Raw genomic sequence first — 56125 nt, forward strand, 5'->3', positions numbered from 1 at the left:
GGAAATACTGCATCTGGATCGGAACGCGGCCATGCAGTAATCTCCATCCCGCTGGTCCAAAATATCCATCAGGTCACGTTGTGCAGCGCGTGATTGCGGAGGCAAAATAATTCATTCAAATGCGTATGCTTGGAAGCGTGCGTCGCCGATCCTTAGAGCGCGTTGTGTCTCCGTGAAACCTCCTTCGGTGGAAACGTTCATTTCCGGCTACGTCCGTATGTTTTTGTCGTCCCGCGATTGAGCCACAACAACCTTTTGAAGTTAGAAGATAGAGATCCCTGATACGTGGCAAACGAGATTCCAACGTTCGAAGAGATGCTGTCGCAAACGCCAACCTTTGGGCTTGGAGGGCTTCCGCTGTCAGAGATTCACAGCGAGAGCGCGAAGGTGCTTTCTGAGATAGGCGAGTTTGATGGTCTGCGACTTGCCGCTTGCTTTGCCGGCTTGCTCACGGTGCCTGAACTTCAGAGTAACTGCATTCGACTTGAAGCGCTCGTTCATTTTTCGCTCGCGCTTGGTCGCGGCACAAGGAAGCCAAGTGAGAAGCTCGTCGCAAAGTTGTTCACGGCCTTGGGCGAGGGACTACTTGGCCGCATGGAAGACCCGGCAGAAGACGTTTTTGTCGCATTGATTACTACGCCGCGCGGCAACTTTCGCATTCTGGAAGGCGTATGGGAAACCGCAGGATTTTATACGCAACGTGTTGTCAACGCAGTTGAACTCATCCCATCGTCCCCTCGTTCAAATCAAATCCGGGAATGCATCTACGCAATTCTCAGGCTGTCTGATTTGGTTTGCGAACGCGCGGGATTGCAAGCCTATTGCATGGGTGAAGAAACTCCCTTGCAAAAGCTGCCGCCCCGCGTGATTGCCTCAGTTAAATCTTTGCGACGGCATATCCGATTTACTGCAAGTGAATTGACCGAAAGGGGGATTCGCATTGATGCGCTTGGCGAGTTCGGATTCAATCCTTCTGAACGAGCGGAATTGTCGGCTGACTTTATTGGGCACTCAAATTTAGAACGTTTCCCCATCATTTATCGCAATGACGAATTCCATTTTGTCTTGCCGACTGCTGCGAGCGTCGCGTTGCGCAGATTTGTCTTGGGAGAAATCGCTAAGTGGGGTCTGACGGAAACTTTTTCTCAAACGTTGGCTTATGAATACGCCACGTTATTCAGTCGCACGCCGTTACTAGGTGATAGAACCGGTGCGCCTATGGAGTTCAAGCGCACTAAAGGCGGCCTGCTGGCAGGTGTGACGACGGTTGTTGACCGGGGCATGTATATCAATCTTGTTTTCTTTGCTGATACGCTTGAGAACTTCGATGATTCCGGGTTCGTGGGTGTATTCCCCGCGCGAGACAACGTCAGGCTGGCTGACGATGTCGAAAAGTGGATTGATTTTGCATCGGAGAATGCGCGTAAAGAACCAGATTTCAAAGCAGGCTTAACACTTATCGTAGCATGCGGCGTTGGACGTGGTGTTTACGATTTCACAAACGACAATCAACGAGAAAACTGGCGCTCTGAATTTGTCGGCGCGGCAGACCTTATGACTTTAAGCTGGTTGCCTGATTTCAAGCCGCTTTCGTTGTGGAGAGTATTTGAAGCGCAGGACCGCTTGCAGGAAATGGGCGTAGGTCTGCACAATATCAATGGCTTGCTGAACATGGTGGGATGGGCACGTAGTTTGGGCGGCCATCTTGTCCCGCACTCACAGTTGCCGCCCGATTTTGGGGCGGGCGAGGCCAACAGTTTTATAGTTGTTGAGCAGAACGCAGTTCTCTCTGTGCGGCATGAAGCGATGGCAACCTGGTTGCCGCATGTTGTCCAGGACATTCACGGTCAATGGATAAAGGTGAGAAAAGACGGCCTCGCACTATTCAAAGAAGACGACATGCAGCCTTACTTTATTTCGGAGGAGAAGGGCGATACGCGCTGGCCAAATGGTGTTTACGAAACGGATGTGCGTTCATGGTGGGTAGAATTACAGACCGATGAAACGTGTATCGGCCATTGGGCATATGAACGGTCGAAAATGTTGAAGACGTGGCTTTGCTTCGCTGCCCCCGTTCTAGACGCCGCTTTTCCATCCCTGCCGGATGGCCCCTTGCTGTGGTGCGCGCGCTTTGACGGCGACATGAGGGATGTCGAGGGACCTGAGGGGGAACGTCAATTTCTCTCGGTCGAACAGGCATCGACACACATAGAAATTAGCGTCGAAGGTTCGAAAATTCTATTGCACGCCAGTAAAGACTTCGAGTTGGCCTTCTTCAATCCAACAAACGTCGCTGAGCGCGCGTTGGTCGAATGCTTAGTCAAAGGTTCTGCTCTGTTGGCAAAGGTTGAACTCAACGCATCTGACTTGAGCGCGATAGTTGGAAGAATCGTTTTGAGCGACCAAGCGCGACAAACTCACGCTTTCATGGCGCGGAATTTTCGAGATTTTGTTCGCAGTTCGATTTGGCCTTCTCCTATCCTGATTGATACGGACGACAGTGCGTATATTAAGCTGGGTCTAGGTTGGCGGGCGCGAGACCGGTCGCAGGGCAGCGAGATTGTTGGGCGCGAAGAGTGCACGGCCTACCTCAATTCTGTCGTCAGAATGCTCGAAGACGAGATTTGCACCGAATTGCATTCGCTCGACAGATCCGCCGTTATTCTTTTTGCGTTGAACAACCACGAGGCAGCAATAGCAGACCAGGACAATTGGCGGCGGACAGCATCCGCCGTATTGGCGCTTCACCGCGATAAGGAATCTACGCTTGAAGTGATCGCCAATCACCAATTTAAACTGAATGGCGTTTTCCAAGCGTCGCGGCTCATGATTGAGTTTGCGATTTGCGAATGCCCTCTCACAGGTGGCAAAAAGCCGGGACGCCTTCAGATGTCGCGTCTTATGGCAAAATTACTGACTGTGACGGGCCTCGGCGGATGGTCTGACACTATTCGTTGGGAGGCAATGGAAGCGAGGGTTCGTATAGCGCCTTTGGGCGATATTCAAGCTAATGTCAGTTTTCAAGAGGAGGTGCTGGAGCCCTATGGTCGGGCCGGCAGTGATTTGACGATAGAAGACAGCGTCAAGAACTACGAAAGAAACCTGATCGAGGTAAAGAACACGCCGACGACAGATGGCGGCTTCTCGCCGGAGTTCTGGGCTGCATACGAAGAGCAATTCGGCGCAACATTCGACCTCTGTCGAAAATATATCGATTTCATCGAAGATATTGGCTTCAAAAAAGGAAGGGCAATTTTCAAAGTCAAACGAAGCGAACTGCTCGCTCCTGTCTTCAACGGTGAAACACTCGACGCAGAAAGTGCCGAGTCCTTCTTATCATTCCTGACGTTTAGAAGTCGCTCGTCATGGCGTGAAATCCCAAAAGGTCTGAACGAGAAAGATATTTTTCCTTGGCGCTATCGTCGGCAGCTTACAGTACTGAGACGCCCGTTTATTCAGATAGACGAACTTCATGATCCAACAATCATTGTCGCTCCCGGTCTAGTGCGCGACGCCTTCGCCTATATGTTCGCTAATTTCCATCGTGGCGATTTCCCTCGCTGGCAATTGAAAGAGAAAATGAAGCGATGGGCGGGCAAGTCCCGCGATCAGATTGGTGCGGAATTCAGCAAGGCGGTGGCCGATAAACTTAATGAACGTGGTTGGAAAACTGAAACAGAAGTTCGGATTACAAAATTGCTTGGGAAGGGTTTTGATAAAGACTATGGCGATATTGACGTGCTGGCATGGAACGAAAATACCCGTCGCGTTCTGCTTATTGAATGTAAGGATGTGCAGCATCGTAAATCGGACGGTGAAATCGCGGAACAGTTGGCGGATTTTCGCGGTGAGTTGGATGTAGATGGCAAGCCCGACCACCTTTTGCGGCATTTAATTCGGGTCGATCTCATTCGAGAGCACGTGGCAGAGCTGAGTAGGTTTATCAAATTTGCCGAGACGCCCATCATAGAAAGTCACTTGGTTTTTAGAAACCCAGTGCCGATGAAGTTCGCTTGGCAAAAAATGAAGGAGCGTGTTTCACTTAGTATAATGACCGATCTCGATCATTGGTGAGTCGGGCAAATTGTGCGAGGAGGGGAAAGTCGGAAGCGCCGTAGAGTTCAAAGCAATGAGCGCCGTAGCCTTCGGCTACATCCTTAAGAAGCTTCGACGCGCAGCGGGTGCTCACCGCGCACAAGCAGCGGCGCAGGCCCCTGGTCCAGACGACCGAGCCGGATCAGGCCGCGCGACCAGCGATAGGGGTCATAAAACATCGCCAGATTACCCCAAGGAGCGTAGTAGCAAAGATCGCCAACCGCCTCGTCGCCGAAGCGGCCATTGTCTTCCTCGGTGAGCTTGCGCGGCAAGTAGGCGATCTTCTCATTGGTCGAATAGTCGCTGATCGTGAGATTCAGTGGCAGCATGGAGAACAGATCACGCGCAGAGGGATTGTTTTCCAGCGTTACCGTGAAATCCTGGTCCGCGAAAATAAACCTGAGACGCATCACGGCTCCTTTCTGATCCGAGGCCGGATTGGACTGAGCGCGCACCGAAGAGGAAAGCGCAAAGCCAGCGGCGGTGGTCAGCAGCTTACGACGCGAAAACGGCGCGAGCCTATATGTCATTTCGACGTCCTTCTCGTTGCGAGGCAAGTGACGGATCTTGGTGGAGGTCAAAGCATCTCTCGGGGGGATTGAGCCAGCGGCCGAATTGATCGGCCCTGCCGGTCATTCAAGGCTTAAGCAGACGCCGCCCATTGCCGATGAGAGCTATTCCAATGCTGGCCAAAACCACGCTGCCGATGAAGGTCGCGAAGATCGTCATGCCATCCAGCAGCAACCCACCGACCACGGCACCCAGCAGGATCGACGCTTGGATTGCCGCGACCATCAGGCTGCCGGCGGCCTCCGGCGCATCGTTCACATTCTGCGACATCCAAGTCATCCAGATCACCGACATCGCGGTGTTCATCGCCCCCCAGATCGCGAGGAGCAGGCCCACCGCGACAGGCGAGCTGCCAGTAAACAAGAGTCCCAGCGTGCAGGCCCCCATCAGTAGCGCGGGCACCTTCAGCAACGGCGCAACGCTACCGCTCAAAAAACGGCCCGCCGCCCAAGTACCGACGAAGCCGGCACAACCCAGTACGAGCAGCAAGATCGAGAGCATCGTCACATCCGCACCCGTCACCTGCTCTAGAAACGGGCGCAGATAGGTGAACATGGTGAAGGCTGAGCCCCACGACAGCATTGCGGCGGCAAGGCCACGCAGGAAATAAGGACGCTTCAGAAGACTCAACATGGTCCGAAAGCCCTGCCGCTGGCGCGCAGGCAGCGAGGGCAGCGCAATCACTAGCCAGACGAGGTTGATGGCGACGATGGGCGTCAGCGCCGAGAACACCGCGCGCCAGCCGAACAAGCCGCCCAGATAGCTGCCGATCGGCGCGGCAAAGGCGGCCGCGATGGCCTGACCGCCATATATCAGGGCGAGCGCGCGCGGCACATCGCTTTCAGGAACCAGCCGCATGATGACGGCGGTGGCTAAAGCCCAGAAGCCGCCGATGCAGATGCCGAGCAGCGCGCGGCCGATCATGAGCACCGCGAAGTTCGGAGCCGCCGCCACCAGAACCAGCGACAACAGCATGAAGGCCGTCATGGCGACCAGAACCCATTTCCGGTTCAGCGTCCCGGCGGCCGTGGTGATGATCATGCTGGCAGCCACCGCGAAGAGGCCGCTGATTGAGATTGCTTGTCCGGTCTGCCCCTCGGTTGCGCGCAACGCTTCGGCCATCGGCGTGAGCAGGCTGACCGGCATGAATTCGGAGGCGATTAGCATCGCCACGCACAGCGCCATCGAGAGGACCGCGCCCCAAGCGGCGGTCGGTTTGCTTCCAGCATCTGATGTGGCGGCAACCACCATATTCGGCTCCTGCATGAATTGTTGCAGTGCAAACCTAGCGGTTTTGACATAAAACGATTAGCCGTCGAAATCGGCATGAACTAATCGACCAGATCGAATAATCTGCTGTGCAGATAACGGACGAAGGAACTTCATGGCCAGAACCGACCTCAACCAACTGACGTGGTTTCAGGCCGTCGCCGAAGAGCGCAGCTTCACCAAGGCGGCGGCAAAGCTCGGCGTGGCGCAATCGACGCTGAGTCACACGATCAAGCAGTTAGAAGCGCGCATGGGCATACGCCTTCTGACACGCACCACGCGAAACGTCGCGACGACTACTGCGGGCGAGCGGTTGCTACAGACGATCACCCCGCGCATCGCCGAAATTGAGGATGAGATCGTGGCGCTGACGGCGCTCCGCGAGAAACCATCAGGCTCGGTCAGGCTCACGCTATCCGACCATGCGCTCGAAAGCATCGTCTGGCCGAAGCTGAAGCCGGTCCTCAGCGCCTATCCCGACATCAGCGTCGAACTGATCCTGGACAGCACTTTCCGCAACATCGTCGAGGAGGGCTTCGATGCCGGCGTCCGGCTGGGCGAGAGCGTCGAGAAGGACATGATCGCGGTACGGATCGGCCCGGACTGGCGTCTGGTGGCGGTGGCGTCGCCCGACTATTTCGCCGCACATGGCGTACCTCAGCAACCGCAGGATCTGGTCCGGCATGTCTGCATCAACATGCGTCACGAAACCGCCGGCGGTCTTTACACATGGGAGTTTGAAAAGGGTGGGCAAGCGCTGCGTGTCCGGGTGAACGGTCAACTGACCTTCAACAATTCCTATGCCATGATTGACGCGGCCGTGAACGGCTACGGCGTTGCCTATGTCCCAGAGAACATCGTCGAGCAGCACGTCGCCTCGGGCTTGCTGGTGCAGGTTCTCGACGACTGGTCGCCGTTCTTCGAGGGCTATTTCCTCTACTATCCGAGCCGCCGTCAGAACCTTCCCGCGTTCAAAGTCATCGTCGATGCGCTACGGCATCGGGATTGACTGGGATCGTGATTTTCCTTCACAGATGTCTTTGGCGTGTCGCAGAAGGTGCGGGCGCTTCCCAAAAGAACCTTTTCGCTTCAAAGCCTCGATTTGCCCGCACCTTCGCGGTATCTAACTGAAAATGCTAGGAGGGCCGACATCCTCCGAGCGCACCACCTCACAAAAACACACTTGAAATCATTTAGCTTTCGGCTCTCCGGCCGACAAGAAACTATGCCATGAGGACAAGTCGCTCATGATTGCTCGCGCCGGAGCTTCGTCGGATCAGACCGGCAGACCTGCCGCAAGGAGGCCAGCCTCGTGGCGCCGGCGGTCGACTTCGCGCTTGTAGTGCTGGGTGGCGAGGTAGACGGCCACCGAGAATTTCGGCTCGCGCTTCAGAACCTCTGCCGCATGCGCGGCGGCCGCGACCGCGTTGCCCATTTGCGCGAACGTGGCTGCAAGGAAGGCATGATGGGTATGGTCAGGCCGTGTGATCCGCGAGAAGGACTCGATGGCTTCGACGTATTTCTCGGCGCAGTAGCAGGCGCGCCCGAGGTGGCTCCAGAAACGTTCCGGGTGGTAGGGATTGAGGCGCATCGCCTTCTTGATCCAGCCGATGCCGTCCTCCGGCCGCCCGAGCCACGTTAGAAGTTCGCCCTGCTGCACCACAACAAGGTCGTAGTTGGGGTTGAGCGCGAGCGCCCGCTCCTGGTGATAGGCGGCCTTGTCATGTTCGTCGCGGTTCAGGTTCAGCGCGGCGAGAATCCGGTGCACGTCGCTGTCATTGTCATCGAGCGCCAGCGTGATCTCCAGCTCCGCGGCCACCTGCTGGAGGGTGGCATCGCGATCATCGCACCAATCATAAACCCACGTTTGGCCCAGTACGCATGCCTTCCAGGCATGCGCATGAGCATAGTTCGGGTCGAGCACGAGGGCGCGGTTAAGCAGCTGCTGCGCTTCGGCGTTATCCTCCCGCGTCGAGCGGTGGTGCAGCACCTTGGCGGCCAGCACGCACTCATAAGCGGCCATGTTATCGGTCGGCTTGCGTTTCGCACGGTCGTGGGTGGCGGCCTCGACGCGGCCGGGGAGCGTCGCGACAATCGCGCGGGTCATCTCGTCCTGGATGGCGAAGATATCTTCAAGCTGGCGATCGTAGCGTTCGGCCCAAATGTGCCGGTCGGTTTCGGCGTCGATCAGTTGCACGGTGACGCGAATGCGATCGCCGGCCTTTCGCACACTCCCCTCGAGGACGTAATCGACGCCGAATTCGCGCGCGACCTCCTGCACCTTCACCGCCTTGCCCTTGTGCACAAAGGTCGAGTTGCGCGAGATGACGAGCAGCTCGTGGAAGCGTGACAGCTCCGTAATGATGTCCTCGGTGAGGCCGTCCGCGAAGAATTCCTGCTCCGGATCGCCGCTCATGTTGACGAGCGGCAGCACGGCTATGGACGGCTTCCTAGAGGTCGCGTCCGCCACCGCCGCGTCCTTCACGCCCTCCGGCGCGGTCCTCGGGTCCTGGTCAAGCCGAACCCGAAAGACGCGGATCGGACGGGCGATGTTCTTGACGCTCTGGTCGCCGAGATCCTCGAATACGACGTCGTCCAGTCGGTTGCCAACCTGATCGCGTACCGCGCCCGAAACGCAGATACCGCCCGGCTCTGCGAGCATTTCGAGGCGCGCCGCCACATTGACGCCATCGCCAAAGATATCGTTGTCCTCAACGATCACATCGCCCAGATTGATGCCAATGCGGAACTGGATCCACCGCGCCGGAGAGACGTCCGCGTTGCGTCGCGCCATCCGGTGCTGAACCTCGGTCGCGCACAGCACGGCATCGGCGACGCTGTGGAATTCGATCAGCATGCCGTCGCCGGTGGTCTTGATGATGCGGCCGCGGTTTTTCGCGATGGCCGGATCAATGAGCTCGATCCGGTGGGTCTTGAGACGCGCGAGTGTTCCCATCTCGTCGGCCTCCATCAGCCGACTATAGCCGACCATGTCGGCGGCGAGGACCGCTGCGAGCCTGCGCTCTGGTCCCGGCACGTCCATCTCTCCGGTTCCTTCCATGAAACGAAAGAACGCTCTAAGAAAGCCCTTTAAGCGCGCTTGAACCGCGAAGCGGCGTGATTGTCAGCGACGTCGGTGCAACTCGCAATCATCACGGGACGTTGTCGATCTTCCCGTTGCAGAGACTTCGTACTGCGTCGGCATCCATGGCCTGATGATCGGATCGCGCATGTTGCAGATGAAGGTCGGTGGCCAAGGGGGCATGACTTCCTCCTACCTACACACAATGATGTCGGAGGTTACTCCTGTGGCCGGGCATCAACAAGGCATTCCAAGAGGATGGTTCTTCGACGCTACTCAGTTGCTTGGAACCGGGGAAGGCCATCGCGGGAAGTGGCTTGGCTCTGGCCGGCGCGGCAACTGGGCACTGAGTTCATGCCGAACCTGAACGAAGGCACGCTGCTCTACATGCCGACGACGTTGCCCGGTATTTCGGTCACCAAGGCGGGCGAACTTCTGCAGACGCAGGACAGGATCATCCGGTCATTTCCGGAAGTGGCGTCGGTTTACGGGGCGTGGCCGCCGAAACCGGCGTCGTCATGCTGATCTACCTCAACCAGGCGTTGGCGGAAATCAAAGCACGGCGTGAGAAGGAGGGCCGCGTGCTGACCCGATCCGATTTGTATGATGCGATCATGGAAGGTGCTGTCGAGCGGGTACGGCCGAAGATGATGACGGTGGTCGCCATCACGGCGGGGCTATTGCCGATATTGTGGAGTACCGGCACCGGCTCGGAGATCATGCAACGGATTGCGGTGCCGATGATCGGCGGCATGATCTCGTCGACATTGCTGACGCTGATCGTGATCCCGGCGATCTACGGGCTGTTGAAGGGCGTGCGGCTGAGCGAGGGAGAAGGCGCGGATGCCGGCTTCGCGAGTTCGGACGGAAGGAAACCTGTCATCCCGGCGTGACCCGCTGGCCTGCGCGCCGCGGAGATGTCCGTGCGGGGCGGTCTTCCGTCAATCTCAAACGTGTTGACCGTCGTCCGCACTGGAACCGCCGGCGCAGGCAGCTGCGCCATCCAGACCGAGCGTTCGGAGCGCGGGGAATCCTGCGATGGCACTTCAGCCGCACCGAACGTGAAGCCCGGATAGGTTTTAGCCGCGACAGCCGGGCCGTGAATCCAGTGTGGGACCCACTGCGCCGGATCGGTCGCCGTTTTTGGGCGCTCCGCCGTCGCCGGAACGACATGCACGATGCGATAGCCGCGCGCTTTCAACTCCTGGAGAATAACTGGCAGGGCGGCTTGCGTGCGCGCCTGAATGTCGTGCAGCAGCAGCACGCCCTTGCCTTTGGCCTCAAGCCGCGACAGCGCGAAGCGAACAACCTGTGCGGGTGAGATGCGCCGCCAGTCGTCAGCGGGGAAATCGGCGCTCCATGTCATGAGGTCGCGTTTGCCGAGTTCTGCCTCAAGCGCGTCCCCGCGCCGAAGGCCGGGTATCCGGAAGAATGGCGCCAACTGAGCGGGGTCGCCCAGCGCCGCGGCAACATGGGCAATGCCGTCATCGATTTCCGAAGCCATGCGCTCCGGCGGCAGTTTGCCGAAAGCGAACGGATGGTTTTCGCTGTGGGTGCCGACGGTGTGCCCCGCGTCGTGGACCCGCCGCGCGTCCTGCGGGAATTCCTTCGCCATGCGGCCAACCATGAAGAATGTCGCCTTCACGCATTCCGCGGCGAGGATATCGAGAATGGCGTTGGTGTGGACCGGCAGCGGGCCGTCATCGAAGGTCAGGACCACTTCCCGGTCTTCAAGCGGCAGGGTTTCGCCATACTGCATCGTGCCGATGCGTGGATGCTCTTTCGGGTCGACAACGATGGTGCGCGAGGTGCCGAGCGCGCCGGGGTTGCCCGGGCAGTCGGCGGCATGGGTGGACGATGCACCGAGCGAAGCCGCGGCGAGGATGCCGAGCGCGGTCAGGAACGTGGCGCGGCTTCTGGTTGTTCGGCGCATGGCAAATCCGTTGGAGCGGTGCGAGACCGCCGTGCTTACTGCCGCGGCTGTGAACGGCAGCTTAATTCGGCGCGTAGGCCCGTCAGTCATGTGCGGGGCTTTTCGCCGGGTGCGACGAGATGGACGACCTTGTAGCCGTTGCGCCGGAGGTATTGCAGGAACGCGGGCAGCATCTTCGCTGTTTGCGCCTTGGTGTCGTGGAGCAGGATGATTCCTCGGCCTGCCTGCTCGAGGCGCGCGGTCAGCAGATGCAACTGCTGATCTGGCGACATCGGTTCCCAGTCGCTGGCCCACAGATCCGCCCCGAAGACGGCGATCCCGCGCGTCTGCAGGTTGGCCAGCAGCGTGGGCGTCGAGGCAAAGCCGGGAAAGCGGAAAAACGGCGTCGACGGGATACGTCGGGCTTCGCCGCGCAGGGCCATCTCGTCGGCAGCGATGCCGCGGTCGATTTCCTCGATAGCCTGCGGTTGGCCGATCTTGTCGAGCGGACGGTGCGACCATGTGTGGTGGCCGATGCTGTGGCCGGCGGCCGCGATCCGTTTAACGATGGCTGGATTGGCCTCGGCGTTCCTGCCGATCAGGAAAAACGTCGCCTGCACGCATTCGCTGGCCAGCGCGGCCAGGACCTTCGCAGTTGTCGGCGGGAACGGGCCATCGTCGAAGGTCAGCACGACCTCCTTGTCCGCCAGCGGCAGGGATTGCGGAAAGCTCTTGAGGCCCACGCGCGGAAACGCCTGCGGATCAACCGTCATGGTGCGGGAAGTGCCGAGTGCGTCCTTGCGGGGGCAATCGGCGGCGCGGGCGGCGGTTGCCGTGGTGGCGACAAGCGCCACCAGTACGGCTCGTAACACGGTCATGACGGCTTCCGGACGTAGTTCTGTTGGCGCGCACATTTAGCATTGCGTTCCGCTGTGTCGATTGGGTATTGCCTGAAACGCACACGCAAATCAGCAGACCTCCATTGAACCCGCGAGGCACGGCATGGCCGATCACCAAGACCTTGCCGAGGTGGCTGCCGCTCAGGATTCCGTGCTCGACCGCCACCCCATGCGGGATGCGGACGATCATATCCGGCCCGAATTCGTCGTCTTGGTGTCCGAGGCGGTTCAACGGAACGGTTCCGCCTTTTTGCGTGAAGTCGTTGCCGAACTCCACGAAGCCGACCTTGGCGACCTGATTGAGGCTCTGGAGCCGGAGTTGCGGCCACGGCTGGTCGAATTGACCGGCGCGGCCTTCGACTTCTCGGCGCTGAACGAAGTCGACGACGCGGTTCGTGAGGAAATTCTCGAGGAACTGGAGCCGGAAACGGTCGCCGAGGGCGTCCGGGAACTGGATTCCGATGACGCGGTCGAACTGCTCCAGAATCTGGACGAGGACGACAAGGAAGAAATTCTCGAGAAGTTGCCGCAGTCCGAGCGCGTCGCGCTGGAGCGCAGCTTCGACTATCCGGAAAACTCCGCCGGGCGTCGTATGCAGACAGAATGCATCTCGGTGCCGGACGGCTGGACCGCGCTGCGGGCGATCGAATACATGCGCGACACTCCAGGCCTGCCGGACCGGTTCTACGAGATTTACGTCGTGGACAAGGATAAGCGTCTGAAGGGCGCTGTGCCGCTCGATGCTCTGCTGCGGGCGAGCCGTCCGGGGCCGATCATGGATCTGGTCGATGAGGACCGCCGCCGCGTGTCCGATCATGAAGATCTCGCGGAAGTGGCGCGAATGTTCGGCAAATACAATCTCGTCGCGGCGCCGGTAACGGATATCGATAATCGCCTGGTCGGCGTCATCACCATCGACGACGTGGTCGACGTAATCGAGGAGGAGGCCGAAGAAGACCTCAAGGCGCTCGGCGGCGTCGCCCGCGACGAAGAACTGTCGGACTCGGTATGGACGATCGCCAAGGGCCGGTTCAACTGGCTGCTGGTCAATCTCGCCACGGCGTTTCTCGCGTCCGCCGTGCTTGGAATGTTCGAGGGTGAGTTGCAGAAGATGGTTGCGCTCGCGGTGCTGGCGCCGATTGTCGCCAGCCAGGGCGGCAACGCGGCGACGCAGACCATGACCGTTGCGGTGCGCGCGCTGGCGACACGCGAGCTTGGGGCGAGCAACGCATGGCGCGTGGTCGTGCGCGAAGGGCTTGTCGGCCTCGTGAACGGTTTGGCATTTGCCGTCATCACCGGCGTTGCCGCGGCCGTATGGTTCAAGATTCCAGCGCTGGGCGTCGTCATCGGCCTTGCGATGATGTGCAACCTCGTTGCCGGTGCGCTCGGCGGCATTCTCATTCCGATGGCGCTTCAGCGTCTGCGCGCCGATCCTGCCGTTGCGTCGGGCACCTTCGTGACGACGGTCACCGACATCGTCGGATTCTTTGCGTTCCTCGCCATAGCAACGCTGTGGTTTGGATTGAATACCTAACGCCCGCCATATCCGAAATCGGGTTCCAATTGGCTGCCACGTTGTCTGCACAATTGATCACATCAGCGCCTCATTATTGCCCGGTGCAGGAATAAAACCGCAGTGTCGCTGGCCGCGCGAACGTTAATGTTTTAGCGGCTTTTATGCATCTTCGGCGATCAGGACGTTGTCGCAAGGCGACCGTCGTTGATGCTCGAACTTTTATCTCGGAGCTATCATTTTGATTAGAGCAGTCACCGCCGTCGCGGCGCTTTGTGCGTTGTCGTCGGTTGCCGAGGCGCGCGTGCGCGCGCCGGCCGTTTCGCCCGAATGCAACATCACGATGCCCTGCATCGGTGTGGACAACCCGGTTCACGCGCGGCAGCGCAGCCGGCGTGAGGCAGCCCCGGCATTTTCCACAATGGAGCCGATGCACCGGATGAGCCGCCGCGAGCGCCGCGCAATGGCGCGGGCGCAACGCGGCTTTGAGCCGGTCTCTCCCGCCTCGTTTGAACCGGCGCCTCGCGCGTCGCATGCATCGCGCGCGTCGGAAGGATATTCGGCGGGGCTCGTCGGCCCGTTGCAGGCCAAGCTCGCATCGATCCAGTCGGCTTGTCCGGGGACGCACGCGATCTCGGGCGTGCGGCATACGCGGATCGCCGGGACGCGACGGATGTCGCTCCATGCACAAGGCAAAGCCGTGGACGTGCGCGGTCCCTATGGCTGCATTTATGCACAACTCAAGGGCTGGAGCGGCGGCTACTCGACCGACGCCGGCCGTGTGCAGCACATCCACATTTCCTACGACAACGGCGGCGGACGTGAAATGGGCCTGCGGTTCGCGCATGGCGGCGGTCGCCGTCACTCGTGGCGCAACTCCTACGCGCGCTTGAGATAAGCCGACTGGGCGATAAGCCGATCGACAGCAGGCCGCCCGGACATTCGTGCCCGGGCGGCCTTCTTTTTAACCTGCGGTTAACCATGTCGTCCCACCCTCGCGGCAGAGAGGGAGCGGCAGATGCAGCGATTGCGGCTGAAGGCGGATGGGCGGATCGTCGAAGTGCTGGACGGGCGGGAAACACCACTGGTTCCCGATATGCCGCAGCCTTCGCGCAAGACCACCGTTGCGCCCGTCGTGCGCGATCTGCGGCTTCGCGCAAAACTGACCCAGGCCGAGTTCGCATCGCGTCTCGGCGTGCCTCTTGAGACAATCCGGAACTGGGAGCAGGGCAAACGTTCACCGCGTGGCCCGGCGCGGGCGCTGCTGACCGTGATCGCCCACGAACCCGACATGGTCTTCGCGGCACTCGCGCGTCGCGTGTAATCCGGTTCGCAGGCTGGAGTTCAGTATCCGCCGTTCTTGGCAATCCGGCCTGCTCGGCTCATGATATTGTTCGTATAATCACCGGGCTCACAGGAACGGCGTGCCGAGGCATGAGATGCTGACTGTAGAGGCGAATGGCGCCAGCATTCCGGCGATAGGTCTCGGAACGTGGGAATTGCGCGGCCGCGCCTGCGCTCGCATTGTCGAGCAGGCGTTGCGGCTCGGCTATCGCCATGTCGATACCGCGCAGATCTATGAGAACGAACGCGAGGTCGGTGAGGGCGTGCGGGCTTCAGGGCTCAAGCGCGCCGATGTATTCCTGACCACGAAGGTCTGGACCACGCATTTTGCGCCCAACGATCTCTTGCGGTCCACCAAGGAAAGCCTGGCGCGGCTTCGCATGACCGAAGTCGATCTGCTGTTATTGCATTGGCCCAATCCGCAAGTGCCGCTGGAGGAGACGCTGGGCGCGCTGGGGCAGGCGCAGCAACTCGGGCTTACGCGGCACATCGGTGTGTCGAACTTTACGGTGGCGCTGATCGAGGAGGCAGTCGCGAAATCCGCCGCGCCGCTGGTCTGCAATCAGGTCGAGTATCATCCGTATCTGGATCAGGCGAAGGTGCTGACGGCCTGCCGTGACAATGGCCTCGCGCTTGTGGCCTACAGTCCGGTCGCAAAGGGCCGTGTCAAGAACGCCGAGGCGCTGAACCGGATCGGCGCGCGCTATGAAAAAACCGCGGCGCAGGTTTGCCTGCGCTGGCTAATCCAGCAAAACGTGGTGGTGATCCCGCGCACGTCCAGGGTCGAGCGGCTATCGGAAAATTTCGACGTCTTCGATTTCGCGCTTGCAGACGAGGAGATGGATGAAATCTTCGCCATGGGCACGCGCGGCGGCCGCATTACCGATTTCGGTTTCGCGCCGAAATGGGATTGAACGGGGGATTGATCTTGCCGGCATGATCGCCCATGCAAGACGATCATGTTTTTCAGCCTGTCCAAGACAATCGGATTTTTCACCGTTCCGTCGAATGCGGTCGCGATGCTCTGCGTCCTCGGTGTGTTGGTGCTCGCGACGCGATTTCGCAAAACGGGATTACGCATCCTCGTGACCGGCGTGGTGCTGTTGCTGATCGCCGGGTTTTCGCCGCTCGGCAACCTGCTGTTGTTGCCGCTGACCGAGCGGTTTCCGGCATGGAGCGCGGGCGGACGTCCGCCGGACGGCATCATCGTGCTTGGCGGGTCCATCGATCCGGAGCGCAGTCAGGCGCGCGGTTCGCTCGAAATGGATGCGTCCGCCGAACGGATCATCACGATGTTGCAACTGGCGCGGCGGTTTCCCGAGGCGCGCATGGTTTTTTCGGGCGGCAGCGCCAACCTGATCGAGGCGCCTGTTCCGGAAGCGCCGGTCGCGGGCGACCTGCTGGAAGATTTCGGCACGCCACATGCACGCATCGTGCTCGAAAGCGAATCCCGTACAACTGCCGAGAACGCGACGTTCACGCGCGCCTTGGTTTCACCGAAGCCGGGTGAGCGCTGGCTGCTGGTGACGTCCGCATTTCACATGCCGCGCTCGATAGGAGCATTCCGGAAGGCTGGCTTCGACGTCGAGGCCTATCCGGTGGACTGGCGCACGCGCGGCTGGAGCGAAAGCCTGACGCCGTTCACGGCGTTGAGCGCGGGCCTTGCCCGCACCGACGTCGCCATCCACGAATGGACCGGATTGATCGCCTATTGGGCGACAGGACGCAGCAGCGAGCTGTTTCCGGGACCGCGCAAGGCGAATTGATCAAACGAGCTAGTCGTGACGCGGCAGGCCGAGGCGATACACGCCGCGGAAGTCATTCGGATCGGCGGGCTTGCCCTTGCGGTAGATCACGAGGCGGCCTGCCTGCGCGAGCGCCACGGCCGACCTTCGGATCGGCACCAGCAATCCATGCCAGTTATCTTCGGCTGCGATCGCGTGCGCGATCTCGGGCGCGCTGAGGGTTTTTGCGCCGGCGCGCGCCAGCACATCGAGAATGGCGTCGTCGAGCGATCCGCCGTCGAGAGCCTTCGAATCGGATTTGTTCATGACCATGCCATGACGCATCCGGCGCGGCGCGGCAAGCGCATGTCACCTATTTCGACATCGCCCTGTAGGCGTCAGAATCGAATTGCCTGCGCCAGATGACAACCACGATGGCCAATGTGGTGGCGATCAGCACCCATGGGCTGATGAACCAGCCGAGATAGCCGAGAGCGAACAGGAAGGCGCGCTGACCGCGATTGAAATGGCGGCCGGCGGACTGGAACAGCTTCGTGGTGCGCATCACATGCGACTGCGCCTCGGGCGTATCGCGCTTCTCGGCAAATGGCATCGCGCCAAGCAGGATCGCGACATAATTGAAGAGGCGATAGGCCCACGAGAACTTGAAGAACGCATAGACGAAAATCACGATCAGCCCGACGCACTTGATCTCCCATAGAGCAGGGGAGCTTCGTATGCCGAGCGGCAGGGTTGCCAGCACCGACATGGCTTCTTCGGTCGAGCGAAGCAACGTCAACCCGCCGCCGACGGCAAGCAGCGTGGTGGAGGCGAAGAACGCGGTTCCGTTCTGAAGCGACGCCATGATCTGCATATCGACCATTCGCGCCTCGCGGTCGAGGATACGCCGCACCCAGACCTCGCGGTAAATACTCATGCGGGCGTTCAGGCTGTTGCGGCCATGCGATGTGCGCTCAAGCGTAATCGCGTAGATTGTCCAGGCGAGGATGAAGAATGCGATCGCCGCGATGTCAGCCGTTGTGAACAGGGTCACGATCAGGTGCCTTCTTAAAGTTGCCGACACGATAGAACAGGATGCGGACGGTTGCGAGGCGGTTTCGGCGCGGCCGGATCGGTTCAGTTGCCTGCCGAGCGCCGGGCGTGGCAAAGTCGCGGTGCACGACGATTCAACCCAGGACTACGCCAGGGACCATGCGATGGCTTTGACGCTCGCGATCGGCAACAAGAACTATTCCTCATGGTCGATGCGGCCGTGGATGGCGCTGAAGGCCACCGGAATTGCTTTCGAGGAAGTCACGATCCCGCTCTATACAGGCGATGCCGACAAGCAGCGCATCCTGAATTTCACCCGGTCAGGCAAGGTGCCGGCGCTCGTCGACGGTGACATCACCGTCTGGGATTCGCTTGCGATCATCGAATACGCCGCCGAGCGATTTCCAAATGCAGGGCTCTGGCCGCGGGACGTTGCCGCGCGCGCGCATGCAAGGTCGGTGTCTGCGGAAATGCATTCGGGCTTCATGGCGCTGCGCAACGAATGCGGCATGAACATCCACCGTCCGGTTCGCGCGAAACCGCTGTCCGATGACGCTCGGGACAACATCGCCCGGATCCAGCAGATCTGGACCGAATGCCGCGCCAAGTACGGCGCGCAGGGACCATACCTGTTCGGAACGTTCAGCGGAGCGGATGCGATGTTCGCGCCAGTCGTGCATCGTTTCCGAACTTACGCCATCGACGTGACGCCGCCGGTTCGCGCCTACATGGACACGATGCTGGCGAACGCCGCGTTTCAGGAATGGACCGACGGCGCGCTGGCGGAAACGCTGATCATCGAGAAGTTCGAGATCGATTGAGACTCTACTGCCGCGCCAGCGACGGCTTTAAGGATCGCGTGATGGGTATATTGGACATGCTGACCAGCGTGATGGCAGCAAGGGCAGCGAGCGAACTGGAACCGGGCATCGTTCCGGTTGTCCTCAGTGAAGTGCTTGGCAGCGACAAGCAGGGCGGACTGTCCGCGATCGTCGCCCGGCTGGAACAGGCGGGCTTTGGCGATCAGGTGAAATCCTGGGTCGGGACCGGCCACAATCTGCCGATCAGTGCGCTTCAACTTCAGGAGGTACTCGGAAGCGCCACGGTGAGGCAGCTCGCCACGCGCTTCGGCATTCCCGTGGACCAGCTTTCGACGGTCCTGGCGGAGGTTTTACCGCCCGCCGTCGATCAAGCGAGCCCGCAGGGGACGCTTCCACCTACAGCATGAACTTGAGCGTTTAACTCACTGGAATTGCCGGAGAATTGTCTCCGCCGGAACAGGCGGCAAAATTGCGGCCTTGCACCCGGTTGGACCCTGCCTTGCCCCTTGCGCAACGCCTGAAAAGCACGGTCAACGTATTGATAAATAAAGGACAATCACCCGTTTTCCATGCGCCGGTTTGTCTGGCCAAAAGGTGGTCTGGTGTGCTACAAATCTGCCGGGCGTCAAACGGGCTATGCCGGGACAATGGCAGGCCACCAAAATGCGCGTATCGCGTGATGGAGCAGGGTGTTGAAGCACAAATACATCGTCGGAGAGACCGTCTATTTCACGGCAAGCAACGTGGCCCGTCCGGCCGCGAGTGGAACCTATGAGGTGATCCGCCTGCTGCCGACAGACGGTGACGACTGTCAGTATCGAATCAAGAGTTCGACCGAAGCCTTCGAGCGTGTAGCCAAGGAAAGCCAGCTCGCCGTCGACTGACGGAATTTTGCCGCGGTTGCGGTGCTTGGTCTTGTTCGTTGTGAAGGGGACCCCGCATGAACCGGGCATGGGCGGAATCGATCGATAGTCTGTGGCATTCGCCGAATTTGCCGATGTGGCTGACTCTTCTGGCCGCAGGCTTTTTCGCGCTTGTCTTGCTGGTGACGCTGTTTCGCGCCGAGCGGTCGGTTGCGAACGGCGCGCTGACTGTCATCACGCTTCTGGCCATCGGTATTGCCGTCACCACGATGATGCGCGCGTCGGGTGTCGCGAGCGGTCCATCCGCCGATCCCAAATCGTCAGGGCAGGCGGCTGCATCGCTTCCGGCGCTGGCGTGTCTCGATGGTCTGGCCGGTGAAAGCGTCGAGACGGCGTGCGAGAAGGCGCTGTTTGCGTCGGCTGACACCGTTGCAGCGGGCGTATCCTACACAGCGTCCCAGATCAGCCGGCTTGCGGCTTTCGGGAATGCCGCCGCAGCCGCGAAGGTGATGACGCCGGAACTCAACGCGCTGCGGCGGACGATAGAGCGCGATCGGTACGGGCTGGTTGCCCAGGTTCTCAAGACGCGCGAGGGCTGCACGCTGTCGTCGCCGTGCCCGTTCTACCAGTCGCTCACCAACTCCGCGCAGATATCCTCCAACATGAGCGAAAACCTGTATGACGGGTTCGTCGGCCGCTATGCATCGTCATGGAACGCGGCGCCCGCGGTCGCCAACGCGGTTCCGGGCTCGTCTCCGTTAGCTGCAGCATTTGGTACCGTGCCGCCGCCGGGAAAGCCGGTATCGGGTGATTTTCCGAGCGCGGCATCAATTCCCCCTATCAACATCATGACCCCCGAGACGGCTCCGCAGGGCGCACAGGCGGGGCCACGTCCGGCGGAACCGGGCGCTTCGCCGTCCGCGCGGAGCGCGCCGGCGGTGATCAATCCGCAACCGGCGCCGTCAGCCGCTGCGAAGAAAGCCGCGCCGCAGAAATCGCGTGCACAAGCTCCGGTGCAGCTTGCGCCTCCCAAGGAGAGCGCTGATAACTGATCGGTCTCCTTCAACTTGAAGCGCGTGTTTCGGCATCGCGCTGGCGATCCTGAATATGCCTCTTCATCTCATCAAGCTCAGCGTCGGCGCGACGTCCGTCAAGGATCTCAAGGGCTGGATCGCAGAGCGTGTGAAACTGGCCAAGGCGAAGGGGCAGCCGCCCCGCCACATCCACGTCACCCGCATGGCTCCCAAGCGCGTTGAGGAATTACTCGACGGCGGGTCGATCTACTGGGTCATCAAAGGCGAGATTGCCGCGCGTGAGAAAATTCTCGGCATCGAACCGTTCCGCGACAAGGACGGCATCGGGCGATGCCGCCTTGTGATGGAGCCGAAGCTGATCGCGGTGTCGCCGCGTCCGATGCGGCCGTTCCAGGGCTGGCGTTATCTCGATCCCAAGAGCGCGCCACCGGATTTGGGCAAGGCGGCCGCGAGCGTTGCCGCGATGCCTGAGCCGATGCGGCGCGAACTGCGCGAGCTTGGGCTGTTGTAAATGGCATGATCCCGAAAAGTGGAAGCCGGTTTTCGGATAAAGCTCATGCCAAAAAAGTTTAAGCCTTGATGTTGTCGATCAAGCGCGTCGTGCCGATTTTCGCCGCCACCAGCAGACGGATCGGTCCATCGTTCAGCGATGAAATGGGCGCGAGCGTCTCGGCGTGCCGCGCTTCGAGATAATCGAGTGCGAACCCGGCTTCCTTGATGACGTCAGCGCCATCGGACAACGCCGCGCTGAAGTCCTCGCCGGCGCGCAATCGCTTCGCCGTCGCCTTCAACGTGCGAAACAGCACGGTCGCAGTCCGCCGCTGATCGGGCGACAGGTAGACATTGCGCGACGACATCGCGAGGCCGTCGCGTTCGCGAATGATCGCACCGCCGATCACCTTGACGCCGAGATCGAGATCGCGCGCCATGCGCGTAACCACCTTGAGCTGCTGAAAGTCCTTCTCGCCGAACAGCGCCATATCGGGGCGCACCTGCGTGAACAGTTTGGCGACGACGGTTGCGACCCCGCCGAAAAAGTGCGGGCGAAATTTGTCCTCGAGTCCCGCGAGCGCCGGTCCCTCGGGAGCGACACGTGTGGCAAAGCCGTCCGGGTACATCGTCTTCACATCCGGATTCCAGACCAGATCGACACCCTCTGCTTTGAGTCGGGCAATGTCCTCCTTCCAGGTGCGGGGATAGGAGCCGAGATCCTCATGCGCCGCGAATTGCGTGGGGTTCACGAAGATCGACACCGCGACCTTTTTCGCGCGCCGTTTGGCGAGCCGGACCAGCGACACATGGCCGTCATGGAGCGCCCCCATGGTCGGCACAAGAGCAAGCGTCGCGTTGCGCTTGCCCAGTTCGGCGCGGGCGCGGTGAAGGGATGAAAGCGAGCGGGCGATGATGGGGGAGCGGGTCATTCGTGCCGGTGTCTGATGCAGATTGATCGTGGTTTGGGCAGCAGTCTTAACAAAGCTGCCCGTGCGAGCCAACGATGCCGGCGGCGTTCGCTCCGTCATTTGCAGGATTCATCATGAAGGTGGGTCCATTCGAATTTCCCTTGATTCTTTCCGCACTTGCCCGAAGATATCCACAGGGGAATCTTACATGCTTTTGCAGACGAGTCAGGGCCAGTCCGGGTCGACGCACGTCGTCGTGCTGGGCAACGAGAAGGGCGGGTCGGGGAAATCGACGACCGCGCTTCACGTCGCTGTCGCCCTGTTGAAGGCTGGACAGCGCGTCGCCACCATCGACCTCGATTCCCGTCAGAAGAGCTTCACCCGCTACATCGAGAATCGCCGGGCCTGGGCCCAGCGCACCGGTCTTTCCCTCGAGCTGCCGCATCATTGCTGCATCGCGTTGGGGTCGAGCATGCAGATCAACGACAACGAAATGTCGGAGTGCGAGCAATTCTCGGCGGCCGTCAGCGCGGTGGAGCGCACCTACGACTTCATCGTCATCGATACGCCGGGAACGGACAATTACCTGATGCGGCTGGCGCATTCGATGGCCGACACGCTGGTCACGCCGCTGAACGACAGCTTTCTGGATTTCGACGTTCTCGGTTCGGTCGATCCCACGACCTATTCCGTGATCGGCGAAAGCCACTATGCCACCATGGTGAAGGCCGCGCGCAAGCAGCGCCGCGATCTCGACGGCGCGACCACCGACTGGATCGTGGTGCGGAATCGCCTGTCCATGCTGGGCTCGCGCAACAAGCAACTCATCGCGGAAGGACTCGACCAGCTTTCGTTCCGGCTCGGTTTCCGCCCCGTCGACGGCTTTGCCGAGCGCGTGGTGTATCGCGAGTTCTTCCCCCGCGGCCTGACCGCGCTGGACGATCTGGACGAGGCGACATTGGGCACCCGGCCGAACATGGCCCATGTCACCGCGCGCGAAGAGGTGACGGGCCTGCTGCGTCATCTCAAGTTGCCGATCGACGAGCGAGGTCGCCGCCGTGCCGCGACCCGTGCGGAATGGTTCGCCCAAGTCGACCGCCCGCTGGAAACTCACGGACTGACTGCCTGAGTTTCCTGCCGGAGGGCTGGTTCCCGGACACCGGCCAACGGCGGTTCCGGTTCCAAAGGTACAATTTTACGCTTTGCCCGGTGAACCCGGTGGGAGATCGTCGCTTATATTAGGTAAGCAACGGTCAAATCTGGCATGTTTGATGCATCGCACAAAATAGGTGTCGAGTATCAGGCACATTGAAGGGAATTATCTTGGTTTGTCACATCCGTGTTATGATCTGGCTGGACAAGGCAGAAGGATTCCAAAACACTGTGATGACCAGGTGATCTGAACGAAAGTCAGCCCGCCCCGGTTTTTCGAGGACGTGATGAAGCGCGGAATTTTTATCCTGCTTGGACTGTTTGCGGTGGCGATTGTCGCTTACTTCACCGCGAGCAAGTGGGCGATCCGTCACGAAACCCTGACGTTTTATGATTCCGTGCGCGATCGGCCGGTGGTCGTGGCCATCGCAGTCCGGCGCGACAAGGAAATGTCGGCGAATGCGGGCCTGAGCGTATTGCCGGTCGCGATCGTCAACCACGGCAACACCGTCAAGTTCACTGAATACTCGTTCCTCGCAAACGTGCTGGCTGCGCGCGGTTACATGACAGTCAGCGTCCAGCACGATCTGGCGAGCGATGCGCCGCTGGTCACGAAAGTCGGCGAGCCATACGTGGGCCGTCTGCCGGTCTATGAGCGTGGCGTGGCGAACATCGATTTCGCCGTGGCGCAGATGAAGAAGATCCAGCCGAACGCTGACTATGACCGCCTCACAATGGTCGGCCATTCCAACGGCGGCGACATCTCGATGTATTTCGCCAAGATGCATCCGGAGAGCGTGAAGAAGGTTGTCACGCTCGACAATCTGCGCGTGCCGTTCCTCACCGAAGGCAAGTTCAAGATTCTTTCGTTCCGCTCGAAGGACGCCGTCTTCAAGCCGGATCCGGGCGTCGTGCCTGATGACGATATTTGCGAGCAATCCGGCATCACCGTGGTCAATACCGGTTTCAAGCACACCGATATGAGTGATCGCGGACCGGACAATGTGAAGACGTCGATCCAGGGCGTTCTCGACAAATTCCTGGAAGACGACAGCAAGCTGGCGCCGGTCGATACCAAAAAGATCACCGTTCCGCAGCCTGGCCCGATCGCGCAGGTTGCTCCTCCGATCAACTGACACTTCGTGATCATTGATTTGTCGCGCGTTCGTCACCGGATCGGTGGCTGCACGATTGCGTGATGCATTCTCCTGCCGGCGTTTTCACCTTGAACTGCCACATTTCGTTGGTGGCATGACATCTGCTTGTTTCCAGGCAAGCAGATCGTCAACAGAGGTGACAGTCATGGCCATCAGCACGTCTTTTCGCTCTCCAGGTCTTGTGCCATCAGGTCTTGCGCCATCGATGGGCGAGCAGATCGCGCCGATGATCAGCGATGACGAATGCGTGTCGCGTCTGGCGCGCGCCGTTGCCGACCACGACGACCGTCAGTTGAACGAGGTCGCGCAACTCATCGGGCGGCTCGCGGTGCCGATCGAATAGGCGGTCGGCGCGACTTATTTTGGCGCGCGCTTCGTATGCGCAATCTCTCTCTCCGCGTCGTCCCCGTGCGGGGAACCATGCTCCCTGATTCATCGGCGTTATCGCGATAGTTGTGTTCGTCATGGCCGGGCTTGACCCGGCCATCTTCGTCTTCACAGCGCAAAAAAGCGACCTGCCGAACATAAGTGAGCTTCGGAGCCGAACATTCAGGCTGTCGATGGACGCCCGATATGTGTCATTGACCGGGCTCAGATCGCGCTCCACATAAGATCAGTGTTCATTGTGAGCTGATATGACCCGCGATCCGACCATTCCAAAGAGCGGAGACAAGACCGTCGCAGGCCAGCGCGGCGCGTCGTCGGTCGCGCAATCCGATACGTCGGCCGACATCGCCGCGTTCGTCGCCAAGGCGCGCGCGATGACTCCGGGCAAGGCCGGTACCGGCCGCATGATCTTCGCGCTCGACGCCACCATGAGCCGGCAGCCGACATGGGACATGGCGTGCCAGTTGCAGGCCGACATGTTCCGCGAGGCCGGCAGCATTGGCGGACTGGCCGTGCGTCTCGTTTACTATCGCGGTCTCAACGAGTGCCGCGCCAGCGGGTGGATTTCGGACACCGCGCACCTTGCCAAACTCATGGCGAAGATCGATTGCCAGGGCGGCCAGACGCAACTCGGCCGCGTGCTGTCGGACGCGCGCAAGGAAGCCATCGCTTCGGGCGTGCGCGCCATCGTGTTCGTCGGCGATGCGATGGAGGAGAATGTGGATGCGCTGTGCGCCACCGCGGGTGAACTCGGCCTGCTGAAGGTGCCGTGCTTCATGTTCCAGGAGGGCAACGACCCGGCGGCTGAAGCAGCGTTCCGCGAAATCGCGCGTTTGACCGGGGGGGCGTGGTGCCGTTTCGACATGGGCTCTGCGGCGCAGTTGCGCGAGCTTCTGCGGGCGGCGGCGGCTTACGCAGCGGGCGGGCGGGACGCGCTGATGCGGCTGGCGAAGAATACGTCGGGGGCGGCGGCGCTGCTCGGGCAGATGAAGTAACTTGTGGCGCCAGACAGGCGCGGCGTTATTTCGCAATATATCGGCTTAACAAATCCCCGTATCGCCATAGATCAGGTATGCGTGTCGTCTCGGCACGCTGCTGAAGAACGATTTGCAAGGATGACCTGATTCCCATGCCGACCCTGATCGCAGGCATTGTCGCCGTCGCGCTGATCTATGTTGCCCTCAACGTCATCAAGGGCGCAGATCCGAAGTGGCTCGCGAAGATCGTTCGGGGCGGCGGCGGCGTGGTGACGCTGGCGGCCGCGGCGTTCATCGGAATCAGGGGCGAACTGGCCGTGGCAATCCCGCTCGGCATTTTCGGCGCGGGCCTGCTCGGCTGGTCGCCGTTCGGGGCGCAACTCGGCTCCGCCTGGGGCAACTACGGCCCCGGCGCGTGGAAGTCACAGGGGCAGAAGTCCCAGGTACGGTCCCAGTTTATAAAGATGACGCTCGACCACGACACCGGTGCGCTTGAGGGGCTTATTACCGCCGGACCCGAAGCGGGGCGTGTACTGGACGACTTCACGCTCGACCAACTCATTGCTCTGGCGCGGGGGTTCGACGCGGAGAGCTGGGCTCTTCTTGAAAGCTATCTGGACCGCCGGTTTCCCGCCTGGCGTGAGCACGCGCAGGGCGAAGGGACAGGCGGGGGTGGTCGCGAGGATCGCCGTGCGTCGTCGAGTGGAAAAATGACGACGGAGGAGGCCTATCAGATCCTTGGCCTGAAGCCGGGAGCGGGGCGCGATGACATCAGCCGGGCGCACCGTGGACTCATGAAGAAACTTCATCCCGACCAGGGGGGCTCGACGTATCTCGCTGCCCGGGTGAACGAAGCCAAGGACACTCTTCTTCGCAATCATCACTGACTCCAGCACGCAACATCACGCCACAAACTGCGAGCAGCTCTTTCCTCTGTGTTGAATGCCCCTGCGGGCGCCCGCCGTTGTCCGGCGTGATCGTTCCCACGATTAAGGTTTTAGAGACCAAATCTTGAAAAATGGTTGCACGCGCCGAGCCGCAACAAAGAAAAAGCCCGCGGCAGAACCGCGGGCTTTGTCGTGGATCCGGCTGAGCCGATCAGTTCCTGATGGCGATGCAGGAGATGTCGGAGCGCTTCAGCGTGCGGCAGGCGGCTTCGGCGGAATCCTGATTGAGGCCTGCGAAGCGCGCGCGATAGAGCGTCTTGTTGCCCTTCGACACCGTTTCGGTGAACGGGTCGGCATCGCTGAGCAGGCGGCTTGCGCTGCCGCGAGCCGCATCGAGCCGCTGGCGTGCTTCGCCTTCGCTTTCAAGCGCACCGACCTGAATGATCCAGCCCGAGCGCGCGACGGCCTTGATCGCGCCGTTGTGCTGCATGGTCTGGGTGGGCTGCTGCACCGGTTGTGCGGCTGCCTGCTGGACGGGTTGCCGGGCAGGCTGCTGCTGCGGCGCCGACGATGTCTGAAGTGCGATCGCCTGCGCGCCGAGCGTGGTGGGCGGCGTTCCGCGCGGGTTGGGATCTGCGTAGGCGAGGGTTTGTGCAGGAGGCGTCGCCGATGAGGACGGCGTACCGATGACAACCTGTCCGATGCCGTTGCTGGTGTTCGGCTGGGCCGGAAGCGGAGCGGGGAAATCGTTGCGCGGCTGGGCATAAGCCACAGGCCACGGTTCCGAACGTGGATCGGCCTGCCGTTCGGTTCTGGATTCGGCGGGCGCTTCAGCCTTGATGTCAGCCTTCATATCGGCCTTGGCGACAACAGCCTTTGAGGTCTCCGCGACTTCAGCCTTGCGCGGCGCAGGAATGGTGCTGGTCGAAACCGGAGCCGGTGCGCCCGGCGCTGCCGAAGCGACCTTGGTCTGCCCCATCCGGACCTGAACGGTTCTGACGCGTACCGGCGTCATCGGTTCGGCCGATCCGGGAATGGTGGCGATGGCCTGTGAGGAAATCACGCCGCTGGTCAGCGGAGCGGGAGCGGGCTTGTCCTGCGTGTCCGCGACAGCCTTGACGGGCGCACGGGGTGTGGGAAGCGGAACGGGCTCCGGCGCGGTAGACGCAACCTTGATCGCGCCTTGCACCTGAACGACGGGGCGGGACTTCGTCTCGACATTGGTGTCGGTGTCGCCGTCATCTGCGCTGGCGAGCCGGGTGTCGCCGCCGCGTTCGGTGATCGCTGCGACGGTGCGGCGGGTGGCGGCTTCATCGAGATGTTCGGCGAGCAGGTTGCGCATGATCGCGTCGCGCGAACCGCCGCTGCGGCCGCCCATCACGACACCAACCACATGCCGGTTGCCACGCTTCATCGAGGTGACGAGGTTGAAACCGGACGCGCGCGTGTAGCCGGTCTTGATGCCGTCCACGCCTTCGACGCGGCCGAGCAGCTTGTTGTGGTTGCGGATCGAGCGGCCCTTGTAGTTGAAGGCCTCGGTCGCGAAGTAGCGGTAGTATTTCGGGAAGCGATCCTGAATGGCGCGGCCGAGCGTGGCCTGATCGCGCGCCGTGGTGACCTGCGTGTCGTCCGGCAAGCCGGATGCGTTCTTGTAGACCGTCTTGCTCATGCCGAGCGCGTGCGCCTTGCGCGTCATCGCCTTGGCGAAATCATCTTCATCACCGGCGATGGCTTCCGCGATGACCACGGCTGCGTCGTTGGCGGAGCGGGTCACGAGGCCCTTGATGGCGTCTTCAACGCGGATCGACTGGCCTGGCCGCAAGCCGAGCTTGGTCGGGGCCTGCTGCGACGCATGGACCGACACATCCATCTGGGTGTCGAGTTTCATCTTGCCGCTCTCTAGCCGCTCGAACAGCATGTAGAGCGTCATGATCTTGGTGAGCGAAGCGGGATGGCGCAGGCTGTCGGCGCTGGAGGCCTGCAGGGTGCTGCCGGAATTGGCGTCGACAATGATGGAGGAGAAGGCGGGGCTGTAACTCGATACGGCGGCGTGGTGGCGGTGCCGGTGGCGCCGGCGGGCATCGGCTGTGTCGATCGTGAAAGTGACGGCCACGGAGATGGTGGCGACGCCGAGAAGGCAAAGACCAAGCGTCCGTACTGACGCTGCCGATTTGACCCCAAGCATGAATTTCCCCGTCCGATTCCCAGTGTATTCGCCTCGTTCTGAGGCCAAAATTTGGTCCGGCGCTGCCTTTCTTCTTCGGCCGCGACGTCCGTGCGAAACCGCCGCTCCAGCCATTTGACCGGATGCGCGTTCATCCAGTTAAGGCATTGGAGTTGCGCCGCTTTTCGGATTCCGGATCGAAAGCGAAAAGCGCAGGGAATCAAAGTAGGTGGGGACGGTTTCGAAAGGGTTAAGCAAGGGTTTCCGAAGCCGTCAGGATTTGTCTCGGATTTAAGACGATTGTGCGACGCACAAGATTCTTGACTTATATTGTGCGTTGCGGTATACGAAAGTCGTGGTTAGGGAGCCGGGTACCTCCCGGCAAGTGCAGGTCATCAAGTCTGGGAAAGGACCCTCTATGGTTAAGGTTGAAGAGTTTCAGCAGTACGGCAAAGAGCAGTTCGACGCAGCGGTTGCCTCTGCGAACACGTTCTCGAGCGGCCTTCAGTCGATCGCCAACGCATACGGCGAATACGCCAAGAAGTCGTTCGAAGACACCAAGTCGTTCGTCGAGAAGCTGTCGGGCGTGAAGTCGATCGAAAAGGCCATCGAAATTCAGACCGAATACGCGAAGACCTCCTACGAGACCTTCGTCGCCGAGTCGCAGAAGATCGGCGAGCTTTACACCGATCTCGCCAAGCAGGCTTTCAAGCCGTTCGAAGGCTTCGTCGCGAAGGTGACGCCGACCACCACCCACTAATTTCACGGTTCTCTCCACTGACGAAAAAGCCCGGCTCAATGCCGGGCTTTTTTATTGCGGTGTGGAGGGGCCGCTTTGTTATTTCGCGATGCGCAGTTTCGACAGCGCCGATCCGATCGAACTGAACGCCGTGTTGATGCCGCTGGCGCTCGTGGTCGCGAAGTAGTTGCTGCTGCCGCTGGCGCAGTACGACATCACGCTCGATGTGTTGTCGTTGGCCGTGTTCACCTGGATCGTATAGATCGTGATACCCGAGGCCTTGGCGTTATCGCACAGAAGCCTCTGGCGTGCGTCGATCTCCGATGCGCTCGAACTGGTGCGGTTCTGCGTGTTGTCGCCGTCGGACAGCAGGATCACGGCCTTCGTGTACTTGTAGTTGGCATCCTCCGGAGGAGCGTTGAAAGGGTCCTGTTGCAGCAGCGACAGCCAACCCCACGCCATGCCGATCGCCTGGTTGGTGTTGCCCTGCGGCTGCATCGCATCGACTTTGTTCTTCAACGCCGTCCAGTCATAGGTCAGAGGCAGGATCGACGTCGGGCAGTCGGAGTAGTTCTCCGCCGGAAACTGCGTGTTGCGATCGGAGATATTGTTTGCAGTCGCCTTTGTATTAAAGGGGGCCGTACTCAACGTATCGTATGCTGTCGGAGTATCGACACGATCCGAAACGCAGCCGGTCCATCCGTTGGATGACGTCGCCGTCCAGTTGTCGCCGCCCTTATTGGTACAGTCGGTCTGGGTCAGGAAGCCCAACGTCGTGGAGCCCCACCATCCCGCTGACTTGGTGCATGTTCCAAGATCCCAGCGGAGCCATTTTGCAGACTTGTTGGACGTATCGACGTTGACGTCCTTGGCAAAGGGCACGATCGAAACATAGACGTCGCCATTGGTCTTCGCTGCGGACTGCAACTGATCGAGAAGACTCTTCGCGGCAGTCTTCAGGGCGGTCATCTTGCCGGCACTGGCCATCGAGCCGGTATTGTCGAGCGCCAGCGCGACGCGCAGCTTGGTCGTTCCCCAGACCGTGGTCGAACTCGCACCGAAGTCGATGGCAGGATAGCCGATGACCCGCATGAAATCGGTGTTCATCGACGCCGTACCGTTCAGAACGATTTTGGAGCCCTGGCTGGCGCTGTTGGTGTAGGTCGCGGTGACGACGACACCCTGCGCCTCGGGGTGCTTGTAGAGTGAATTGAAGTAAATCTGCGCCTTCTGGTTGATTTCAGCCGCGCTCAGGCCCGTCGCATCCTTCGAGATCATCAGGGCCGCGGTATCGAGAGCGGCCTGCATGGCGGTGCGGGCGTTATTGACGCGGGCATAGTCGATCGCTGTGCCGACGCTGACCAAGATCGGAACGATCGCGATGCCAAAAAGGACGGCGACGTTGCCGCCGTCTGCGCGGCGGAAGCGGGCGAGCAATCCCAGGGCCCGGCTGAAAATCGATGCATCATTCATGGCGTCACCAGAAAAATGAGGTTCTGGGACGCGGATAGGCCGGAGGCGTGAAGAGGTAGTAAAATGCTGCGATGAATAACGGGTGCACCTGACGAGAAGGCGGCCGGCCGCGCATTCAGCGCGGTTTCATTCTTAAGGGAGGGTTGCCCGTTTCGCTCGAATTTTATCGGTTCAGCGCCCAAAAGAGCGGTGGCGGAAGGCCGGGGACGCTTGAAAATCGATGCAATGTTCATGGCGATCACCAAAAAATGGGTCATGCCATGTGATAGGTGCGGGCGATGAAGGGGCGGTAAAAGTTGCGGCCAATCTACGTAAAATGCCCCATAAAGTGCCGCTGACAGGCTGTAATCGGCGCAAATGCTGAATGGTGTTCCAACGATCTTCAGCGAATTTGGCGTGAATTGACGGCAATTGCATTAACCACGTGCAATCGCCGCAGCCTCGCAACGCTGTCTTTTCTGTACGGTTTCGGGCGGTAATGGCCTGCTTGCGGGCAGGCCAAGGGCGACCCATATTGTTAATGTAATCGGAGGCGATTTGCTGTGGGCAAAGCGCCATTTCTGGGGATTTCGAACTCTCAAGCCATGCTGCAATTGTCTTCATACCTGGAACCAGTCGCGGCGCCTCAGGCGGCCGGCGAGCAAGCCGCCAGCGTCAGCCCGCGAATGAGCAAGGATGATAACGGCAACAGCGGGCGCAGTGGCCCCGGCACGTCCGTTATTACCAAGGTCAAGCCGAAGACCAAGAAACCGAACCTGTATCGCGTCCTGATCCTGAACGACGACTACACGCCGATGGAGTTCGTCGTCCACGTTCTAGAGAAGTTCTTTAACAAGGACGTTGAAGCCGCGACCACGATCATGTTGCATGTCCATCATCACGGCATCGGCGAGTGTGGCGTTTTTACATACGAAATCGCCGAAACCAAGGTGACGCAGGTGATGGACTTTGCACGAAAACATCAGCATCCTTTGCAATGCGTGATGGAAAAGAAGTAGCCTTTGAGTCGATCCGGCGATGCCGCCGGAACATGGAACAACACAGACAGGTTGCAGGAACTGATCAAGCCGGACCGGACCACAAAACGATCGAATGACATGGCGGGGGCCATAAGGGACGCGAATGCCGACTTTCTCTCAGAGCCTTGAACAATCCCTGCACCGCGCGCTGGCTATCGCTAACGAGCGCCACCATCAGTACGCGACGCTCGAGCATCTGCTGCTTTCGCTGATCGACGACTCCGACGCCGCCGCCGTGATGCGTGCGTGCAGCGTCGATCTCGACAAGCTGCGCGGCAGCCTGGTCAACTATCTCGAAACCGAATTCGAAAATCTGGTGGCGGAAGGCGCGGACGACGCCAAGCCGACGGCCGGATTCCAGCGCGTCGTGCAGCGTGCGGTGATTCATGTGCAGTCGTCCGGCCGCGAGGAAGTTACTGGGGCCAATGTGCTGATCGCGATCTTCGCGGAGCGCGAAAGTCATGCGGCGTATTTCCTGCAGGAGCAGGACATGACCCGCTACGACGCGGTGAACTACATCAGCCATGGCATTGCGAAGCGGCCCGGCGTGTCCGAGGCGCGGCCTGTGCGCGGCGTCGACGAGGAAGCCGACACCAAGGGCAACGACGATTCCAAGAAGAAGGGTGAGGCGCTCGATACCTATTGCGTCAACCTCAACAAGAAGGCGCGCGACGGCAAGATCGATCCGGTGATCGGCCGCCACGCCGAAATCAACCGCGCCATTCAGGTGCTGTGCCGCCGCCAGAAGAACAATCCGTTGTTCGTCGGCGAGGCGGGCGTCGGCAAGACTGCGATCGCCGAAGGTCTTGCCAAGCGCATCGTCGACAGCGAAGTGCCGGAAGTGCTGGCAGCGTCCACCGTGTTCTCGCTGGACATGGGCACGCTGCTCGCGGGCACGCGCTATCGCGGCGACTTCGAGGAGCGACTCAAGCAGGTCATCAAGGAACTCGAAGCGCATCCCAATGCGATCCTGTTCATCGACGAAATCCATACGGTGATCGGCGCGGGCGCGACCTCGGGCGGGGCGATGGACGCATCCAATCTGCTGAAGCCGGCGCTGGCGTCCGGCACCATCCGCTGCATGGGGTCCACCACCTACAAGGAATACCGTCAGCACTTCGAGAAGGACCGCGCGCTGGTGCGCCGGTTCCAGAAGATCGACGTCAACGAGCCGACGGTGGATGACGCCATCGGCATCCTCAAGGGCCTCAAGCCGTATTTCGAGGACTATCACAAGCTGAAATACACCAACGAGGCCATCGAGGCCGCGGTGAACCTGTCTGCGCGTTACATCCACGACCGCAAGCTGCCGGACAAGGCGATCGACGTGATCGACGAATCCGGCGCGGCGCAGATGCTGGTGCCCGAGAACAAGCGCAAAAAGACCATCGGCATCAAGGAAATCGAAGTGACCATCGCGACGATGGCGCGGATTCCGCCGAAGTCGGTCTCGAAGGACGATGCCGAGGTGCTGAAGCATCTCGAACAGACGCTGAAGCGCACCGTGTTCGGTCAGGACAAGGCCATCGAGGCGCTGTCGGCGTCGATCAAGCTCGCCCGCGCGGGTCTGCGCGAACCGGAAAAGCCGATCGGCTCTTACCTGTTCTCAGGCCCGACCGGCGTCGGCAAGACCGAGGTCGCCAAGCAACTGGCGGCGTCGCTCGGCGTCGAACTGATCCGCTTCGATATGTCGGAGTACATGGAGCGGCATACCGTGTCGCGCCTGATAGGCGCGCCTCCGGGCTATGTCGGTTTCGACCAGGGCGGTCTGCTGACCGATGGCGTGGACCAGCATCCGCATTGCGTGGTGCTGCTCGACGAAATCGAGAAGGCGCATCCGGATCTCTACAACGTGCTGTTGCAGATCATGGATCACGGCAAGCTGACCGACCATAACGGCAAGCAGGTCAACTTCCGCAACGTCATCCTAATCATGACCACCAACGCGGGCGCCGCCGACATGGCGAAGGCTGCGTTCGGTTTCACGCGCAGCAGGCGGGAAGGCGAGGATCACGAGGCGATCAACCGGCAGTTCGCGCCGGAGTTCCGCAACCGTCTGGATGCGATCGTGTCGTTCGCGCATCTGAACCCGGACGTGATCGGCATGGTGGTCGAGAAGTTTGTGCTTCAGCTCGAAGCCCAGCTCGCGGACCGCGATGTGACCATCGAACTCTCCGAGCCCGCCAAGGCGTGGCTGGTGCAGGAAGGCTATGACGAACAGATGGGTGCGCGGCCGATGGCGCGTGTCATCCAGGAGCACATCAAGAAGCCGCTGGCGGATGAAGTGCTGTTCGGCAAGCTGAAGGGCGGCGGCCATGTCCGCGTCGTGCTCATCAAGGACGAGCAGGGCCCGGAAGCTGGTAAAGACAAGATCGGCTTCGAGTTTGTCGAAGGCCCGGTCACGCCGAAGCCTGAGAAACTGCCCGGGACGCGCAAGCGGACCGCCTCACGCAAGCCGAAGGGTGGCGATGGCGGTTCGAAAAGCCCGGCCAAGCCGCTGGCGAAGGTCTGAGCGCGAAGCTCTGGTTCCGTGACAATGAAAACCCGGCGATCGCACGATCGCCGGGTCTTTGTTTGCACGCAGCGAAATTAAAACCGTTTCAGCGCGGCGATAATCGGAAGGAACGTCGCATTGATAACTTTGGCGGCCTCCGAGGCGACCATGATGGCGGTCAATGCGACCAATGCCGTGACAATGACATACTGCGCCGTTGCGATGGCGATCAGCGGCTTCAGCAACGCGCGAGTTGCTCGCTTTAGCCCATCGCGCGGGGGCGGTGCCGCGACGACGAAGTCATCTGGAAAGTCGCTCGTGTCATCGGCGGGACAATCGGCATCGTGCGTTTGCGCAGATGTGACGTCGTGCGCCGTGCCATCCGGCGCGAAAGCCAATTTGGTGTCTGCGATCTCGTCACTCATCCCGGCGCTTTCGATGTCTGTTCACCCTAAGCTGGAGGTGGAGACGAGGCCATGACGGGCGGTGGAAAGGTTTCGTTAACGTAAACGGTTTGGCGAACAGGCATGCGCGATGCGGCAACATCCTCGTCCGATGGATAAGGGATCTTCAGCAAGCTGCTTCGGATATTCAGTTTTCCGGACTCGCTGCGCAGTTTCGCTCGCACCGATCCGCTTTTCGACACTCTCGTCTGACAAATGGTCCCGATGAAACGACGGTTCCTGATGAAGCGGCTGGCGTGTCTGGTTGCCGGTGTGGCGCTGCTGGCGATGCCGCAGATCGCGCACGCAGACGAACCGGATTCGCCCGCACCGGCGGCTGAGACAAAGCCCGCCGATCCGGCGCCAGCTGCCGCCACGGCGAAGGACGCTGATGCGCGCGAGGCGATGTGCCTGATGATCGAGTCCGCTGCATCGGCCCATGATCTGCCGCTGGAATTCTTCGCCCGCGTCATCTGGCAGGAGAGCCGGTTCCAGCCCGATGCGGTGGGGCCGGTGACGCGCAACGGCCAGCGGGCGCAGGGCGTCGCGCAATTCATGCCGGGCACGGCCAGCGAGCGCCGTCTGCTCGATCCGTTCGATCCCGTGCAGGCGCTGCCGAAGTCGGCCGAGTTCCTGCGCGAACTGCGCGATCAGTTCGGCAATCTCGGACTTGCGGCGGCGGCCTATAATGCCGGGCCGCGGCGCGTGCAGGAATGGATCGCCGGTACGGGCTACATGCCATCCGAGACGCGCAACTATGTCTTCGCAATCACCGGTGCCTCGGTGGAGGATTGGGCGGCTGCCGGCAAGGAAGGCAAGGTCAAGGATCGCGCTGCACCGGGCGGTTGCCGCGAATTGATGGCGCTGCTGCGGCGCGCGCCGAACCCGTTCATCACGGAGCTTGAACAGCGCGTGAAGCTCGGCGCGGCGATGCCGTGGGGCGTGCAACTCGCCGCCGGTTTTTCGCGCGACAGGGCGCTTGCGGCCTACGCCCGCTCCATGAAGCGGCTGAGCGCTGTGATCGGCGACCGCGATCCCAGTATTTTGAGTTCGATCTTCCGCAGCCGCGGCACGCGCACGTTCTATCAGGTGCGGGTCGGGGCGGATACGCGCGCCGCCGCGAACGACCTGTGCGACCGCATCAAGCGCGCGGGGCAGGCGTGTATCGTTCTGAAGAACGCACAGGGACGCGGCTGACACCGCGCGCCTGCGGCTGCAAATGCGCGAGCGCACTGAATCTCGTGTGACGGTTAACGGCCGCGCCAATCAATGCGCGCAAGAAACTCAATAATTACAGGGGTTTTTTACATTCGCGCGCGGCGTCTTATGCTCAACGAAATGCTAACGGCATCGCGACCATTTGACTTTAAGTTTTGCGAAACCGTTTTCCACTCATCTGGACCGGTACAGCGGAACATTTTTCCGCGTCACCGCCAGGAGGCTGTCGTGCTGACATTCGGAATGATCGGTCTTGCGTTCGCGGCGTTGTGCGTGCTCGGCACGCTGTCGTCGTCCGTGCGCGAGCCGTCGATCTGATCCATTTGACTCGCGGTGCTAAGCCCGGCTGCAAGAGACGCATGCTGCGCAGACGGCCGCGTGACGCATTTTCGCGTCGCTGCATCCTGAAAATGGCGGGCGCCGTCTCTTGACGGCAGGGTCGTTTCACCCGCGTGATGAATCAGGCGATTCATCGGTATAGCTTTCCCTTGGCACTTCCAGCTCTCGATTCCCCGAAATGGCAAAGCGCGTCCGCGGCCTTCGCGCTCGGCGTGAAATCCGCGCTGTCGTCGATTCTGGCGCTGGTGCTGTTCGGCACCTTCATCGGCGTCGGCGCTTTCGCGCATGACACCGGCTTTACGCTGGGATGGGCCTTGGCCAGCACGGTGCTGGTCTGGGCGGGACCTGCGCAAATCATCCTGATCTCGACATCTCACGCCGGGGCCTCGCTGCTGGAATCGGCGCTGGCCGTGACCGTCAGCGCGATCCGTCTGCTGCCGATGGTGGTGGCCGTGCTGCCGTTGCTGCGTTCGCCCGACACCAAGATGCGCCAGCTCGCGCTGCCGGCGCACCTGACGGCGGTGACCGTGTGGGTCGAGGGCTTCCGTTTGCTGCCGCATGTGCCGCGCGAACGGCGGATCGCCTTCATCAACGGGCTCGGCTGCGCGCTGGTGTTCCTCAGCTGTGTTGCGACGACGATCGGCTACGGCCTCGCGGCCAATCTGCCGCCGCTGCTGGCCGCCGCGATCCTGGCGCTGACGCCGCTGACATTCCTGATGTCCACGGCACGGAACGCCAACCGGCTGGTGGACAAGCTCGCGCTGGCGTTCGGGCTTGCACTCTATCCGCTGGTGCAATTGCTGCACACCGGCGTGGACATCATGATCTGCGGGGTGACCGCCGGCACCCTGGCCTTTGGCATTCATCGCTGGAGGAAGCGCAGATGACCGGGCTTTTCGGTGACGGACATGCCATCGCGTTGCTGCTGCTCGCGGGTTTTCTTTCGAACGAGGTCTGGCGCGTGATCGGCCTCGTCATCGGCGGCGGCATCGACGAGGGATCTGAGTTTCTGGTCTGGGTGAGGGCGGTCGCCGTCGCGATTCTCGCCGGCGTCATCGCGCAGATTCTGATTTCGCCGCCCGGCGCGCTGGCGACGGTGCCGGACGTGGTGCGCTATGGCGCGGCCGTGGTGGGCTTCGCGGTTTATCTGGCGGCGCGAAAGTCGGTTTTCGCCGGCGTGGTCGCAGGCGAGATCGTCATTCTCGGAAGCAAATGGTGGATTGGCTAAACCACCTTCGGAAAATCAATCCTTCAACGCAGCGATGATCCGCGTGGCGTGATCTTCCAGCACCTTGACGTCTTCCTTGCGGCTCGCCGGTGGCAGCAGCGCGACGCCTTCCATCCGGGGCATGATGTGCACATGCAGATGGAATACGACCTGTCCGCCAGCCTGCTCGCTGAATTGCTGCAAGGTGATGCCGTCGGCGTTGAATGCCTTTTTGCTGGCAATGGCGATTTTCTTCGCGGTGCGGATGACATGCGCGAGGCTATCCGGCGCGATGTCCAGAATGTTACGCGCCGGGGTCTTCGGGATCACCAGCGTATGGCCGGGCGAGCGCGGCATGATGTCGAGAAACGCGAGCGTATGTTCGTCCTCGTAAACCTTGTGGCAGGGCAACTCGCCGCGCAGGATTTTCGCAAAGATGTTGTTGGTGTCGTAAGCCGTCATGAGCGCCTCGAAATGAACAGCGTGAACAATCGCTGCGAAGACCGGCGCGGTCAAGCGCAAGAAATCCTGTCGTCTAGTCTTCGCCGTCTTTCTTGCGGAACGGTCCGGCGTCGGTCAGTTCGCGCACCGCCTCCTGCACATAACCGCGCTCGTGCTTGAGATAGTCGCGCACGGCGCGGCGCAGCGCCGGATCGGCGATATAATGCGCGGAGTAGGTGGTCTGCGGCAGGTAGCCGCGCGCGATCTTGTGTTCGCCCTGCGCGCCGGCCTCGACGCGCTTCAGTCCGCGCCGGATCGCAAAATCGATGGCCTGATAATAGCAGACCTCGAAATGCAGGAACGGATGATGCTCGACCGCGCCCCAGTGACGGCCGAACAGCGTGTCCGATCCGATGAAGTTGATCGCGCCTGCGATCCACTGGCCGTCGCGCTTCGCCATCACCAGCAGCACGTCGTCCGGCATGGTCTCGCCGATCTGGTCATAGAACGCGCGGGTGAGATAAGGCCGGCCCCATTTGCGTGAGCCGGTCTCCATGTAAAACTCGAAAAAGGCATCCCATGCGTCCGGCGTGATGTCGCCGCCGGTGAGGGGATGAATGGTGATGCCGTTGGCCAGCGCGTCCCGGCGCTCACGGCGGATCGCCTTGCGGTGGCGCGAGGCCAGCGTGGCGAGGAAATCCTCGAAGGTGCCGTAGCCGTCGTTGCGCCAGTGAAACTGCTGGTCGGTGCGTTGCAGGAATCCGTGCGCGGCGAGGAATGTCCATTCGTCTTCGCGCGCGAAGGTGACATGCACCGATGAGGCCTGGGTCGCGCCGCAGAGCGCGACCAATCCGGCTGCCAGCGACTCACGGACACGCGGTGCATCCGCGCTTTCGCGCACCAGTAGCCGAGGCCCGGTGGCCGGCGTGAACGGAACGGTGGCTTGCAGTTTCGGATAATAGCTGCCGCCGGCGCGGGCATAGGCGTCGGCCCAGCCGTGGTCGAACACGTATTCGCCCTGCGAATGATTTTTCAGGTAGCACGGCACGATGCCGACGGCCTTGCCGCCGATCCGCGCGATCAGGTGGCGCGGCGCCCAGCCGGTGCGCGCGATGGCAGAGCCTGACTCTTCCAAAGCAGCAAAAAAGGCGTGCGTCACAAACGGATTGTAGCTGCCATCTGAATTGGCACACGCATTCCACTCATCGGCCGTGATCTGGCCGATGGAGGACACCGCTTCAAGAGTGATTTCGCAGGGATCCGTCAAAGGGGGAGAGTACCGTGGCCGTGAGAAAACCGAAACCGTTCAGCATTATAGATCGGCCTTCGCGCGGATGACTTCAAGTATCTGGCATCGCGCCTTTCGGCCTACTCTGGGATGAACCCCTCGAAGGTCATCTGGTCGGCGTAACGGGAGGTGCGCGCGCGCTGTTCCGGTGTTCGCACCGTCCATGTCACAAGCGCGCAGCCGAAGATGTTGCGCGCAATCCAGGGCGCGGGCGCGGGCAAATCATCGACCCGGTAGCTGACAAAATGCGGCTGCGTCCGGAAGGCATGGCGCAATCCGGTCATCTCGCGGGTTATCGCAGGTGGCAGTTGCTTCCATTCGCCCTCGGTATAGCGCCGTTCCGCGACGATGCCGCGCGGCAGATGGGGCATCAGTTCGCGCAGCGCCATCACCTGGGCGGGATCGAACGACATTGCCGCCACGGGGCCGGCGTAGCTGGCGAGAACCTCAGCCATTCGTGTCACCAGCGTCCGGTCGCCATCGAAGCGGCTTTTCACTTCAAGCACCAGCGGCACGCGGCCGGCGACGCGCGCGCAGAGGTCGCCGAGCGTCATCATGTGTTCCGCCGTGTGCTTGAAACCCACCTGCCTGAGTTGTGCGGCGGTCAACGCGCGCAGCTCGCCGCTGCCCTGGGTGAGGCGACCTAATTCGTAGTCGTGATGCACCATCGCTTCGCTGTCGGCGGTGGGTTGCAGATCGACCTCAATGGCGAAGTTGCCTGCGACCGCAGCGTCTATCGCCGACGGCATGTTCTCGATGATGCCGCGCGCGCGGTCGTGCAAGCCGCGATGCGCGATGGGTCGCGCCGTCAGCCAGCCGGGCGCGCGGGACATCATGGTGCTATTTTTTGGAGCATGATGCTCAGGCTACCTCGAAGATGCCTTCGACTTCGACTGCGGCGTCAGAGGGAAGGGCGGCAACGCCAACCGTGGTGCGGGCATGGCGGCCCTTGTCGCCGAAAGCCGCCACCATCAGATCCGACGCGCCGTTGAGCACCTTCGGACCATCGAGGAAGTCCGGCGTCGCATTGACGAAACCACCGAGGCGCACAACGCGCGCCACCTTGTCGAGATCGCCCAGCGCCATCTTCACCTGAGCCAGCAGGTTGATCGCGCAGCCGCGCGCGGCGGCGGCGCCTTGTTCGACGGTCACGCCCGCGCCGAGCTTGCCCTTCGCAATCAGTTTGCCTTCCGGCGTGTTGCAGACCTGGCCGGAGACGAACAGCAGGTTTCCGGTGCGCACAAAGCCGACATAATTTGCCACCGGCGCATTGGGTTCATGCAACTCGACACCCAGCGCGCTCAACTTCTGCTCGACCGTTCCCGCCATATTTTTCCCCGATATTGTGCTTGATGTTTGCCCGTAATCGTAATGAAGTCCCGCATGTTGGGCGCGTCATATTTCGCCCATCGTGGTGGCACATGCAAGCGCGCGGAAACGGCGATTTTTGCTGCTGAAGTGAAGAGATTTCGCTGGTCTGCCCCGGTTGCGGCGCAATGCTGCGGCTATTATCCTTTGATTCTCATATTTTAAGGAGACGCCATGCGTCGCGCGCGCCGGATTTCAGGTTGTGGACCGATTGCCTTGCTGGTGTCAGCTGCTTTTCTCGCACCGGGTATAAATACCGTTCAGGCAGCGCCGGCGGTTTCGTTTCTCGCGCATCAGGCGGTTTACGATCTGAGCCTGAAGTCGTCGCGGGGCGGCGCCAGCGTCAACAGCGCGCGGGGCCGCATCCTGTACAATTTTGCCGGCAGCGCCTGCGAAGGCTACTCCACCGAATTCCGGCAAGTGTCGCAAATCGACACCGGCGAGGACAAGACCACGACGAGCGATCTGCGCTCGACGAGTTGGGAAGACGCCGCAGGCAAGACCTATCGTTTCAAGATCGACACCCGCATGAACGACACCGCCACGTCGTCGGTGGATGGCATCGCGGAGCGCGACGGCAAGACCATCAAGGTTCAGCTGAAGCAGCCCAAGGTGAAAACCTTCACCATCGACGGCGCGGTTTTTCCGACAGAACAGGTCAAGCTCATCATCGAAGCCGCGCGCGAGGGCAAATCGCTGCTCGAACTCGTGGTCTACGATGGCTCAGACGACGGCGAGAAGGTCTACAACACGCTGACCGTGATCGGGCAGCCGATCCCGGGCACCAAGGCGCCGGTGACGCCGGATGCCGCGACCGGCAACGAGGCCTTCAAGTCGCAGACGCGCTGGCCGGTCACCGTCAGCTATTACGATCGCGCGGCGCAGTCCTCCAAGTCGGGCGAGCAGACGCCGGTCTATGCCATGTCCTTCGAATTGTATGAGGACGGAGTCTCGCGCGCTCTGGTGCTGGACTACAACGACTTCGTCATCGCAGGCGCCATGGGCAAGATCGACATCAAGGAAACCAAGCCTTGTAAGTAGAACGCCCGCGAGCAGGGCGGCGCGCCGTCACTCTCCCTTCGCCGGTCCGTCATAGGCAATGCCGCGCATCACCGCGGCGTTGCCGAATTTCTTGCGGACGTTGTCCATCGCGCGTTCGGCGTGGGCCGTGCGCCGGTCCAGCAAGTCCTGGTCGTCGGCTTCCGCGCCTGGCTTGAGCGCGCTGACGCCCGCGCCGATCAGCCGGAATGCGGTGCCGTCGATCTCGCGGCCAAGCATTTCGCGCACGGTGGCGAAGATGCGCGTGGCGAGCTGCGTCGGCACCTGAATGGATTGCGAGCGCGTGCGTTGCCTGAAATCCGCGGTCTTGAGCTTCAGCGTGATGGTCGAACCGGAGAGATCGCCGCTTTTAAGGCGTGACGACACTTTTTCGCATAACCGCCACAGGATTTTCTCCAGCGTTGCGAAATCCCGCACGTCGGTTCCCAGCGTCGTCTCATTCGAGATGGTCTTGGCGCCGCGGTCCGCAACGACCTTCCGGTCGTCGATGCCGCGCGCCAGCCGCCACAGCCGCCGCCCTTCGGGGCCGAACTGCTTCATCAGGTCGGTCTCGTCCGCGTGCTGCAAATCCTTGATAAGGCGGAAGCCCCGCTGCGACAGTTTCTCCTGCGACGCAGGGCCGACGCCATAGATGAATCCCACGGGCCGGTCGGCCAGCATCCCGCGTGCCTCGTCCTGATCCAGCACGGCGAAGCCACGCGGCTTGTCGAGGTCGGAGGCGATCTTGGCCAGAAACTTGTTCGCCGACAGTCCGACGGACACGGTGATTCCGATATCGCGCTCCACCTGCGAGGCAAACCGCGCAAGCACCTTCGCGGGGATCATGCCGTGCACGAGCGTGGTGCCGCTCAGATCGAGAAATGCTTCGTCGATGGACAGCGGCTCGACCAGTGGCGTCAGCGCCATCATCGCCTGACGCACCTCGCGGCCAACGCGGACATATTTCGCCATGTCAGGATAAACGACAACAGCCGAGGGACACAGGTCTAGCGCCTTGAACATCGGCATCGCCGAGCGCACGCCATAGGTGCGCGCGATGTAGCACGCCGCCGAGACGACGCCGCGCTTGCCGCCGCCGATGATCACGGGCTTGTCGGCGATGTCCGGATTGTCGCGCTTCTCGACCGTGGCGTAGAACGCATCGCAATCGATGTGGGCGAGCGTCAACGCGCCCAGCGCGCGGTGCCGGACAAGGCGGGGAGAACCGCATTCCGCGCAGCGCGGGGCTTTGGCCGTGGCGTCCGACAGGCAGTCACGGCAGAACCCCGGCGAATCGGTGGGCGGGCGGTCGCTCAATGCGTCACTCCCAGCGTGGCTCCAGAACCTCGCGTGCGTTTGCGACAGCCTGCGGCGTCAGTTGCGAGGCGTCGGCGAAAGCCTTCACGGTCGCGTCATCACGCACGATGAAATCCAGCACGCCGGCGAGGAACTTCGGGTCGGAGGCGGCGGTTCGCAACGTTTGCGGTCCGATACCGCTCTCGGTCAGGAACATCCCTAGCCGTTCCGGGTCCGACGCAAGGAAGGAGAGGGCCTGAATCGCAACAAATTCAGCAGCTTCCTGAGGGGTTGAAGGGCCTTTTGTCATTGATCGCGTTTGCCTTTCCGTAACCTATCGTCTCTATTTTGAGGCATCATGCCCGAGTCATCACGGCGTGGCGAATTCATTGGTTTCAGCACGCACGGGCATATTGCCGGAATTGGAGAGCAGGGTGGCCAAAACCGTCCTGATCGTGGAGGACAACGAGCTCAATATGAAGCTCTTCCGCGATCTGCTGGAGGCCCATGGGTATCAGACAGTCGGTACGCGGAACGGGGTTGAAGCACTCGATCTCGCTCGCAGGCACCGGCCGGATCTCATTCTCATGGATATTCAGCTTCCCGAAGTTTCCGGTCTCGACGTCACGCGCTGGATCAAGGCGGACGCCGATTTGAGAGCGATCCCTGTTGTCGCGGTCACGGCATTTGCGATGAAGGGCGATGAAGAACGTATCCGGGAAGGTGGATGCGAGGCGTACTTGTCCAAGCCGATTTCGGTTGGGAAGTTTATTGAGACGGTTCGACGGTTTGTCGGCTAGGAGAGTTGGATGTCCGCGCGCGTTCTGGTCGTTGACGACGTTCTCGCCAACGTAAAGCTGCTCGAAGCGCGGCTGTCAGCCGAGTATTTCGACGTGGTGACGGCGAACTGCGGAATGCAGGCGCTGGAAATCTGCGAACGCGCCGAGTGTGACATCGTGCTGCTCGACGTCATGATGCCCGACATCGACGGTTTCGAGGTGTGCCGCCGCCTGAAATCGAATCCGAAAACCCATTTTATCCCCGTCATCATGGTGACGGCGCTGGACAGCCCGTCCGACCGCGTGCGCGGCCTCGATGCGGGCGCCGATGACTTCCTCACCAAGCCGGTGTCGGACGTCGTGATGATTGCCCGCGTGCGCTCGCTGACGCGGCTGAAGATGATGACCGACGAATTGCGGATGCGCGCGATCACGTCGCTGGAGATCGGCGTCAACGCGCCGGAGCGCGACGCGGTCGCCGATACCGGCAAGGGCGGTCGTATTCTGCTGGTGGAAGACCGTCCGTCATCCTACGAGCGGCTTGCTCCTGTGCTTGCCACCGAACACAGCGTCGACGTGGAACCTAATCCCGCAGAGGCGGTGTTTCACGCGGCAGACGGCAACTACGATCTGCTGATCGTCTCGCTCGGACTTGAGAATTTCGACGGCCTGCGCCTCTGCAGCCAGGCGCGCTCATTGGAGCGGACCCGCAGCGTGCCGATTCTCGCGATCGCCGATGCCGACAACAACGCGCGGCTGCTGCGCGGGCTCGAGATCGGCGTCAACGACTACCTGCTGCGCCCGGTGGACAAGAACGAGTTGCTCGCCCGCGCGCGTACGCAAATCCGCAAGCGCCGCTATACCGATCACCTGCGCGACAACGTGCAGAACTCCATCGAAATGGCGATCACCGATCCTCTGACCGGTCTGCACAATCGCCGCTACATGGAAAGCCATCTGTCGACGCTGGCCGAGCAGGCCGCCATGCGGGCGAAGCCGCTGGCGCTGATGATGCTCGACATCGACTACTTCAAGTCGATCAACGACAATCACGGTCACGATGCCGGCGACGATGTGCTGCGCGAGTTCGCGGTGCGCATCCGCAAGTCCATCCGCGGCATCGATCTCGCCTGCCGTTACGGCGGCGAGGAATTCGTCATCGTGATGCCTGAGACCGACCTGCATGTCGCGGGGATGGTCGCCGAACGCCTGCGCCGGTCCATTGCCGGTGAACCGTTCGCCGTCGAAAAGGGCGCGAAGCGGATTGATGTGACCATTTCAATCGGCATCTCGACCCTGGAAACCAAAGGCGAGGCCATCGCGGATGTCCTCAAGCGGGCCGATCAGGCGCTCTATCGCGCCAAGCATGACGGTCGCAACCGCGTCGTGGCGGCTGCGGCATAAGCTGCAAGCATTCAGCGATTGTTGGGATCGAGAGTGGCGCGCCCCTGTGTGATCAGGCGTGCGCCGCGCTGGTCGCGGGTATGTATCCACAGCCAGTTCATCGCGACGGCCAGACGGTTGCGCAGGCCGATCAGAAAATAGATGTGCGCGATGCCCCAGATCCACCACGCCAGCGCGCCGCGCAATTTGATCCATCCGAAATCGATCACTGCGCGCTTCTTGCCGATCTGGGCGAGGCTTCCCGAATGCTTGTAGTGGAACGGAGCCGTGGAGGCGTCGCCCTTCAATCGCGCCTTGATGATGTTGGCGACGTGTCGTCCCTGCTGCTTGGCTGCGGGCGCGATACCCGGGACAGGTGTGCCGTCGGGCGCGTTGATCGCCACCGTATCGCCGACGGCGAAAATGTCCGGATGCCCGGGGACGGAGAGATCCGGCGACACCACCAGACGGCCCGCGCGATCCGCAGGCACGCCGAGCCATTCGGCGGCGGGTGAGGCCCGCACGCCCGCAGCCCAGATGATGGTTCTGGATTGCAGTTTTTCTCCGCCATAGATCACGCCGTCGGCGGTGCATTCCGAGACGGGCTTGCCAAGCACGATCTCGACGCCGATCCGTTCCAGCGATTGCTGTGCGTAGGCTGACAGGTCTTCGGCAAATCCGGCGAGAACGCGCGGACCGGCCTCGATGAGAAGAACGCGCGCCTTGCGCGTGTCGATGTTGCGGAAATCGGGTGGCATGGTCACCTTCGCCAGCTCCGCAATGGTCCCGGCCAGCTCGACGCCGGTGGGACCGCCGCCGATGACGACGAACGTGAGCAGGGCGCTGCGCTTCTGCGGATCGGTCTCGCGTTCCGCAAGTTCGAAGGCGAGCAGGATGCGGCGGCGAATGGTGGTCGCGTCTTCAAGCGTCTTGAGGCCGGGTGCAAACGGCTCCCATTCGTCGTGGCCGAAATAAGCGTGCCGCGCGCCGGTGGCGAGAATCAGCGTGTCGTAGGGAAGCGACCCGCCATCCTCGAGCAGAACACGACGCGCGTTGGCGTCAACGCCTGTGACCGTGCCGAGAAGTGTCGTCACCTCCGGGCGTCCGCGCAGCAAATGCCGGACCGGCCAGGCGATCTCTGAGGTGGCGAGCGACGCGGTGGCGACTTGATAAAGCAGCGGCTGGAACAGGTGATGATTCCGCCGGTCCACGATGGTGATGCTGACCGGCGCTCCGGCCAGCCTGTGCACGGTTTCCAGGCCGCCAAAGCCCGCGCCAGCGATGACAATGCGATGGGGGGAGGAGGCCGGGGTGTTCGTGGGCTGCGAGGTCATGGCGCCAGCACTCCGCTTTGGAATCGGAAAGCCAGATCGTCACCTGAAACGCAAAACGGAGCCAGAGGGCTCCGCTTTAAAACGTAAATAACTGAAATCGTTACTTGATCTTGGCTTCGCGGAACTCGACGTGCTTCTTCGCGACCGGATCGTACTTCTTCTTCACGAGCTTGTCGGTCATCGTGCGCGAGTTTTTCTTGGCGACATAGTAGAAGCCGGTATCCGCGCTGGAAACGAGCTTGACCTTGATGGTGACCGCTTTGGCCATGTTCAGAACCTCGAATGTCAGGAATCGATAGCAGTCCCGACACGCAGGGCCGCATTTGGGCCGCAACCTAGCTCCGAACGCCCCAAAGTCAAGGTTTTAAGGCTCTAAATCCCAAAAGCTTGCTCTTGGGCCGGAGGCGCGAATGGGGACGTATTTTCGGACCGAAACCCCGCTCAAACAGGGCTATTCAGCCGCATCGGCGGCCCCGCTGGCTTCGAAAAACCGGTTTTTGGGCCGGGGCAGGCCGAGATTTTCACGCAGCGTGCGGCCCTCATAGTCCTTCCGGAAGATGCCTCGCCGCTGCAGTTCCGGCACGACCTTGTCGACGAAGTCGTCGAGCCCCTGCGGTAGGAACGGGAACATGATGTTGAAGCCGTCGGAAGCATAAGTCGTCAGCCATTCTTCCATCTGGTCGGCGATGGTGACGGGCGTTCCGACGAACGATAGTCCGCCGTAACCGCCGACGCGCTGGGCAAGCTGCCGCACGGTCACATTGTTCTTGGCTGCATATTCGACCATGCGATCGCGGCCGCTCTTGCTGGCATTGCTTTCCGGAATGTCCGGCAGCGGTCCATCAGGATCGAATTTCGATGCGTCGGTGCCGAGGATCACGGAGAGACCGGCGATCGCGCTGTCGTAATGCACGAGGCCGTCGAGGGTCGCGCGCTTTTTCTGCGCTTCCTCCACCGTATCGCCGACCACCACGAATGCGCCCGGCAGGATCTTCAGGTGATCGCGGTCGCGTCCGACCTTGTCCATGCGGCTCTTGATGTCTTCATAGAGCGCTTGCGCCTGCGCGAGCGTGCCGCCGCCGGTGAACACCGCTTCGGCGGTCTCGGCGGCAAGCTGCTTGCCGGGTTCGGACGCGCCAGCCTGCACGATGACCGGCCAGCCCTGCGGCGGACGGGCGATGTTGAGCGGCCCTTTCACCGCAAGGAACTCGCCTTTGTGATTCAGCGTGTGCATTTTCTCGGGGTCGAAATAAACCCCGCTCTCGACGTCGCGCACGAAGGCGTCGTCGGCGAACGAATCCCATAAGCCGGTGACCACGTCGAAGAATTCACGGGCGCGCTTGTAGCGCTCGCCGTGTTCGACATGTTCGTCCAGTCCGAAGTTCAGTGCGGTTTCCGGATTGCCGGTGGTCACGACGTTCCAGCCGGCGCGGCCGCCGGAGATATGGTCGAGCGAGGCAAAGCGGCGTGCGACGTGATAGGGCTCGTCGTAGGTGGTCGAAGCGGTCGCGACCAGTCCAATGCGTTCCGTCGCCCCGGCCAGCGCCGCCAGCAGCGTGAACGGCTCGAATGATGTGACGGTATGGCTGCGCTTGAGCGCGTTGATCGGCATGTTCATCACCGCGAGGTGATCGGCCATGAAGAAGGCATCGAACTTGCCGTGTTCGAGTTTCTGGATGAAGCGTTTGAGATGACCAAAGTTGAAATTGGCGTCCGGGAAGCTGCCGGGATAGCGCCATGCGGCGGTGTGAATGCTGACGGGACGCATGAACGCGCCGAGGCGCAACTGGCGTGAGCTCATTTTTCTTTCCCCGGAAAGGCGAAGCGTGGACGAGACCAGCAGATTGTATGGTGGCGCGCGCTGCGCGACGCCACGGACGATTATTGCTTTTTGCCGTTCGGAAAGGGATGAATTTTCTTGTGCGACAATCACGCTTCGGAGAGCTGTTGCCGATCGCAGACCGACGTTATCCGCCCTTGAAGTCTTTCGGCGTGAAGCTGAGATCGAGCATTCGCCATTCGTTGTAGCTTTCCGCCGGCAGCATCGCGTAGGGCTGGCACTTCGCAAGGGCGTCCATGGCGCTGCGCATCAGCGCGGGCCCTTTTTCGGATGCGCTCGCTTCGATCAGCAATGGTTCCTTTGCGAGGCGCCCGTCCGGCCGGAGCGATACGCGCAGTACGACACGGACGTTGTCCGCCGGCGTGACCGATGACGGCAGGATCGAGCAGGTCTTGAGATGTTCGCGCAGGGCCGCGGCGTCCTTGACCGAGATATTTGCAGTCGCGGTCGCCTTGGCGTCGAAATCACCCGTGTTGGAGTTGGGCATCGCGAACATCGTGCCGTATTTCGCGGTGATGTCGGGCGTCGCGGTCGGCACTTCGGGCTGAGCTTGTGGCTGGGGCTGCGTGGCAGGTTGAGATGGGGCGACCTGCTTTTGTTGCTCGGCGGCCTTCTGCTGGAGCGCCGCCTGACGGGTATCCGGCTTTGATTTCGCCGCAGCGTTTTGTGACGGGGCCGGTGGCGGCGTCGGCAGAGCTTGATCCTTGGGTGCCTGTTCCTGTGGTGCTGCTTCCGCGGGTGGTTTCTGGTCCTTTTCGGACAGCGTCGGGAAATCGTAGGTCGGGTCAGGTTCTTTCGGAGCGGGCGGGGCTTCGTCCGGGGTGACCAGTTCGACGGTGATGGCTTCGGCAGCCGTCGGGTCGAACGGGCGCACGCCCGCGAGTACGAGAAGCGCAGTCATCGCCGCGACATGGACGACGACCGATATGGTGGCACCGGTACGCATGACCCGGTGGTTAAATCATCCTTGGAGGATGATGTCAGCCGCCCATAATACCGGGCCACACGATTGTCAGGATATTTTTGAGGGCAGGCGGAATGGCGAGGTGGCTAGATCAAATCGCGCCGCCAGTCGCCGCCCTGGAAGTGATAGAAGGGCACCGCCGCTGCATGTGACAGAGGTCCGGTTGCGAGGCGGTGAGACAGTTCGCGCAATACGTTTTTCGTCATCGTATGCAGGCCTTCCAGCGACGGCGACCCGAGTTCGACCCAGACCAGTTCCACCAGTTCGGCTTCGGCGTGGACGACGCCTTCAACGCTGTGGGCGATGGACGATGCGTCGGCGGTAAAAAACCGCGTATCGAAGCGCCGGACCCGGCCGGGCGGGGTAATGGCGCGGGCAATCAGGAACAGTCCGGACGGATCGGGCAACAGCCCGGCGTCGGCGAAAGGTTTCCATTCGCCTGTGAGCTTTGCAGCCGCGCCGTTCATGCGCGCGACTTTCCTGCCCAGACAGAGGCCGGTTTCCTCGCAGGCTTCGCGAATGGCCGCGACGGCCAGTGCGCGGGCGCGGGCGGGTGCGATCCGGGGGCTGCCGCCGACGAGTTTTTTCTCAAGCGCCTTGGGAATATCGGCGGCCACCGGAATCTTACTGTCGGTCGCATCGACCCGGCCGCCGGGAAACACGAACTTGCCGGGCTGGAACACGACCTTGTCGTGGCGCTTGCCGACCAGCACCTTGGGGACGCTTCCGCTGCGATCGACAAGGATCAGCGTCGCGGCATCTTTCGGGCGCCGGTAAGGATGACTGTCGTCTTCCTTTTCTTCTCGTTCAGGCGTGATCATTTCGCCACGTTCAGCTTGGCAAGGGTGCCTTCCTCGACACCTTCGGGCCGGGTCTCATCGAAACCGTGCATACGGAATGCCCACTGCAATCCCACCACGGCGCCCTTGATCGGCTGAAGCAGAACCAGCGACGCGATCAGCGTGAACGGCAGATAGAATGCAAGCTGTAGCAGCATGGACGGCGCGTAGTTGGTCTCGATCCACAACGCGATCGGCACGATGATATGTCCGACCACCACGATCACGAGATAGGCGGGCAGATCGTCGGCGCGATGATGGCTCAAATCCTGTCCGCACGCCGAGCAGTTGTCGGCGACCTTCAGGAACGCGCGGAAGATTTTGCCTTCACCGCAGTTCGGGCAGCGGCACCGCAGTCCGCGCGCCATCGCCTGCCAGACGTCGCGCTTGGGAAGCGACGCGGAGGTTTGTGTCCATGTCGCTGCGGGCATTGTGGTCCGGCTATCCATCACATCTCCTGTGAAGGGACATTATCCCTTCTTCCGTTTGCGCCCCTTGCCAGTGGCAGGCTTGCGCGATTTTTTCTTTCTGTCGGCCTTGTCGCGCCCCGGCCGGGATTTACCGCCGGGATGCGGCTTGGTATCGCGGCCGGTGCGGATGCGGCCGCCGCGCGGAGCAGGTCGCCCCTCGGACAGCAACTCGAACCGCAGCGCGCCCGCCACCGGCGCAGCTTCTACCAGACGAACCTGCACCACGTCACCTAGCCGATGCATGGCTCCGCTGCGCGATCCGATCAGGGCATGGCGGGCTTCGTCGTAGTTGTAATATTCGCTTCCCAGCGTGCGAACGGGAATGAGGCCGTCGGCGCCGGTATCCGTCAGTTTTACGAACAATCCTGCGCGTGTGACGCCCGAAATCCGCCCTTCGAACGTCGCGCCGATCCGATCCGCGAGAAAGTGCGCGATCAGGCGATCGGCGGTTTCGCGTTCCGCCTTCATGGCACGGCGCTCAGTGAGCGAAATGGCCGCGGCGACCTCGGTGAGTGTTTCAAACGTCTCGGTGTCGGGCAACGCGCCTTCGCCGAGCCCGAGCGCGCGGATCAGCGCGCGATGCACGATCAGGTCCGCGTATCGCCGGATCGGCGAGGTGAAATGCGCGTAGCGGCGCAGGTTGAGACCGAAGTGTCCGTAATTCTCGGCGGAATACTCGGCCTGCGCCTGCGAGCGCAGCACGACCTCGTTCACCATCGACTCCGCGTCGCGGCCTTTCACCTGCACAAGAATGCGGTTGAAGACCGCAGGGCGCAGCGCGCCCGTGGCGGAGAACGGCATGTCGAGGGTCTTGAGAAATTCGGTCAGATTGTGAACCTTCTCGACCGACGGCTCGTCATGCACGCGATAGATCAGCGGCAATGCTTTCTTTTCAAGCGTCTCGGCTGCGGCGACATTGGCGAGGATCATGAATTCCTCGATCAGGCGATGCGCGTCGAGCCGCTCTGGCGTCACCACACGGTCGACGGTGCCGTCCGTCTTCAGCAGGATTTTCCGTTCAGGCAAATCGAGATCGAGTGGATCGCGCTCGTTGCGCGCGCGCTTGACCACCGCATAGGCGTCGTAAAGCGGCTTGAGGATCGGATCGAGCAGGGGCCCGGTGATGTCGTCGGGCCGCCCGTCGATGGCAGCCTGCGCCTGCGCGTAACTGAGTTTCGCGGCCGAGCGCATCAGCACGCGGTGGAACGTATGCGAGCGCTTGCGGCCGTCCTTGTCGATCACCATGCGTACGGCGAGCGCGCCGCGCGGCTCGCCTGGCTTCAGTGAACACAGGTCGTTCGAGATGCGCTCCGGCAGCATCGGTACGACGCGGTCGGGGAAGTAAACCGAGTTGCCGCGCTTGAGCGCTTCGCGGTCCAGCGGCATTTGTGGCCGCACATAAAACGCGACATCGGCGATGGCGACATTGACGATGTAGCCGCCCTTGTTGTTCGAGTCAGCATCGGGCTCGGCGTGGACCGCGTCGTCGTGGTCTTTCGCATCCGGCGGATCGATCGTGATGAGCGGCACGTCGCGCCAGTCCTCGCGGCCGCTGAGGGTCGCAGGTTTCGCGTCTTCGGATTCCGCAATGACGTCGGCAGGGAATTCCTGCGGGATCTCGTGCGAGTGGATCGCGATCAGGCTGACGGCCTTCTCGGTCTTCAGCGAACCGAGGCGTTCCTTCACGCGGCCCGATGGCAGTCCGTAACCGCGCGAGCGCATCAGTTCGACGCTGACGAGGTCGCCGTCCTGCGCGCCGCCTGAATCGTTGGCGGCGATGGCAAGCTCGCGGCCGACCTGTTTCTTGTCGATCGGGATCAGCCGGCCGTCACCATTCGGCAGTGAGCGGAAGATTCCAAGGACACGGGTCTTAGCCTTGTCGAGCAGCTTGATGACACGGCCGCGATAGGCTTTCTCGTGCTTGCTGTCGGGTTTCTCGATGCGCAGCAATGCACGGTCGCCGACGCCTGCGGCGGTGCCGGGCGGCGGGCGGCGCGGGACGTGAATGCGGATGACCGGGGCAGGGCCGTCGGTTTCCTCCAGCCATTCGGCCGGAGACGCAATCAACTCGCCGTCCTTGTCGCGTCCGGTGATGTCGGCGACGATGGTCGGCGGCAGGGATTTCGGCTCTGCGACTTTCTTGCCGCGCTTTTCGATCAAGCCTTCGTCGGCCAACTCACGCAGGATGCGCCGCAGCGCTGCGCGGGACTCGTTCTTCAGTCCGAAATGCTTGGCGAGTTCGCGCGTGCCGGCTTCACCGGGTTGCGCCTTGACGAACGCGACAATGCTCTCCCTGTCGGGAAAGACGTTTGTCGCGTCGCTTTTCTTTTTCATTATCCGCGTGCTTTACCGGCGCTTTTCTTTTCAGCGACTTTGGTGATTTTGGCCGCTGCAACTTTCGGCGCTGCCGCCTTGGTGGTCTTGGCCTCCTTGGCGGCCTTCAAAGAGACCGGCTCGGCAGCATCCTTCTTGGGCGCAGCCTTTTTCGCCGCCGGCTTGGCGGCGGCTTTCTTTTTCGCAGCCGGCTTCTTCGCAACTTTCTCGGCACCGTTGAGATCGCTGGTCGCTGCCGCGGCTTTTGCCTTGGCAGGCTTCTTCGCAGCTTTCTTCGCGCCACGCTTCGGCTTGCCGCCGCCCTTGGTTGCACGCTCTTCAATGAGCGCGATGGCTTCGGGCAGCGTGATGGTCTCGGGCGTCTTGTCGCTCGGGATCGTGGCATTGATGCCATCGATGGTGACGTAGGCGCCGTAGCGTCCCGTTTTCACCATGATGGTGCCGCCACGCGCTGGGTACTCTCCGACAGGCTTGCCGGGGTCCGCGCCGAAGCGGCGGCTGGGGCCTTTCAGAACCTTTTCGGCAATCAGCGTGACTGCGCGATTGAGACCGACATTATAAACGTCGTCGCCGGCCTCCAGGCTTGCATAGGTCTTGCCGTGGCGCACGAACGGGCCGAACCGGCCGATGCCGGCGGCGATGACTTCGCCATCTTCCGGATGCGGTCCGATATCGCGCGGCAGCGACAACAGCTTCAGCGCCAGTTCGAGTTCAACATCGGCGGGCGACATGTTTTTCGGAATGCCGGCGCGCTTCGGCTTCTCGTCTTCGCCGTAATCCTTGGCGTCGCCGAGCTGGATGTAGGGGCCGAAACGTCCGGCCTTGACCATGACCTCAAGGCCCGAGACCGGATCCTTGCCGAGCGGACGGTCGCTTTGCCCGCTCGAAGCGGCGAGGGGCCGGGTGTAGCGGCACTCGGGATAGTTCGAGCAGCCGACGAAGGCGCCGAACTTGCCGGCTTTCAGATTGAGTTTGCCGTTGCCACAGCTCGGGCACTGGCGCGGATCGCCGCCATCGGCACGGGGTTCATAGATGTGTTCACCGAGCATCGCGTCGAGCACGTCGAGGACTTCGGTGACGCGCACATCCTTGATGTCATTGACCGCGCCGATGAAGTCCTTCCAGAAGTCGGCCAGCACCTGCTTCCACGAGATTTCGTTGTTGGAAATCTTGTCGAGCTTCTCTTCGAGATCGGCGGTGAAGTCGAATTCCACGTAACGCGCGAAATAGTTCTCGAGGAACGCGACCACGACGCGGCCCTTGTCCTCGCCGTGCAGCCGTTTTTTCTCGAGCTTCACGTAACCGCGATCTTTCAGCACCTGAAGAATCGACGCATAGGTCGAAGGTCGGCCGATGCCGAGTTCTTCCATGCGCTTCACCAGCGAGGCTTCCGAGAAGCGCGGCGGCGGCTCGGTGAAGTGCTGGGTGACGTCGAGTTTCTCGCGCTTGAGGTTTTCGCCCTGGTTGATGACCGGCAGGCGCTTGCTGTCCTCGTCCTCCGGATCGTCGTCGCGGCCTTCCTGATAGACCGCGAGGAAGCCGTCGAACTTCACAACCTGACCGGTGGCGCGCAATTCGAGCACCCGCGCGCCTGCTTTTGCGGCGATGTCGACGGTGGTGCGCTCCATCTCGGCGGATTCCATCTGGCTTGCGACGGTGCGCATCCAGATCAATTCGTAAAGCCGGGCCTGATCGTTATCGAGCCGGGCCTTCAGCGAAGACGGACGGCGCGACAGGTCGGTCGGGCGGATGGCTTCGTGCGCTTCCTGCGCATTCTTGGCCTTGGAGGTGTACTGGCGCGGCGTATCCGGCACGTAGGCCTTGCCGTAGTCCTCGCCGATCACCTTGCGGGCCTGCGTGATGGCGGACGGATCGATCTGCACGCCGTCGGTACGCATATAAGTAATGAGTCCGGTGGTTTCGCCGCCGATGTCGATGCCTTCGTAAAGGCGCTGCGCGATGCGCATGGTGTGCGCAGGCGCAAAGCCGAGCTTGCGGCTGGCTTCTTGCTGCAGTGTCGATGTCGTGAACGGGGACTGCGGATTGCGGCGCGCGGGCTTGGCTTCGACCGTGGTGACGGTGAAGTTGGCGGCTTCAAGCGCCTTCTTGAAATCCTCGGCTTCCGCGCCGGTGCCGATATCGAGGCGCTGAATCTTCTTGCCGTCTGCGCCGACAAGGCGCGCCTCGAAGGATTCACCGCGCGGCGTCGCCAGCGTGGTGAGCAGCGACCAGTATTCGCGCGGCACGAACTTTTCGATTTCGAGTTCGCGGTCGCAGACCAACCGCAAGGCCACCGACTGCACGCGGCCGGCCGAACGCGCGCCGGGCAGCTTGCGCCAGAGAACGGGGGAGAGGGTAAAGCCGACCAGATAATCCAGCGCGCGGCGCGCCAGATAGGCGTCGACCAGCGCGCCGTCGATCTGGCGCGGGTTCTTCATGGCCTCGGTGACGGCCTGCTTGGTGATGGCGTTGAAGACGACACGCTCGATCTTCTGATCCTTGAGCGCGCGTTTCTCCTTCATGATCTCGAGCACATGCCAGGAAATGGCTTCGCCCTCGCGATCAGGGTCGGTTGCGAGGATCAGCTTGTCGGCGCCTTTGAGCGCCTTGGCGATTTCGTTGAGACGGCCGGCCGCCTTGGGATCGTTTTCCCAGATCATCTGGAAATTCGCCTCCGGATCGACCGAGCCATTCTTGGCCGGCAGGTCGCGGACGTGACCGTATGAGGCCAAAACCTCGTAGGAGGAGCCCAAATATTTGTTGATCGTCTTGGCCTTCGCAGGCGACTCGACAATGACGAGATTCATAAGATTCCAATGACTTACAGGGGATACGCGGGCCGGAATCGCAAGATTCCATCAGGCTGGCTTGCCCGATACATGGGTAAAAGGGGGTCCTCTGTCAAATCGTGAGATGGTGATCGCTCCGGCCTTGGTTACCGAATTCGCCCCCAGGTTGTATTTTATGGGTACTTGCGATTGTGCAATTTATGCGTGTATCATGTAAAAATGCTCTTAAATTGACGATTCTGGCCTTGAAGGGTTTGCATAGATGGCCGCGCGCGACGGTCGCAGCGATTTCTTGCAGACCGAACCGGCGACCGCCGATGGCGGTCCGGCGGAAGCGGCGAGTTTCATTGCTGAGACGGTGGCGGAACTGGCGCAGCTCTCGCGTACCCATCGGCTGGATATGCTGACGCATCTGCTCGAAATGGCGCAACTCGAGGCGAATGATTTCGCCCGGCGGCAGGCGCGGCCCGGTCGTTTCTAGTTCAGGGGTTCAGGCTGAAGCCGGGGTCGCGATCCGTGTGTCGGTCTGATTGATCAGACGTCCATCCTGCGCGCGGATCTCCAGCGTACGAAGCGGCAAACCATCCTTCCGATCGACCAGCGCGCTGAATTCCTCGCCGGGCTGAATCACGAATTGCTCGCCCCACTGCCGCAACGCGACCAGCACCGGAAAAAGTCCGCGCGCCTTCGCCGTCGGCACATAGTCCTGATAGGCGCCGCCATCCGA

55 protein-coding genes and 1 pseudogene (1 of these 56 cut by a window edge) are annotated in these 56125 nt (G+C 61.4%); 29 read left to right on the forward strand and 27 right to left on the reverse strand.

The genetic code is table 11. The annotated features are described in order from the left end of the window. Positions 1 to 285: 285 nt before the first annotated feature. Positions 286 to 4074 (forward strand): anti-phage protein Upx-like protein, encoded by a 3789-nt coding sequence (locus AC07UB_RS00005; RefSeq protein ID WP_494652635.1) that lies wholly within the window; start codon positions 286 to 288, stop codon positions 4072 to 4074. 83 nt (positions 4075 to 4157) lie between these two features. Here the strand turns inward: AC07UB_RS00005 and AC07UB_RS00010 are convergent, their stop codons facing one another. Then, entirely contained in the window at positions 4158 to 4625 is a 468-nt protein-coding gene (locus AC07UB_RS00010; RefSeq protein ID WP_492792646.1) for a cyclophilin-like fold protein, read from the reverse strand. 106 nt (positions 4626 to 4731) lie between these two features. Further along, a complete protein-coding gene (locus tag AC07UB_RS00015; RefSeq protein WP_494652634.1) occupies positions 4732 to 5916 on the reverse strand; it encodes an MFS transporter in 1185 nt (394 codons plus the stop codon). Between the two features lie 133 nt (positions 5917 to 6049). Between AC07UB_RS00015 and AC07UB_RS00020 the strand changes: the two genes are divergently transcribed. After that, entirely contained in the window at positions 6050 to 6943 is an 894-nt protein-coding gene (locus tag AC07UB_RS00020) for a LysR family transcriptional regulator (RefSeq protein WP_494652632.1), read from the forward strand. Positions 6944 to 7210: 267 nt separating this feature from the next. Here AC07UB_RS00020 and AC07UB_RS00025 read toward each other — a convergent pair whose 3' ends face one another. Then, positions 7211 to 8977, reverse strand: a complete 1767-nt coding sequence (locus tag AC07UB_RS00025) for an adenylate/guanylate cyclase domain-containing protein (RefSeq protein WP_494652630.1) — start codon at positions 8975 to 8977, stop codon at positions 7211 to 7213. Between the two features lie 351 nt (positions 8978 to 9328). On the opposite strand from AC07UB_RS00025, the gene AC07UB_RS00030 reads away from it, so the two are divergent. Continuing rightward, on the forward strand, positions 9329 to 9541 hold the full coding sequence (locus tag AC07UB_RS00030) for a hypothetical protein (protein WP_494652628.1): 213 nt from the start codon (positions 9329 to 9331) through the stop codon (positions 9539 to 9541). After that, a pseudogene (locus AC07UB_RS00035) lies at positions 9496 to 9909 on the forward strand (efflux RND transporter permease subunit); the annotation flags it as partial. The gene AC07UB_RS00030 and the pseudogene AC07UB_RS00035, both read left to right, overlap by 46 nt. Here AC07UB_RS00035 and AC07UB_RS00040 read toward each other — a convergent pair. Both AC07UB_RS00040 and AC07UB_RS00045 read right to left on the reverse strand, forming a co-directional pair. After that, on the reverse strand, positions 9813 to 10949 hold the full coding sequence (locus tag AC07UB_RS00040; RefSeq protein ID WP_494652626.1) for a polysaccharide deacetylase family protein: 1137 nt from the start codon (positions 10947 to 10949) through the stop codon (positions 9813 to 9815). The pseudogene AC07UB_RS00035 and the gene AC07UB_RS00040 sit on opposite strands and share 97 nt — an antisense overlap. Positions 10950 to 11035: 86 nt before the next feature. Continuing rightward, entirely contained in the window at positions 11036 to 11782 is a 747-nt protein-coding gene (locus AC07UB_RS00045; RefSeq protein WP_494652624.1) for a polysaccharide deacetylase family protein, read from the reverse strand. 148 nt (positions 11783 to 11930) lie between these two features. Here AC07UB_RS00045 and mgtE point away from each other — a divergent pair, with 148 nt between their 5' ends. The 5 genes from mgtE to AC07UB_RS00070 all read left to right on the forward strand — a co-directional run bounded on the left by mgtE (position 11931) and on the right by AC07UB_RS00070 (position 16450). Then, positions 11931 to 13361, forward strand: coding sequence for a magnesium transporter (gene mgtE, locus AC07UB_RS00050; RefSeq protein ID WP_494652622.1), 1431 nt, complete (start codon positions 11931 to 11933; stop codon positions 13359 to 13361). 220 nt (positions 13362 to 13581) lie between these two features. Beyond that, positions 13582 to 14238, forward strand: coding sequence for a hypothetical protein (locus tag AC07UB_RS00055; RefSeq protein ID WP_494652620.1), 657 nt, complete (start codon positions 13582 to 13584; stop codon positions 14236 to 14238). Between the two features lie 120 nt (positions 14239 to 14358). Continuing rightward, positions 14359 to 14664, forward strand: coding sequence for a helix-turn-helix domain-containing protein (locus AC07UB_RS00060; RefSeq protein ID WP_494652618.1), 306 nt, complete (start codon positions 14359 to 14361; stop codon positions 14662 to 14664). Between the two features lie 115 nt (positions 14665 to 14779). Continuing rightward, complete coding sequence (locus AC07UB_RS00065) at positions 14780 to 15598, forward strand: aldo/keto reductase (RefSeq protein WP_492789876.1); 819 nt, start codon at positions 14780 to 14782, stop codon at positions 15596 to 15598. 45 nt (positions 15599 to 15643) lie between these two features. Next, on the forward strand, positions 15644 to 16450 hold the full coding sequence (locus tag AC07UB_RS00070; RefSeq protein ID WP_494652616.1) for a YdcF family protein: 807 nt from the start codon (positions 15644 to 15646) through the stop codon (positions 16448 to 16450). A 9-nt stretch (positions 16451 to 16459) separates the two neighbouring features. Here the strand turns inward: AC07UB_RS00070 and AC07UB_RS00075 are convergent, their stop codons facing one another. Together AC07UB_RS00075 and AC07UB_RS00080 are read right to left on the reverse strand one after the other, a co-directional pair. Next, complete coding sequence (locus AC07UB_RS00075; protein WP_494652614.1) at positions 16460 to 16735, reverse strand: DUF3253 domain-containing protein; 276 nt, start codon at positions 16733 to 16735, stop codon at positions 16460 to 16462. A gap of 46 nt (positions 16736 to 16781) precedes the next feature. Then, entirely contained in the window at positions 16782 to 17462 is a 681-nt protein-coding gene (locus tag AC07UB_RS00080; RefSeq protein ID WP_492789870.1) for a DUF599 domain-containing protein, read from the reverse strand. Positions 17463 to 17625: 163 nt separating this feature from the next. Between AC07UB_RS00080 and AC07UB_RS00085 the strand changes: the two genes are divergently transcribed. The 5 genes from AC07UB_RS00085 to AC07UB_RS00105 all read left to right on the forward strand — a co-directional run bounded on the left by AC07UB_RS00085 (position 17626) and on the right by AC07UB_RS00105 (position 20690). Continuing rightward, positions 17626 to 18282 carry a glutathione S-transferase family protein gene (locus tag AC07UB_RS00085; protein ID WP_494652612.1) on the forward strand — a complete coding sequence of 219 codons (657 nt, stop codon included), beginning with the start codon at positions 17626 to 17628 and terminating at the stop codon, positions 18280 to 18282. Between the two features lie 41 nt (positions 18283 to 18323). Then, a complete protein-coding gene (locus AC07UB_RS00090) occupies positions 18324 to 18689 on the forward strand; it encodes a YidB family protein (protein ID WP_494652610.1) in 366 nt (121 codons plus the stop codon). Between the two features lie 285 nt (positions 18690 to 18974). After that, positions 18975 to 19166 carry a hypothetical protein gene (locus AC07UB_RS00095; RefSeq protein WP_492789866.1) on the forward strand — a complete coding sequence of 64 codons (192 nt, stop codon included), beginning with the start codon at positions 18975 to 18977 and terminating at the stop codon, positions 19164 to 19166. Between the two features lie 56 nt (positions 19167 to 19222). Next, entirely contained in the window at positions 19223 to 20197 is a 975-nt protein-coding gene (locus AC07UB_RS00100; RefSeq protein WP_494652608.1) for a hypothetical protein, read from the forward strand. Positions 20198 to 20252: 55 nt separating this feature from the next. Next, positions 20253 to 20690, forward strand: coding sequence for a DUF1489 family protein (locus AC07UB_RS00105; RefSeq protein WP_492789864.1), 438 nt, complete (start codon positions 20253 to 20255; stop codon positions 20688 to 20690). A 58-nt stretch (positions 20691 to 20748) separates the two neighbouring features. Here AC07UB_RS00105 and panC read toward each other — a convergent pair whose 3' ends face one another. Next, positions 20749 to 21600: a pantoate--beta-alanine ligase gene (gene panC, locus AC07UB_RS00110; protein WP_494652606.1), complete on the reverse strand. Its 852-nt coding sequence runs from the start codon at positions 21598 to 21600 to the stop codon at positions 20749 to 20751. A 187-nt stretch (positions 21601 to 21787) separates the two neighbouring features. On the opposite strand from panC, the gene AC07UB_RS00115 reads away from it, so the two are divergent. The 5 genes from AC07UB_RS00115 (at position 21788) to AC07UB_RS00135 (ending at position 26139) form a co-directional block, all read left to right on the forward strand. Then, entirely contained in the window at positions 21788 to 22708 is a 921-nt protein-coding gene (locus AC07UB_RS00115) for a division plane positioning ATPase MipZ (protein ID WP_494652604.1), read from the forward strand. A 310-nt stretch (positions 22709 to 23018) separates the two neighbouring features. Beyond that, positions 23019 to 23867, forward strand: a complete 849-nt coding sequence (locus AC07UB_RS00120) for an alpha/beta fold hydrolase (RefSeq protein WP_492789858.1) — start codon at positions 23019 to 23021, stop codon at positions 23865 to 23867. Positions 23868 to 24033: 166 nt separating this feature from the next. Further along, positions 24034 to 24231 (forward strand): hypothetical protein, encoded by a 198-nt coding sequence (locus AC07UB_RS00125; protein WP_492789857.1) that lies wholly within the window; start codon positions 24034 to 24036, stop codon positions 24229 to 24231. 292 nt (positions 24232 to 24523) lie between these two features. After that, a complete protein-coding gene (locus AC07UB_RS00130) occupies positions 24524 to 25270 on the forward strand; it encodes a VWA domain-containing protein (RefSeq protein ID WP_494652602.1) in 747 nt (248 codons plus the stop codon). A 134-nt stretch (positions 25271 to 25404) separates the two neighbouring features. Beyond that, the gene (locus tag AC07UB_RS00135; RefSeq protein WP_494652600.1) at positions 25405 to 26139 is read left to right on the forward strand and encodes a DnaJ domain-containing protein; all 735 of its coding nucleotides are present in this window, start codon (positions 25405 to 25407) and stop codon (positions 26137 to 26139) included. Between the two features lie 211 nt (positions 26140 to 26350). Here AC07UB_RS00135 and AC07UB_RS00140 read toward each other — a convergent pair whose 3' ends face one another. Continuing rightward, on the reverse strand, positions 26351 to 28324 hold the full coding sequence (locus AC07UB_RS00140; protein ID WP_494652598.1) for a D-alanyl-D-alanine carboxypeptidase: 1974 nt from the start codon (positions 28322 to 28324) through the stop codon (positions 26351 to 26353). A gap of 397 nt (positions 28325 to 28721) precedes the next feature. Between AC07UB_RS00140 and AC07UB_RS00145 the strand changes: the two genes are divergently transcribed. After that, positions 28722 to 29063 carry a phasin family protein gene (locus AC07UB_RS00145; protein ID WP_492789848.1) on the forward strand — a complete coding sequence of 114 codons (342 nt, stop codon included), beginning with the start codon at positions 28722 to 28724 and terminating at the stop codon, positions 29061 to 29063. A gap of 78 nt (positions 29064 to 29141) precedes the next feature. On the opposite strand, the gene AC07UB_RS00150 is transcribed toward AC07UB_RS00145, so the two are convergent. Both AC07UB_RS00150 and AC07UB_RS00155 read right to left on the reverse strand, forming a co-directional pair. Beyond that, positions 29142 to 30515, reverse strand: a complete 1374-nt coding sequence (locus tag AC07UB_RS00150; RefSeq protein WP_492789847.1) for a vWA domain-containing protein — start codon at positions 30513 to 30515, stop codon at positions 29142 to 29144. A gap of 171 nt (positions 30516 to 30686) precedes the next feature. After that, positions 30687 to 31118, reverse strand: coding sequence for a hypothetical protein (locus AC07UB_RS00155; RefSeq protein ID WP_494652595.1), 432 nt, complete (start codon positions 31116 to 31118; stop codon positions 30687 to 30689). On the opposite strand from AC07UB_RS00155, the gene clpS reads away from it, so the two are divergent. Together clpS and clpA are read left to right on the forward strand one after the other, a co-directional pair. Beyond that, positions 31100 to 31513: an ATP-dependent Clp protease adapter ClpS gene (gene clpS, locus AC07UB_RS00160; RefSeq protein WP_492792645.1), complete on the forward strand. Its 414-nt coding sequence runs from the start codon at positions 31100 to 31102 to the stop codon at positions 31511 to 31513. The two genes, AC07UB_RS00155 and clpS, sit on opposite strands and share 19 nt — an antisense overlap. 124 nt (positions 31514 to 31637) lie before the next feature. Continuing rightward, entirely contained in the window at positions 31638 to 34046 is a 2409-nt protein-coding gene (gene clpA / locus AC07UB_RS00165; protein WP_492789844.1) for an ATP-dependent Clp protease ATP-binding subunit ClpA, read from the forward strand. A gap of 77 nt (positions 34047 to 34123) precedes the next feature. Here clpA and AC07UB_RS00170 read toward each other — a convergent pair whose 3' ends face one another. Then, complete coding sequence (locus AC07UB_RS00170) at positions 34124 to 34453, reverse strand: hypothetical protein (protein ID WP_492789842.1); 330 nt, start codon at positions 34451 to 34453, stop codon at positions 34124 to 34126. A gap of 261 nt (positions 34454 to 34714) precedes the next feature. On the opposite strand from AC07UB_RS00170, the gene AC07UB_RS00175 reads away from it, so the two are divergent. The 3 genes from AC07UB_RS00175 to AC07UB_RS00185 all read left to right on the forward strand — a co-directional run bounded on the left by AC07UB_RS00175 (position 34715) and on the right by AC07UB_RS00185 (position 37256). Then, entirely contained in the window at positions 34715 to 35668 is a 954-nt protein-coding gene (locus tag AC07UB_RS00175) for a transglycosylase SLT domain-containing protein (RefSeq protein WP_492792644.1), read from the forward strand. A 509-nt stretch (positions 35669 to 36177) separates the two neighbouring features. After that, complete coding sequence (locus AC07UB_RS00180; protein ID WP_492789840.1) at positions 36178 to 36915, forward strand: AzlC family ABC transporter permease; 738 nt, start codon at positions 36178 to 36180, stop codon at positions 36913 to 36915. Then, positions 36912 to 37256: an AzlD domain-containing protein gene (locus AC07UB_RS00185; RefSeq protein ID WP_492789839.1), complete on the forward strand. Its 345-nt coding sequence runs from the start codon at positions 36912 to 36914 to the stop codon at positions 37254 to 37256. The genes AC07UB_RS00180 and AC07UB_RS00185 overlap by 4 nt, the downstream gene beginning before the upstream one ends. A gap of 15 nt (positions 37257 to 37271) precedes the next feature. Here AC07UB_RS00185 and AC07UB_RS00190 read toward each other — a convergent pair whose 3' ends face one another. From AC07UB_RS00190 to AC07UB_RS00205, 4 genes are all read right to left on the reverse strand, one after another. Continuing rightward, on the reverse strand, positions 37272 to 37697 hold the full coding sequence (locus tag AC07UB_RS00190) for an HIT family protein (protein WP_492792643.1): 426 nt from the start codon (positions 37695 to 37697) through the stop codon (positions 37272 to 37274). 73 nt (positions 37698 to 37770) lie between these two features. Beyond that, the gene (locus AC07UB_RS00195) at positions 37771 to 38943 is read right to left on the reverse strand and encodes a GNAT family N-acetyltransferase (protein ID WP_492789837.1); all 1173 of its coding nucleotides are present in this window, start codon (positions 38941 to 38943) and stop codon (positions 37771 to 37773) included. 101 nt (positions 38944 to 39044) lie between these two features. Next, positions 39045 to 39797, reverse strand: a complete 753-nt coding sequence (locus tag AC07UB_RS00200) for a glycerophosphodiester phosphodiesterase (RefSeq protein WP_492792642.1) — start codon at positions 39795 to 39797, stop codon at positions 39045 to 39047. A gap of 28 nt (positions 39798 to 39825) precedes the next feature. Continuing rightward, positions 39826 to 40293 (reverse strand): RidA family protein, encoded by a 468-nt coding sequence (locus tag AC07UB_RS00205; protein ID WP_492789835.1) that lies wholly within the window; start codon positions 40291 to 40293, stop codon positions 39826 to 39828. 213 nt (positions 40294 to 40506) lie between these two features. Between AC07UB_RS00205 and AC07UB_RS00210 the strand changes: the two genes are divergently transcribed. Beyond that, a complete protein-coding gene (locus AC07UB_RS00210; protein ID WP_492789833.1) occupies positions 40507 to 41373 on the forward strand; it encodes a cell envelope integrity EipB family protein in 867 nt (288 codons plus the stop codon). Between the two features lie 27 nt (positions 41374 to 41400). Here AC07UB_RS00210 and AC07UB_RS00215 read toward each other — a convergent pair whose 3' ends face one another. Beyond that, the gene (locus tag AC07UB_RS00215; RefSeq protein WP_492789832.1) at positions 41401 to 42687 is read right to left on the reverse strand and encodes a DNA polymerase IV; all 1287 of its coding nucleotides are present in this window, start codon (positions 42685 to 42687) and stop codon (positions 41401 to 41403) included. A 4-nt stretch (positions 42688 to 42691) separates the two neighbouring features. Continuing rightward, positions 42692 to 42976 (reverse strand): DUF3572 domain-containing protein, encoded by a 285-nt coding sequence (locus AC07UB_RS00220; RefSeq protein ID WP_492789830.1) that lies wholly within the window; start codon positions 42974 to 42976, stop codon positions 42692 to 42694. A 124-nt stretch (positions 42977 to 43100) separates the two neighbouring features. Between AC07UB_RS00220 and AC07UB_RS00225 the strand changes: the two genes are divergently transcribed. Beyond that, the gene (locus tag AC07UB_RS00225) at positions 43101 to 43466 is read left to right on the forward strand and encodes a response regulator (protein WP_492789724.1); all 366 of its coding nucleotides are present in this window, start codon (positions 43101 to 43103) and stop codon (positions 43464 to 43466) included. 9 nt (positions 43467 to 43475) lie between these two features. Further along, complete coding sequence (locus AC07UB_RS00230) at positions 43476 to 44849, forward strand: PleD family two-component system response regulator (protein ID WP_492789722.1); 1374 nt, start codon at positions 43476 to 43478, stop codon at positions 44847 to 44849. 11 nt (positions 44850 to 44860) lie between these two features. Here AC07UB_RS00230 and AC07UB_RS00235 read toward each other — a convergent pair whose 3' ends face one another. The 8 genes from AC07UB_RS00235 to topA form a co-directional block, all read right to left on the reverse strand. Further along, positions 44861 to 46162 (reverse strand): NAD(P)/FAD-dependent oxidoreductase, encoded by a 1302-nt coding sequence (locus tag AC07UB_RS00235; protein WP_492789720.1) that lies wholly within the window; start codon positions 46160 to 46162, stop codon positions 44861 to 44863. A gap of 100 nt (positions 46163 to 46262) precedes the next feature. Next, positions 46263 to 46430 (reverse strand): 50S ribosomal protein L33, encoded by a 168-nt coding sequence (gene rpmG / locus AC07UB_RS00240; RefSeq protein ID WP_002712167.1) that lies wholly within the window; start codon positions 46428 to 46430, stop codon positions 46263 to 46265. 183 nt (positions 46431 to 46613) lie between these two features. Further along, positions 46614 to 47963 carry an LLM class flavin-dependent oxidoreductase gene (locus AC07UB_RS00245; protein WP_492789718.1) on the reverse strand — a complete coding sequence of 450 codons (1350 nt, stop codon included), beginning with the start codon at positions 47961 to 47963 and terminating at the stop codon, positions 46614 to 46616. 166 nt (positions 47964 to 48129) lie between these two features. Further along, complete coding sequence (gene tolA, locus AC07UB_RS00250) at positions 48130 to 48948, reverse strand: cell envelope integrity protein TolA (protein ID WP_492789717.1); 819 nt, start codon at positions 48946 to 48948, stop codon at positions 48130 to 48132. A gap of 104 nt (positions 48949 to 49052) precedes the next feature. Beyond that, a complete protein-coding gene (locus AC07UB_RS00255) occupies positions 49053 to 49787 on the reverse strand; it encodes an NUDIX hydrolase (protein ID WP_492789716.1) in 735 nt (244 codons plus the stop codon). Next, positions 49784 to 50254 carry a DUF983 domain-containing protein gene (locus AC07UB_RS00260; protein WP_492789714.1) on the reverse strand — a complete coding sequence of 157 codons (471 nt, stop codon included), beginning with the start codon at positions 50252 to 50254 and terminating at the stop codon, positions 49784 to 49786. The genes AC07UB_RS00255 and AC07UB_RS00260 overlap by 4 nt, the downstream gene beginning before the upstream one ends. Positions 50255 to 50275: 21 nt before the next feature. Next, positions 50276 to 52609 carry a ribonuclease R gene (rnr, locus tag AC07UB_RS00265; protein WP_494652585.1) on the reverse strand — a complete coding sequence of 778 codons (2334 nt, stop codon included), beginning with the start codon at positions 52607 to 52609 and terminating at the stop codon, positions 50276 to 50278. Next, complete coding sequence (gene topA / locus AC07UB_RS00270) at positions 52609 to 55416, reverse strand: type I DNA topoisomerase (protein WP_494652583.1); 2808 nt, start codon at positions 55414 to 55416, stop codon at positions 52609 to 52611. The genes rnr and topA overlap by 1 nt, the downstream gene beginning before the upstream one ends. 244 nt (positions 55417 to 55660) lie before the next feature. On the opposite strand from topA, the gene AC07UB_RS00275 reads away from it, so the two are divergent. Next, positions 55661 to 55879, forward strand: a complete 219-nt coding sequence (locus tag AC07UB_RS00275; protein ID WP_494652581.1) for a hypothetical protein — start codon at positions 55661 to 55663, stop codon at positions 55877 to 55879. A 9-nt stretch (positions 55880 to 55888) separates the two neighbouring features. Here AC07UB_RS00275 and AC07UB_RS00280 read toward each other — a convergent pair whose 3' ends face one another. Continuing rightward, a protein-coding gene (locus tag AC07UB_RS00280) for a winged helix-turn-helix transcriptional regulator (RefSeq protein WP_494652579.1) crosses the window boundary here: on the reverse strand, positions 55889 to 56125 show its 3' portion. 213 nt of this gene lie beyond the right edge of the window; only the last 237 of its 450 coding nucleotides appear in the window; the start codon falls outside the window, past its right edge — the gene reads right to left on this strand; its stop codon occupies positions 55889 to 55891.

This window comes from Afipia sp. GW821-FHT04G03 (assembly GCF_059419985.1).

Coding starts and splice junctions, on each gene's coding strand:
- AC07UB_RS00010 (WP_492792646.1), bottom strand. CDS start 4,625: ATGACATATAGGCTCGCGCCGTTTTCGCGTCGTAAGCTGCTGACCACC.
- AC07UB_RS00125 (WP_492789857.1), top strand. CDS start 24,034: ATGGCCATCAGCACGTCTTTTCGCTCTCCAGGTCTTGTGCCATCAGGT.
- AC07UB_RS00105 (WP_492789864.1), top strand. CDS start 20,253: ATGCCTCTTCATCTCATCAAGCTCAGCGTCGGCGCGACGTCCGTCAAG.
- AC07UB_RS00115 (WP_494652604.1), top strand. CDS start 21,788: ATGCTTTTGCAGACGAGTCAGGGCCAGTCCGGGTCGACGCACGTCGTC.
- AC07UB_RS00130 (WP_494652602.1), top strand. CDS start 24,524: ATGACCCGCGATCCGACCATTCCAAAGAGCGGAGACAAGACCGTCGCA.
- panC (WP_494652606.1), bottom strand. CDS start 21,600: ATGACCCGCTCCCCCATCATCGCCCGCTCGCTTTCATCCCTTCACCGC.
- AC07UB_RS00275 (WP_494652581.1), top strand. CDS start 55,661: ATGGCCGCGCGCGACGGTCGCAGCGATTTCTTGCAGACCGAACCGGCG.
- AC07UB_RS00120 (WP_492789858.1), top strand. CDS start 23,019: ATGAAGCGCGGAATTTTTATCCTGCTTGGACTGTTTGCGGTGGCGATT.
- clpS (WP_492792645.1), top strand. CDS start 31,100: ATGCTGCAATTGTCTTCATACCTGGAACCAGTCGCGGCGCCTCAGGCG.
- AC07UB_RS00100 (WP_494652608.1), top strand. CDS start 19,223: ATGAACCGGGCATGGGCGGAATCGATCGATAGTCTGTGGCATTCGCCG.
- AC07UB_RS00175 (WP_492792644.1), top strand. CDS start 34,715: ATGAAGCGGCTGGCGTGTCTGGTTGCCGGTGTGGCGCTGCTGGCGATG.
- AC07UB_RS00210 (WP_492789833.1), top strand. CDS start 40,507: ATGCGTCGCGCGCGCCGGATTTCAGGTTGTGGACCGATTGCCTTGCTG.
- mgtE (WP_494652622.1), top strand. CDS start 11,931: ATGGCCGATCACCAAGACCTTGCCGAGGTGGCTGCCGCTCAGGATTCC.
- tolA (WP_492789717.1), bottom strand. CDS start 48,948: ATGCGTACCGGTGCCACCATATCGGTCGTCGTCCATGTCGCGGCGATG.
- AC07UB_RS00150 (WP_492789847.1), bottom strand. CDS start 30,515: ATGAATGATGCATCGATTTTCAGCCGGGCCCTGGGATTGCTCGCCCGC.
- AC07UB_RS00070 (WP_494652616.1), top strand. CDS start 15,644: ATGTTTTTCAGCCTGTCCAAGACAATCGGATTTTTCACCGTTCCGTCG.
- AC07UB_RS00255 (WP_492789716.1), bottom strand. CDS start 49,787: ATGATCACGCCTGAACGAGAAGAAAAGGAAGACGACAGTCATCCTTAC.
- AC07UB_RS00090 (WP_494652610.1), top strand. CDS start 18,324: ATGGGTATATTGGACATGCTGACCAGCGTGATGGCAGCAAGGGCAGCG.
- topA (WP_494652583.1), bottom strand. CDS start 55,416: ATGAATCTCGTCATTGTCGAGTCGCCTGCGAAGGCCAAGACGATCAAC.
- AC07UB_RS00220 (WP_492789830.1), bottom strand. CDS start 42,976: ATGACAAAAGGCCCTTCAACCCCTCAGGAAGCTGCTGAATTTGTTGCG.
- AC07UB_RS00135 (WP_494652600.1), top strand. CDS start 25,405: ATGCCGACCCTGATCGCAGGCATTGTCGCCGTCGCGCTGATCTATGTT.
- AC07UB_RS00185 (WP_492789839.1), top strand. CDS start 36,912: ATGACCGGGCTTTTCGGTGACGGACATGCCATCGCGTTGCTGCTGCTC.
- AC07UB_RS00260 (WP_492789714.1), bottom strand. CDS start 50,254: ATGGATAGCCGGACCACAATGCCCGCAGCGACATGGACACAAACCTCC.
- AC07UB_RS00075 (WP_494652614.1), bottom strand. CDS start 16,735: ATGAACAAATCCGATTCGAAGGCTCTCGACGGCGGATCGCTCGACGAC.
- clpA (WP_492789844.1), top strand. CDS start 31,638: ATGCCGACTTTCTCTCAGAGCCTTGAACAATCCCTGCACCGCGCGCTG.
- AC07UB_RS00025 (WP_494652630.1), bottom strand. CDS start 8,977: ATGGACGTGCCGGGACCAGAGCGCAGGCTCGCAGCGGTCCTCGCCGCC.
- AC07UB_RS00230 (WP_492789722.1), top strand. CDS start 43,476: ATGTCCGCGCGCGTTCTGGTCGTTGACGACGTTCTCGCCAACGTAAAG.
- rnr (WP_494652585.1), bottom strand. CDS start 52,609: ATGAAAAAGAAAAGCGACGCGACAAACGTCTTTCCCGACAGGGAGAGC.
- AC07UB_RS00190 (WP_492792643.1), bottom strand. CDS start 37,697: ATGACGGCTTACGACACCAACAACATCTTTGCGAAAATCCTGCGCGGC.
- AC07UB_RS00040 (WP_494652626.1), bottom strand. CDS start 10,949: ATGCGCCGAACAACCAGAAGCCGCGCCACGTTCCTGACCGCGCTCGGC.
- AC07UB_RS00170 (WP_492789842.1), bottom strand. CDS start 34,453: ATGAGTGACGAGATCGCAGACACCAAATTGGCTTTCGCGCCGGATGGC.
- AC07UB_RS00155 (WP_494652595.1), bottom strand. CDS start 31,118: ATGAAGACAATTGCAGCATGGCTTGAGAGTTCGAAATCCCCAGAAATG.
- AC07UB_RS00235 (WP_492789720.1), bottom strand. CDS start 46,162: ATGACCTCGCAGCCCACGAACACCCCGGCCTCCTCCCCCCATCGCATT.
- AC07UB_RS00020 (WP_494652632.1), top strand. CDS start 6,050: ATGGCCAGAACCGACCTCAACCAACTGACGTGGTTTCAGGCCGTCGCC.
- AC07UB_RS00065 (WP_492789876.1), top strand. CDS start 14,780: ATGCTGACTGTAGAGGCGAATGGCGCCAGCATTCCGGCGATAGGTCTC.
- AC07UB_RS00085 (WP_494652612.1), top strand. CDS start 17,626: ATGGCTTTGACGCTCGCGATCGGCAACAAGAACTATTCCTCATGGTCG.
- rpmG (WP_002712167.1), bottom strand. CDS start 46,430: ATGGCCAAAGCGGTCACCATCAAGGTCAAGCTCGTTTCCAGCGCGGAT.
- AC07UB_RS00015 (WP_494652634.1), bottom strand. CDS start 5,916: ATGGTGGTTGCCGCCACATCAGATGCTGGAAGCAAACCGACCGCCGCT.
- AC07UB_RS00145 (WP_492789848.1), top strand. CDS start 28,722: ATGGTTAAGGTTGAAGAGTTTCAGCAGTACGGCAAAGAGCAGTTCGAC.
- AC07UB_RS00205 (WP_492789835.1), bottom strand. CDS start 40,293: ATGGCGGGAACGGTCGAGCAGAAGTTGAGCGCGCTGGGTGTCGAGTTG.
- AC07UB_RS00140 (WP_494652598.1), bottom strand. CDS start 28,324: ATGCTTGGGGTCAAATCGGCAGCGTCAGTACGGACGCTTGGTCTTTGC.
- AC07UB_RS00200 (WP_492792642.1), bottom strand. CDS start 39,797: ATGTCCCGCGCGCCCGGCTGGCTGACGGCGCGACCCATCGCGCATCGC.
- AC07UB_RS00060 (WP_494652618.1), top strand. CDS start 14,359: ATGCAGCGATTGCGGCTGAAGGCGGATGGGCGGATCGTCGAAGTGCTG.
- AC07UB_RS00245 (WP_492789718.1), bottom strand. CDS start 47,963: ATGAGCTCACGCCAGTTGCGCCTCGGCGCGTTCATGCGTCCCGTCAGC.